The organism is Runella limosa DSM 17973, assembly GCF_000482465.1.
GTDB classification, from domain to species: domain Bacteria; phylum Bacteroidota; class Bacteroidia; order Cytophagales; family Spirosomataceae; genus Runella; species Runella limosa.
Map to the genome: position 1 here is coordinate 6,890 of NZ_KI519425.1, position 57,671 is coordinate 64,560.

The window sequence follows — 57,671 nt, forward strand, 5'->3', positions numbered from 1 at the left end:
GGACATTCGCAAATACGCGGTTCAAAAGCCACCGTCGAGTCGGTGTAGCAGCCAGTGCTGTCAAATACCCGAAAAGTATAAAATTCTGTAGCGGACGGATTGGCTAGATTTTTTAACGCAATTCCGTCAGCGGGAATGTCGGTGGCGTTGTCGTAAGTTTTGTTACCTGTATAGGTTTTGGCTTTAGCGAAATCGTAACGTTTGCCATTTTTTATATCGACGATGGTGATTTTGGCGTCGGGGCGCACATCGGTACCATCGCAAGTACCACGGGTGACCACCAGGTCAAACGATGGCAAATCATTGATAAAGGCGTATGACGGTGCGCGCGAAGTTGACTTACAGTTGGTGAGCGTATCGCGTGCTTCGGCGTAGTAAATACCAGCTTGGGTAGGTTTGAACAAGATTGAGCCTCTCAACAATAGATTTCCACCCGTTGGGGCATCGTACCAATCGACGGTAACACCCGAATCGACGAACCCTGTGATAGTTCTGAGGGTATCACCTTCGCACACGGCCTGGCTTTCAGGGACAACGAAGACAGGTTTTGGACATTCGCAAATTCGCGGTTCAAAAGCCACGGTCGAGTCGGTGTAGCAGCCAGTGCTGTCAAATACCCGAAAAGTATAAAATTCTGTAGCAGATGGATTGGCCAGATTTTTTAACGCAATTCCGTCAGCAGGAATGTCAGTGGCGTTTTCGTAAGTTTTGTTACCTGTATAAGTTTTGGATTTGGTGAAATCGTAACGTTTGCCATTTTTTACATCAACGATGGTGATTTTAGCGTCGGGGCGCACCTCGGTACCATCACAAGTACCACGAGTGACCACCAAGTCGAACGACGGCAATTCATTGATAAAAGCGTATGACGGTGCGCGCGAAGTTGACTTACAGTTGGTGAGCGTATCGCGAGCTTCGGCGTAGTAGATACCAGCTTGGGTAGGTTTGAACAGAATCGAGCCTCTCAACAAAAGATTTCCACCCGTTGGGGCATCGTACCAATCGACAGTTACGCCCGAATCGACAAACCCTGTGACGGTTCTGAGGGTATCACCTTCGCACACGGCTTGGCTTTCAGGGACAACGAAAACGGGTTTTGGACATTCGCAAATGCGCGGTTCAAAAGCCACGGTCGAGTCGGTGTAGCAGCCAGTGCTGTCAAATACCCGAAAAGTATAAAATTCTGTAGCGGATGGATTGGCCAGATTTTTTAACGCAATTCCGTCAGCAGGAATGTCGGTGGCGTTGTCGTAAGTTTTGTTCCCTGTATAAGTTTTGGCTTTGGCGAAATCGTAACGTTTGCCATTTTTTACATCAACGATGGTGATTTTAGCGTCGGGGCGCACCTCGGTACCATCACAAGTACCACGAGTGACTACCAAGTCAAACGATGGAGGATTGCAACCACAATCTGTGCGCTGAATCGTGACAGTTTTATCTGTAAAGCAATTGGGTTCACCAAAAATACGAATCGTAAAGGTTTGAGAAGTGGCAGGATTGGCAATATTCTGAACAAGAATACTGTCGGCGGGGATGTCGAACGCATCATTGTACGTACGTTTTCCAACGTAAACAGAGCCTACTGAAAAATCAAAACGACTGCCATTTTTGAGGCTTTTGAGTACTATTTTGGCATCATTTTGCGCAACAAAGTCTTTACAAGATGCTTTCTGAGCATCAAGGTCAAATGACGGTAATTCGTTGACAAAAGCATACGACGGGGCGCGTACCAAACCTTCGCAGTTGGTGAGGGTATCGCGAGCTTCGGCATAATAAGTACCTGACTGCGTAGGCTTGAAGAAAATCGAACCACGCAAGAGAAGGTTTCCGCCCGTTGGGGCATCGTACCAATCGACAGTTACGCCCGAATCGACAAAACCTTGTACCGTTCGCAGTGTGTCTCCTTCACAAACAGCCTGACTTTCGGGAACGACAAATGGTGGTTTGGGGCACTCACAAATACGCGGCTCGAAGGCCACAGTCGAGTCGGTGTAGCAGCCTGTGCTATCAAAAATTCGGAAGCTGTAAAATTCGGTGGCGGGCGGATTCGCTAGGTTTTTTAACGCGATTCCGTCGGCAGGAATGTCCGTGGCGTTATCGTAAGTTTTGTTTCCAGCATAAGCTGTTCCTTTGGTATAATCGTAGCGTTTGCCATTTTTTACGTCAATGATGGTGATTTTGGCGTCAGGGCGTACATCGGTACCATCGCAAGTACCTCTAGTAACGACAAGGTCAAATGACGGCATTGGATTGATAAAAGCATACGAAGGAACTCGCACCAAACCTTTGCAACCCGACAAGGTATCACGTGCTTCGGCGTAATAAATTCCTGCTTTGGTAGGTTTAAAGAAAATTGACCCTTTTTTGAGTAAATTGCCTTGCTCGTCGTACCAATCAACCGTAATTCCTGGTTCTACAAAACCACGAATGGTGCGTAATGTATCATTGTCACAAACGCTTTGGCTTTCAGGAACAACAAACGGAGGCGCAGGGCAGATACAATCGCGGTGGGCTAAAGTAGCAACTCGGTCGGCGTAGCATCCTGTCGCGTCAAAAACCCGAACGGTGTAAGTGCGAAGAGTCATTGGGTTAGACAATGTGTCTGCCAAAACTCCATCCGTAGGTATCGCTTGAGCAGTAGCAAAAGTTTTATTCCCAGTGTAGGTGCTTCCGACCGAAAAATCATAAAGGAGTCCGTTGGTAATCTCCTTGATGATCAATTGTCCGTCTTTGCGAGCATTTAAGCCGTCGCATGAAGTTGAAATTGTCTGGGCCGTAAAAGAAGGAGTTGGGTGAATAATCACTTCGGCCGAGGCCCTTGAGTTGCTTAGACAACCAGATATTTCGGCGCGAGCTTCGGCATAGACTTTACCCGCTATGGAAGGCTTAAAGGTAAGTGTGCCAGAAGCAATTAAATTTCCTCCCGTAGGGGCATCGTACCAATCGGCTGTGACGCCTGCACTCACAAGTGCGTGAATGGTTTGAAGGGTGTCTCCATCACAAATTGTTTGACTAATAGGTGTCACTGCAATGGCGACGGTGGGGCAAGGGCAAACGGGTGATGAAACGGTAAGCGTGGTGTCGCAGCTATTTTTGCTAAAGACTAAGGAAGTGTTGGTACCTACAGAGAGCTCGCTGATGGTAAAACGCCCATCGCTTAACTGTAATAACGTTCCCAAAGGACTGGCAACCGTTCCGTTTGTTTTTCCGTAAATCGTATAAACTTTCAATGATGGCGCACAAACAACCGAATCGACCGTAAATGTGGGTTTAGGTTTAATCGTTACTGCTACGGTATCATTGGCTACGCAGCCATCCAACGTAACCGTTACGGTATATTTTCCACTTTGTTGGGGCTGCATTCCGTTGATAGTCACTTGTGGTGACGTACCAATCGTTACGCCATTGGGGTCTTGCCAAGTATAGGAAGCATTGTTGACGGCGGTTGTGGTCAACTGCAATTGTTGTCCTTCACAGACCGGGCTATTTGAGAGGGCATTGACCGATGGGCGGGCTTTGACGGTGACTCGAATCGAGTCAGTGACGCTACAACTGCCGAGGGTTGTTGTCATCAAATACACCCCACTCATGTCGAGACTAGCATTTGAACGAACCACTGCCGAGTCAATCGCTAAAAACTGTTTGGGTCCTGACCAAGCAAAGGTGGTTCCTTGCGGCGCCCCCTGAACAAATAGTCGAAGGCTATCACCCTCGCAAATGGGGGAATTGCTACTGAGGGTGAAAACGGGACGTTTTTTCACCAAAACATCTATTGTATCGTAGTTGACACAGCCGTTGAGGCTTACTTTGAGTAAGTACTTTCCAGCATCAGCGAGTTGAGCAAGGGGTTGGGTAAAAGTGGTTTGGGTACTAATGACATTACCGCCCAACTTCCGCCATTCATAAGTAGCGCCGATTCCTGCGTTTTGAGCCGTAAGGCGAAGGGTATCGTTTTCGCAAATAGGGCTGTTGCTGATGGCATTGGCCACAGGAAGTGGGAAAACGGTGTAGGTCAAGGTGTCGGTTTTAACGCAACCGTTAACTTTCACCGTGACTTGGTACAAACCACTTAAATTAGGACGGGCAGGAGTAATGATTGGGTTTTGTTGAAAACTCACATACTCATTGGGGCCAGACCACTCAAAGGTCGCGCCGATTGGTGCGGCGTTGGTAAACAACTTGATGGTATCGCTGTGGCAAATGGGGCTATTGCTGCTGATGGCAAAGGTTGGCAACGGTTTGACAAGTACCTCAATGGAGTCTTTGTTTTCACAACCATTCTGACTTACCGTAAGTACGTATTTGCCCGAATCGTTTGGTTGGGCATTGGGGATATTGAATAAACGTTGATTTCCTACAACGGTGCCAGTGGCTAATTTTTGCCACGCGTAGGTAGCCCCCGAGCCTGCATTTGCGGCGGATAAAAATAGTGTGTCTCCTGCACAAATGGGAGCGTTAGAAAGGGCCTGCGTCAATGGCAAAGGCGTGACTGTAACCCGTGCCGTATCTTGCTGAACGCAGCCGTCCAAAGTTACTTTTACTCGATACGTCCCCGTTTGGCTTAGAGATGCGTGTGCTACCGAGTACAAAGAATCAATTGAAACCACTTGGTTAGTAGGACTAAGCCATTCGTATGTAGCGCCAAGTACGGCAGGCGTTTTTAATACAAATGGGCTACTTTCACAGACAATGACCCCCGTGGTGTTGGCGATTGGCAAGGGCTTGACAAGGACGGTGGTGCTATCCTGAACTGTGCAACCATTGGCCGTAACTGTCACAATGTAGTTGCCTGACATGTCAGGTTGGGCATTGGTACGCAATGGAATGCGGGTAGAAGCACTGAAACTGTTTGGCCCACTCCAGAGATAAGTGGCATTGGCGTTTGCAGCCGTTGTTAGTTGTAAATCTGTACCCTCACAAACTGCGCTGTTGGAACTAGCCGCTACGACAGGCAAGGCTTTGATGGTTAGTTTGATGGCCGTGCGGGTGTTGCTAACACAAGTACGAACTGTAATGTCGGTACGGCGGGTTTCGGCATAAAAAGTATGCGTACCTACAGCTAATTGGGTAGGTGTGTACTGAAGTGTGCCCGTGGCTACTTTGTTGCCGCCCGTCGGCGCATCGTACCAATCGACGGTTTCGTTGGCATTGACGGTGGCTTCGAGCGAAGGGTTCGTTTGTTCAAAACATACTTCTTTGTCACCAACGTTGACAGGGGCAGCCAAGTCTGGGCAGAGGCAATCAGGTTTTTTGAGAATTACCTGTGTTTTGCAACCGTCCACATTGGTTACGGTAATGGTAATGTTTGGAGTTCCGAACGGACTAGCGCCAATGATTTCGTAACGGCCGTTGGTAAAATTAACGGCTGTACCTTCGGATGAGGAGACAGTTACGCCCGAAAGCTCAGTGGTTAACCATACCACAAAGTTAGATAAATCCGTACTGCAAACTGTCGAGTCAATCACCAGTTTTGGTAGAGGCACGATGGTAAGTGATACAGGTGTACGGGTACTGCTCACGCAATCGTGAATAAGGTTGCGGGTTTGGGCATAATAAATGCCTGCGCTCGTTGGGGTAAAGGTTTCACTTCCCTGAACGATGGGCGTCCCACCTGTAGATGTTTCGTACCAATCAACGGTTTCATTAGAACCAACGTTGGCCGAAAGTGTCGGTATGGTTTCGTCTTGGCAAATTTTCTTATTTCCTCCGCTGCTTGGAGCATTGACCACGGGGCAAGAGCAATTGGGCGCTGTGACATTTTGAGATACCGAACAACCTTTGTCGGAAGTCACACTTACCGAAAGTGGGTTGACCGATGGAAGTACGTTTGAAATGGTATAGGCGTTTGTTCCCGTAGGCGTAATGATTCCCGCCGATGAAGCTAAAGTTCCACCTTCAACCGTTACATCAACTCGGTATGACTTTAGATTAGGAGCACAAGATGTCCCTATAATCGTAAGTTTTGGTTTAGGGTAAATAATGACCACCGCAGTGTCCTCGTTGGTACAGGCTCCTAACGTTACTTTGAGGCGATACACTCCCGCATCGGCTACCCCAACGTTGGTCAAAGCAAACGAAGAACTACTACTTACCACCATGCCTGCGGCATTTGTCCATTCGTACTGAGCTAGGCTTCCTGCATTGGCAGCAGTAAGCGTGATTGTTCCACCTTCACAAACAGGCAACGACGCCGACGCAACCGCAATTGGAGTTGGGTTGACAGTCACACTGATACGGGAAGTATCACGGCAACCATTCAAACTCGCAATGACTTCATAGATGCCCGTTGCATTTGTGGTGACGTTTTCGATTTTGGGATGTTGGTCGGGAGAAGTAAAGCTATTTGGCCCCGCCCATTCATACTTGGTCGCCGCTGGACTTGTCACCGACGTAAACTGTAGTGTTTGTCCCGAACAAAGCGGTGTATTAGCTTGTATAGTTACATTGGGTAATGGCTTTACGATTACTTCTACCGTATCTCCACTTACGCAATTATTTTTTGTGACGGTTAAAAAATACTTTCCAGCATCGGTGAGGGCTGCTTTGGCAATGCTAAATGAGGCAGAAGTGCTCAGAACCGTTCCTGCTGAATTTTTCCATTGGTATTGGGCTCCCGTTCCCGCATTTTGAGCCGTAAAATTAAGTGGACTGTCTTCGCAAACAGGGCTGTTAGTGAGGGCATTGGCAACGGGATTTTCGTAAATCGTTACCTCCACCGTGGTGGTGCTACTACAACCGTTACGGGTGACGGTCAAAAGGTACGTACCGCTGTGTTGGGGTTGAGCAGGGGTGATGATTGGGTTTTGCTCATTGGGACGACTGAAGCCATTGGGACCCGACCAAGCATAGGTAGCTCCCGTTCCCGCATCTGCCGCAGAGAGCATGAGGGTTTGGCCAGCGCATTTTGGACTATTGGAAGTGGCTTGGGCAATGGGGCGGTCTTTGATGACTGCCTCAGTGGTAGCGGTTTGGACACAACCGTTTACGTCGGTGACTTTGACCGTATAAATACCCGATTGCGCAAGCGTAGCAGGGTCGAAAGAAAAACTTGCCGCCGCTGAAACAACGCTATTGGCCGCATTTGTCCATTGATAAGCCGTACCGCCCGAAGCGTTAAACGTAATTTTTTCACCCGTACAAACTGGCCCACTGTTGGCTGCTGTTGGTTGGGGTTTGGGATAAACTGTAATGAGTTGATTTTTGACCGTTTGACAACCTTTATTGCTCGTGACCGTTACGGAATAACTGGTCGAGGTGGCAGGAGAAACGGTAATAGACGAAGTAGAAGCGCCCGTATTCCAGAGGTACGTTCCGCCGCCTGAGGCAGTTAGGGTCGTCGAAGCTCCTTCGCAAAGAATAGCGTCATTGTTGGCAATGCCCGAATTGTCAGTTGTGGTGATGGAAACAACAGGATTGGGATTGACGACTGCCAGTACCGTGGTATTGTTGGAGGTAATGGGAAGAAAACAAGCGCTACTTACGGCACGCTGAACGCTGTCGATGCGTAGCGTGGCTCCGTTCTGGCTTAATGTCAAGGCTGCCGTTTGGAATGAGGCATTGCCTTGGGCATCGGTGGTGACAGAGGCGGTTAGGTTATTGGTGGTACCAATCGAATATTTTAAGTTAAAGGTAGTATTAGGACGTAATCCAGAGAAGGCAACGGTGCTTTTTTGCCCTTCACAAACTTCGTTGGCCGACATACAGCCAAAGACCAAAGGTGTTTGATCATTGCCTACCAAAATCTCTACTTTGTTGCTTTCTGCTGAAGTTGGTTGGGTACCTGTGAGCACAACGGTTCCTGAAAGTTTGAAACCCATACCAAAGTCCACGTTTCTGATGGTCCAACTGGTAAGACCTGCGCCACTAAAGTTGCCAACGGCGTTCCCGTTGAGCACTACGTTGGTAAAAGCTACACTTCCTGTAGGTTCATTTTGACTACCTACCACCAGCTGCATGACGTTCATGGCACAGCTATTTTGTCCCGAACGATAAGTATTTATAGCCGCCGCTACGTTGGGGTACGTAAGCGTAAATGTGCCTGCACTGTTGACAATGGTTGCTTTGAGTACATCGGTGGCGGGGTCATATTCAAAGGTAACGTCGTTGTTGCCCGAACGCCAGCTAGCATCCGTTTGGGTTCGGCGGGGTGGGGCGATGCCTAAATCTGGGATTCCTAAGTATAACTCTTTTTCGGAGGGCAAACCAAATGAACGGTAACGTACACTTACCAAAGAGGTAAAGTTGGCAGGGGCTCCTGCCGATACGGTGGCCGTTGGTAGCGCCGCATTGATTCCTAAACTATAGGTAACAACGGGCGACTGGCAACCGTTGGCGTCGGTGACTCGGTAAGAAATCGTAGCTACACCCGTGCCAGTTGGGGTAATGTTGGCTGTACCGTTGTTATTATTGGTTAGGGTTAATAAACTAGCCCCCGACGTAACTAGCCACGTGTGCGTGTAAGGAGTTGTGCCTCCGTTTGGATTACCATTGAGGGTAATTGCGTTGTTGATACAAAGGTTACTCGGCCCAGTAATACTGGCTATCGGCGACGGATTGACCGTTAAAGAAACAGAAGCGGTATCAGAACAACCTTCGGCGGTTGTAGCAATAACGGTGTAAGTTCCTGTATTTGAGGTGGTAGTGCTGGCGATGGTTGGGTTTTGGTCAGTACTGGTAAAACCGTTCGGTCCCGTCCAAGCGTAGGTAGCGTTCGCGACGGTCGGGGTTGTTGTGAAACTAACGGATTGGCCTGCGCAAACGGGATTAGGCGCTACCGAAGCCGAAATCTCAGGTTTGGTTTTGATGGAAATAACGACATTGCCATTCATGGTGGCAGCACAAACGGGAGAGGTTGTTGAACTAGCCTCCACGGTATAGGTTCCTGTGGGTGTTTGTGGACCAAAATGGAGAGCAGCACCCGTACCTGCAACCGCAGTGCCCACATTTTGCCCGTTTCGTTTTAGTTGGTATAAAAAGCCTGTTTCCGAACCACTCAGACCTACAGATAAACCTGGGCTTCCTGTACAGTAAGCTCCTCCGCCAGTGACGTTATAAAGCTGGGGTTGCGGGAAAACCGTTACTGTTGTGTTTTTTTGTTCAACACAACCTTCGCGGCTATCTGTTACTTTGATGCTGTATGTCGTAGTAGTTGTAGGATTCACCGTGCGCGTCGTTGCGGTACTGCCGTTTTCCCATTCGTAGAGAAGTGTACTTGCACCACCCGTAGCACTGGCCGTAAGCGTGACAGGTTGTCCTGCGCAAATGGGCGTTGGAGTGGCTGAAAGATTGACCGTAATAGGAGGGGCAATGCGTAAATCGGCGGCGCGTTTGAGGGTACATCCTCGGCTGTCGGTGATGACCACTTCTACCAATAAATAATCGTTGGTGGTAAAAGAACGAGGATTACCCGTTTGGCCGTCTTGCCACGTATAAGTATAACCTGTGCCGCTACCTCCTGATGCGACAGCGGTATATGACATATATTCACCAGGACAAATTGTAATATCGAGTGCTTGTAGTTCGCCAGAAATGGGCGGCAGTTCGTTGACCGTAATACTGCCATTCATCATCACCGAGCACGCTGGGTTGGTGGTTGTGCTTGCTTTTACTTGGTACGTTCCTCCAAAATAATTTCCCATTGGCAAGGCCGAACCCGTACCCATTTTTCCCTGACCTATATTGACAGTGTTGCGAACAAGCTCGTACAATACACCCGTTTGTGAACCGCTTAGGGTCAATGGAATGCCGTCAATCCCCGCACAAATGGTCAAATCACTGGGAGCGGTTAAGGTAAAAAGTTGAGGTTTAGGAATTACTGTTATTTTGATGGTATCGCGGTCTGCACAGCCGTTGGCATCGCTTAGGCTGACAATGTAGCTTGTGGTAGTCGTAGGGCTAACCGTTTTCGCTGCTCCTGTTCCCAAACCATTGTCCCAATTGTAGGTATAAGGTGTTGTACCGCCTACAGTCGTGGCATTCAATGTGACAGCTGTCCCTTCGCAAATAGTTTGGTCAGCACCTGCATTTACATCAGGTGTAGGATTTACTTTGACCAAAGTAGTGGTTGTATTTTGGCAACCATTGGCATTATAGACGCGAAGCGTGTAGGTGCCTGCCTGTGCCAATTGAACATTTGACAGGGTAAATTGCTGTGTAGTAGCCACAATAGCTCCACTGGCGTTTTTCCATTCGTAGTTTACGCCTGCTCCTGCGTTGGCCGCCGACAAAATAACGCTCCCTCCTACACAAGCAGGAGAAGTGTTGGAAGCCGATGCGGTAAGCTGCGCTGCTTGACCCACCACAATGTCGGAGGTAGTGGTAGTGCAGCCGTTGGTATCGGTAACACGTACGCGGTAAGTGCCTGCGGTGAGGCCAGAAAATTGATTGCTGGTTTGGGTTGCGCCAAAAGACGTACAGTTACTTCCGCTACAAAGGGCATACACCAAGCCACCCGTTCCGCCACTGGCAGTTATGCTAATTTTTCCATCATTACCCCCGAAACAGGTTGTAATGGTAGGCGTAGCCGTGGCCGAAATGGCAGTAGGCTGAGTAATGGTATAACTTGCTGAAACCTTACAGTTGTCGTTATCAGTGACTGTCACGGTATATGTTCCTGCGGCAAGATTAGCAACGTCTTCTGTGGTCGCAATGATTGTGCCTCCGCTGTTTTTCCACTCATAACTTTTAATGGAGGTAACACTCGTGGCGGTTATATCAACTTTCCCATTAGTGCCTCCGTTGCAGGTGACGTGGGTGAGGTTGGCAGTAATGCTTATCTGAATAGGCTGGGTAATGGTAGCTGTGGCGGTGGTCGTACAGCCTTTTCCATCAGTGACGGTGACGGTATAGTTTCCTGCGGGGCGTCCTACAATGCTACTGCCTCCCGTGCTGCCATCCGACCAAGTATAAGAATAAGGAGAAGTCCCACCGTTGACATCGACGGTGATGGCACCATCTGTGCCGTCAAAACAACTCACGTTCTTGACCGTCACAGACGCGGTCATGGGATTGGGTTGATTGACATTGATATTTTTGGTGGTTGTACAGCCGTTCCCGTCTTTTACCGTGACATTATAGGTGCCAGCTGCAACGGCATTGAAAACGTTTTGACTTTGAAAAGCACCATTGTTGAGTTGGTATTGTAATGGAGACGTACCCGTGGCAGTTACGGTGATGGTTCCGTTGGCTTGACCAAAACAAATGGCATCCGTTTTGGTCAGACTGGTAATGTTAGGAAGGGCATTTACCGTTATTTTGATGTCGTCGGTAGCTGTGCAGCCTTTGGTATCGGTGACTGTGACAGTATAGATAGTCGTTGAACTCGGCGATACTGTTTGGCTGGCGCTATTGTTAGCGCCATTGCTCCAACTGTAACTGTAATTGGGGGTTCCTCCGCTGGCTGCGGCCGTAATTGTAGCTGAACCGCCCGAGCAAATGGCTTGGTCAGCCCCCAAGTTGACTGAAGGTTTGGGGTTGATAACAACCGAGAATGTTTGTGCTTGACTTGTACAGCCATTGGCCGACCCCGTAACGGTAAACGTACCCGTAATGGGGGAGTTAGTGGTATTGGTAGCCGTAAATACGGGGACTTGACCCGTACCACTGCCAGAACTTAGCCCGATGGCGGTGTTGTTGAGTTGCCAACTGAAGGTAGAGGCTGGGGTCGAAGTAAAATCTGTTAAATCAACGGAAGTGCCAGCACAGTATTGAAGCGGTGTGCCTGAAGCCGTAGGTAATGTTACTTTAGGGATAGCATATACCGTAAGCGCCACTGGATTGGACGCGATGCGGCAATACCCAATGCTAATATTACCTTGCTCGGCGGCCAGTAGTCGGTATCTTGTTCCAGCAGGAGCGGAAGAAACCGAGGTATTGAGCGAAGTAGCCCCCGTAATATCCGTCCAAGTGCTTCCATTGTCGCTGCTTTGTTGCCACTGAAATTGTGGATTGTTGTAGCCTGGTGAAATAGAACCACTTAGGTTGACGTTTCCGCCTTCGCAGATACTAGGTGTACTGGCCGACACCGAAATAGTGGGGCCGCAAGGACGAAACGTAATGTCATCAAGAAGTAGGTCGTTTCCACATCCACCTGCGGCATTATTAATGATTTTTAAAACAACCTGTGTTTGGCTGGCAGGAGTTGTAAAAACAAACCCATATTGTTTCCAAGTGAGTGAAGACGATTCTGGGATATTTCCTGTGCTGTAAGTGCCGAGTAATGTACCTGAAAGTGACTCGATGCGGAAGGTAAGGTTGGGATCTATGCCGCCACCACTACAGGCCGATGGTCTAAGTAAGTTGGCAATCCAGCCCGCAAATTCGTAAGTGGTGTTTCCGCAAAGTCCACTGATGGTTTGTCGATAAAACTCTCCGATGGTGTAAGAAGCATTGTAAATAGCCATCCGACCGTTGACGTCACCAGGGGTGTGGTCTTCGGCTGCATCAAACCAAGAATTACTAAAACAAGAAAAAGTACTATTCGTGACGGTATAGTTACCGTCATTAGGGCATGAATTTGTTTGCTGAGTATAAGTAGTACTAGCTCCAGTGGCAGAAGTTGGCAAGGTGGTATAGCCCGTTCCTGTACCAAACGTGATATTTACCACTGGGTCACCAAGACTTCCTGTGCAAGTTTGGGCAAAACTGTAGCGTATCGAGCCCAATAACAAGGCCGAAAGAACAGAAAATGCCGTTACTAACGTTTTGATTCTATGAAACATTCACACGAGTTGACTAAACCTATCTCAGACTTAGCCAAAATCGTGCCATTTAGTAGAGTACTCTCTTACGATTCCCAAATTATACTTTCTTTGTTTTCGTACCAAGGTTCCATCATTGAGGCATAATTTTTTTCAATAACGTTTCTTTTTGTTTTCATTGTTGGGGTAAGCATGTTATTATCAATCGTCCAAGTACCCTTTATGATGACTATTTTCTGCACTCTTTCGTATGTTTTTAGGCGAGGATTGAGGTCTGTAAGGGTCGAAAATAGACTTTGTTGAATGGCATCTTTTTCTAAATTTTGCGCCATTTCTGATAATACAACAAGCGCGATGGGCTGTGGTAAATTTTGGCCTACGACACAAATTTGCTCAATCATTTTGTTGTCGGCAAAGCCAAATTCAATTTGTGACGGTGCCACATATTCTCCCTTCGACGTTTTATACATTTCTTTGACCCGACCCGTAATTTTGAGGTATCCATCTTCATCGACTTCGCCCACATCGCCCGTATGAATCCATCCTTCTGAGTCGATGGTGTCGGTCGTGAGAGATGGTTCGCGATAATAACCCAGCATATTCCAAGGCGAGCGGGTTAAAATTTCACCCGTACCTTCCGCAATGACGACCTCCATGCCTGGGTAAATTTTGCCCACACTACCATCTTTGGGGTTGTCGTGGGGCATCATGCACACCGCCCCTAAGTTTTCTGTCATCCCATAGGCTTCCTGAATGGTAATTTCCAAACGCCTAAACCAACGAATCAAAGAAATTGGCATCGGTGCTGCGCCCGTAAGTACCAGCTGGGCTTCATTGAGCCCAAGCCCTTTTCTGATTTTTTTCTTGACAATACCACTCAATATTGGAATTTTGAGCAGCATTTCTAGCTTTTTCTGCGGCATTTTGGCTAAAATTCCGAGCTGGAATTTAGTCCAAATACGGGGTACAGCCAAAAAATGGGTTGGACTTGCCGCTGCTAAGTTTTTGGCAAATGAATCAAGCGATTCGGCAAAATAAACAGTTCCGCCGGTGCCAAGGCTGGTCGCTTCGACAATGTTGCGTTCAGCAATGTGACAGAGGGGTAAGTAAGAAAAAAAGCGCGGGTTGGCTACATCGTAGCGGAGAATATGTTTGGTTCGACCAACGGCCTCTGATACTGCTCGGTGCGTCACCATCACTCCTTTGGGGTTTCCAGTGGTTCCCGAAGTATAAATGATTGAAAACAACTCATCAGGTTGAGGCGTCGGGTTGTCGGAAATAGGGGTGTGGTTGGCCAAAATGTCATTCCACTGAATGTGTTCAGGATCAGGATTATAAGTGGGAAATGATATACATTTAATAGAAGAAGAAACTCCTTTTTTCATTCCTGACCAATCGTCGAGCTTACCTACAAACAAAACCGAACAACCACTGTGGGTGAGCACTTGCTGAAGCTGGTCGGCGGTAAGGGTGGCATAAAAAGGTACGGAAACGTGGCCTGTCATCATAATGGCCAAATCAGCAATAATCCATTCGGCACAGTTTTTTGAAACCAGCCCGATGTTGCTTTGCGGCGGTAGGTTGAGCGAGCGCAAGTAGGCCGAAATCCGCCGCACTTGATCACCGACTTCTTTCCATGTATAGTCTCTAAAACTATCCCCAAAAGGCTGACGAAGATAAACCTGATGAGGACATTCTTTCTCCCAATGGTATAAATTGTCAACAAAGGTAGTTACTTGCGTAGGCGAATTGGTGGCTTTCATCGTGGGTCAATTGATTTAGGTGTTTTAACAAAAATAGTATTATATTGTTAAAAAATTGATTTGTATTGATGAAAATCGTTTTCCTATGGAAGAAATTCCCGTACCTACGGCCAAAGATGCACGAGAATTTCTTCATAAAAAAAACTAAGGCTTAATTAACACTTTTCCCCAACGCCCATGCGCTTCGGCGTGGGTAACGGCTTTGGCTACTTCGTCCAATGAATAAGCGGCTTCAATCGGCATCTGCACTTTCCCCGTGGCAAGCAACTCAATTACTTCCCCCGCAACGCGGTGGCGAGTGGCAGCGTCGGTGCGCTTCATCCAGTCGGTCAGCCAAAAACCTTTGACCACAAGCTCGCGGAAAATCATCAGTCCAAAATTGATGTTAGGGTCTTGCAAACTCATCAACCCATACACAAGCATAACACCCCCTCGGCCCATACATTTGAGGGCTTCGCTGGCGGTATGCCCACCGACGCACTCCAATACGGCGCGTACGCCTTCGTGGTTGGTAATTTGCTGGACTTTTTTGGGTACATTTTCTTCTTCGGTATTGATAATTTCGTCGATTCCAAGGCCTCTTAGTTCTTCGTTGAGGTCATTGCGGCGTACCGTTCCAATCGTTTTGATGCCTCTCATTTTACAAATTTGAATCACCATTTTTCCTAAAGCCGAAGCACAGGCCGTAATCATGAGCCATTCGCCCGCTTTTACGCCCGATTCTTCCACCATCGCAACGGCCGTAAATGGGTTAACAAAAAGTTGGGCAGCCACCTCGTCCGACATAGCCTCGGGCACAGGAATGAGGGTACGGTGGTTGGTTAAAACGTACTCGCTCCACGCGCCAATCGCCGTAAAACTTACGCGCGTACCAGTGCCAAGTTTTACGTTTGTTCCTGCTTGTTCAATCACCCCAACTCCCTCAAACCCTGCGCCCGAGGGTAACTGAGGCCGAATACCGTATAGGTTTTGGACAAACATAATATCGGAAGGATTGATGGGACTTGCCAATACCCGAATCAGTACCTCGTCGGGGCCAGGAGTGAGTGGGTTTACTTCTTCTACGTGAAGAATGTCGGCAGGTTTTCCAAAATGTTGGAATACGACTCGTTTCATAAGAGTTTTTAGGTTAATGGGTACGGAATAAAATCTAATTTTACGGTTCAATATTCGACAATTTATTTTTATGAAGCTACTCTATACCATTTGGTGTGTTTTCTGGCTGATGCTGATTTTTTTGTTGCTGTTCCCTTTTATGTTTATCTGTCTTCAACGGGAAGCGTGGAAACCGTCCGCTCATTGGTTAAACCGATTGTGGGGTAAACTGTTTTTTCCCTTGGCGGGGATTAAAATTGAAGTAGAGTATCAATTTCGTCCCGACCCTTCGCAAGCATACGTATTTTGTGCCAATCACTTTTCATACCTTGACATTGCGGTAATGGGGGTGATTCTTGAGAACTACTTTGCTTTCGTGGGTAAACATGGGGTTAAAAACATTCCGTTGTTTGGCTATATGTTTCAAAAACTTCACATTCAGGTCAACCGCGAAAACAGCCAAAGCCGCGTAGGGTCGTTAAGTCGGGCTCTAAAAACACTGGCAAAGGGGAGAAGTATTGTGATTTATCCTGAAGGAGGTATAAAAACGAAAAAGCCACCTCAGATGCACTCGTTTGTGGACGGGGCATTTAAGATGGCAATTCAGCAGCAAGTGCCAGTAGTACCTGTCACCTTGCTGACTAACTATAAAATCTTGCCTGATGAGACACCCATTCGGCTAGCTCGTTATCCAATGAAAGCCATTGTACACGAGCCACTCGTGACAGTTGGGTTGGGGCAAGAAGACGTTATGACGCTCAAAAACAATTGCTTTGAGGTCATTGACGGGGCCTTAAGTGGCGCTCACAAACTATAAAAAAAGCAATCAACCGAAGCTTTAGGCGACCGATTGATTGCTCTTATAATTTTGTGAATACGCCAGAATGTTTGAAACTACGCTGTTTGAAGGCGTCCGCTCAATTTTATTCATTAGACTTTTCATCTCAAGGGCATCGAGATAAAATTCTAATAACTCTTGATCCCCGATAAGGGCATCTTCTATGAGCACATTTTCGTCTTCGGTGGTTTCTTCGTAAACATACCGAATTACATCATCTGGGGTAAACAGTTGTATCATATATAGGAACGCGGTTGCTGAGTTGCTTTCGCAAATTAATCAGCGCGTAACGCATTCTCCCCAAAGCCGTGTTGATACTCACTCCTGTGGCATCGGCAATTTCCTGAAAACTCATGTCTTCGTAATGGCGCATAATAAGCACCTGACGCTGAGGATCGGGTAACCGTTGAATCAGTTCGCGGAGGTGTTCATGTGTTTCTTGACGAATTTGGAGCGACTCGATTGAGTCTTCCGAAAAGTCTAAGGTATTGAACACACTGCTTCCATCTTCAAACACTACTTCCGGGTAACGTTTATCACGCCGAAAATGGTCAATAGCCAAATTGTGAGCAATTCTCAATATCCACGGCAAAAACTTGCCCTCATCGTTATACTTACCAGACTTGATGGTATCCACAGCTTTAACGAAGCTATCTTGCATCAAATCCTCAGCTACGTACTGATCTTTAACAATCAAATAAATAGTGGTGTAAATCTTTGACTTGTGACGCTGAACAAGTTTTTCGAAGGCTTTCTCGCTGCCTTGGATGTACAATGAAACAAGCTCACTGTCGCTAACTTGGTACTTTTCCATTTTTTTATGTACAATTAGTTAACGTAAAGCGTTGTTTCGATAGTATGTCCCCCTTTTAATTTTAATGAAGAAATTTATTTTGCGTCTTATTCTTGTGCCAAAGATAAATGATAAAAAAAATATTGTGCAAGCGTTTGCCAAATTTTTTTTAAAGTGTAATCGTAACACCAAATTTAATTTTGACTATTCAGAAGAAGTCAGAATAATTGTCGGTATTACACTAATCAAAGAAAAAATAGGATAGGTGTTTAAATTTTAATTTTTTTAATATCTAAACACCGTATTTCTTCTAAGTAGAAGCAACTGGTTTTTAGACTAAGCTACCCAGCGCGTTAATTCAGCCAGCGTTACTCTTCCTTCATAAATCGCTTTCCCGACAATCACGCCAAAAAGATTCATTTCGGCCAAACGCTCAATGTCGCCAATGTTGCTTACACCGCCGCTGGCAATGATATTCAGCTCAGGGCAATGCTCTTGAAGGTTTTTGTACAAATCAAAGGAAGGGCCTTGAAGTAACCCATCTTTGGCGACGTCGGTACTGATGGTGTATTTGGCTCCTTTTTCTACCCATTGCTGCACAAAATCATAGACCCACAAACCTGTACCTTCTTCCCAACCGCTGACGGCTACTCGTTCGTTGCGGGCATCGGCACCCAAAATCATTTTATCGCCGCCGTGTTGATTAAGCCACGTTTCAAATAAGTCGGGATTTTTTACGGCGATGCTGCCGCCTGTTACCTGCTTTGCTCCCGAATCGAAAACAATGCGGAGGTCATCGTCGGATTGCACTCCGCCGCCGAAGTCGATGTGAAGCTGAGTTTGGGTGGCGATTCGCTCCAACACTTTCCAGTTGATGACTTTTTTTGCTTTGGCGCCGTCCAAGTCCACTAAGTGGAGGTGAGTCAAGCCCGCATCTTCAAATTGTTTGGCAACTTCGAGTGGGTTTTCGTTATAAATGGTTTTTTGACCGTAATCGCCTTGCGTGAGGCGAACGCATTTGCCCTCGATAAGATCTATGGCAGGAATGATATGAAACATGTGTTTGGTAGTGGGTAATGGATAATCAGAAATTAAGCAAAAGGGTAATTGCTTCCATATTTCTGTGTTTTAGGCACAACAAAGATAGGTAAAAAATGATTTAAGCATTTTAGAACCTACCTTTGTAGGAACTTTTCGCTGAATATTACGTATTGATAGTTGGATTTAGATACCCGCGACTGGCACCGATTGATTATATGGGAAAACCGCATAGGCGAGTATCTGCATGATAAAATAAAGATGTTATACCCGCAAGATATAGAACAAAAATTAGGCTTTGACCGAATCCGCGAGCACTTGAGAGAGCTTTGCTTGAGCCCACTTGGGCAGGCATTTGTACAGAAGATTCGCTTTTCGGACAACTTTGCCGTCATTGATAAACTCACCCGCCAAACTGCCGAAATGAAGGCAATCATGGAAGAAACATCGGGCGAGTTTCCTGCTCAAAATTACTTGGACGTGACGTCTGCCCTCGAAAAAATTCGTATCGAAGGCATGTTGCTCTCGTTGGAGGAATTTTATGACCTGAAACTATCGCTTCGTACGATTCGTCAGGTGCTGAAATTTTTGGCCGACCAAGAGGATGATCGTTTCCCGTTTTTGAGGGAGTTGGCAGGGAATGTGAAGGTGGAGAAATCGGTCAGTGATTCCATCGACCGCATTATTGATGACCGTGGTTTGGTACGCGACAATGCTTCGCCTGAGTTAGCGGATATTCGGCGACGGCTGATTTCGGAGGCGGCGACGGTGCGTAAAAAATTGGAATCTATCCTCAAACACGCCAAAAATAGTGGTTGGGTCAACGATGACGTGTCGTTTACGGTTCGTAACGGCCGCATGGTGATTCCGATTTCGGCCGAGCATAAGCGCAAATTAAAAGGTTTTGTCCACGACGAATCAGCGACTGGGCAAACGCTCTTTATGGAGCCAGCCGAAGTACTAGATGCCAATAACGAGATTCGTGAGTTGGAATATGCCGAACGCCGCGAAGTGAATCGTATTTTGATTCAGTTGGCCAACCAAATTCGTCCGCACTTGAGCGATTTGCAGCGAGCGTATCAGTTTTTGGGGATGGTTGATTTCATCCGTGCCAAGGCTAAACTAGCTTCGCTACTAGATGCTTCGCAGCCTACGTTTGTGAACCAGCCTATGATTGATTGGCGGCAAGCGCGGCACCCGTTGTTGTATTTGTCTTTCCAACAACAAGGCCGAAAGGTGGTTCCGTTGACCATACAATTGTCGCAGCAACAACGGATTTTGGTCGTTTCAGGCCCCAACGCAGGTGGTAAATCGGTCTCGCTCAAGACCATTGGTTTGGTGCAGTATATGTTCCAATGCGGGCTGTTGGTGCCCATGCGAGAGGATTCAAAAATAGGACTTTTTCAAAACTTGTTTATTGATATTGGTGATGAGCAAAGTCTTGATAATGACTTGAGTACGTACAGTAGTCACCTCACTAACATGAAGTACTTCTTGAACTTTAGTCAGAAGAAAACCTTGTTTTTGATTGACGAATTTGGAACGGGAACCGAGCCAAGTTTGGGGGGAGCGATTGCCGAAGCGATCCTGGAAGATTTGACCAAATCTGGCGCGTACGGAGTTATTAATACCCACTATACCAACCTCAAAACCTACGCCGATAAAACGCAGGGCTTGGTCAATGGTGCGATGCGTTACGACGGGGAGCATTTGGAGCCACTTTATGAACTCGAAATAGGAAAACCAGGGAGTTCGTTTGCCTTTGAAATCGCCTCAAAAATTGGATTACCCAAGGCTGTAGTGCAGCGGGCAAAAGGGAAGTTAGGCTCCCAGCAGGTCAACTTTGAAAAGTTGATTAAAGAACTGGAAATTGAGAAAAAAGTGTTCTCGGAGAAAAATATTGAGGTAGGGATTAAGGAGCGAAAATTGGCCCAACAATTGGTTGAGACGACGGCATTGCAGTTGCGCTTAGACAATGACCAAAAGAAAATTCTGAACGACGCCAAGCAGAAAGCGAAGCAGTTGTTGGCCGATACCAACCAGCGTATTGAGAATACCATTCGGGAAATCAAGGAGAACAAAGCCGAGCGCGAACCTACCAAGCAGGTTCGCCAAGAGTTGGAGAAATTTGAGGAAAAAGAGCTCGTGCTTCAGCTCGTAAATGAGCCTGAAAAAGAGGAGTTTTTGCCCGAAAAAGGAGAAATTGCTGTTGGTAGTTTTGTCCGAATCAAAGGCCAAACTACGGTAGGGGAGGTGTTGGCGATGAAAGGGAAAGATGCCGAAATTCGGATTGGCGACCTAAAATCAAACGTGAAATTAAACCGTTTGGAAAAGGTGTCAAAAAAGGCGTTTAAAGAAGCTACGGGCGAAAAAAGTGCAGGAATTCGCCTCGGCGGAATTGACATGAATGAAAAAATGCTCAATTTTAGTTTTAACCTTGATATTCGAGGAAAACGGGGTGAAGAGGCGATGATTGAGCTTGATGAACTGATCAATAACGCCATCATGTTGGGGTACGACGAATTGCGGATTGTTCACGGAAAGGGGGATGGTATTCTGCGTCAATTGGTACGTAACCACCTCAAAACGTTTAAGCAAGTAGGAAAAATGACCGATGAACACCCTGATCGCGGTGGTGCAGGAGTGACGATTGTTCAGATGAAATAAAATAAGTGGAGTTCAGGATAAATAGAAAACAGGAATCAACTAATCGCTTATGCAGTTACCAGCGGAGGTTCGCCAATAAATTGTTTATAAAGCATTCCAAATACCGCGTCATCCATTGGCATTCCTACAGGTTTGGGTACGCTAAATTGGAGTGCTCCTTTACTGTAGCGATTTAGATAGGCAAGGTATTCGTCCGAAAACACTTTTGGAGTCGTTTCAGTAGGGTGATTGATATGATTATGAATGAGTTGGATGATTTGCTCAAGCTCAGTTTTGTAGGGTTTACCACACAACATTTGGGCAATTTCTAGCTTTAAATCGGAGGTTTTAAACCAAATTTTACTCTCTGAAACAGCTAATAGTCCTCCCGCTAAATTCTCGCCTGAGCATGAGCTAGTTTGAAAGCTAAGAATGGAAATAAAGGAGTTCATTTTTTTGATAACTGTTTTAAAGTCAATTCTTTAATAATTGCTAGTCGTTGCGAATCTAACAAAAAATTATGGATTTTTAGTTTCAGGCTTGGATACACTTGCCATTTTTGGGGAATTTGTTCAAAAATAGAGTCTATTATACCAACGCTTTTTTCTAAGTTTTCAATGAATTTTAATGCTACTTCGTGACATAACTCTGGGTCCAAATGAGATACAATGCTTAAAAAATAGGAAGTTGTGAAGAGTTTATTGTAAAGACTAGGTTGGAACTTAGGATTAAAAATACGAAGGCTCTCTAAACCATCAAAAGTAAAAGCGTGGTCAAAAGCCCAAATTTTGAGCTTATTTTCATGAGGTGATACCAATAAATTATAATTGCTGTTTTTGCCACGGTCAGTGTTATCTACCCAAAGGTCGAAGATAGCAATACGAATTAAATCGTATGGATTATAGAGTGTTTGAAGAGAATGAGCATCTGTTACTAATTCAAGGCCAGAAACTAGGTTGGCATTCTTTACTTCCTGAGAGCCAAAACAAATCACCGAAGGTTTGGCATATTTACGATTTCGGGGAATGTCTTTTTCGTAAAAAACGCCTTCAATGAGCTCAATAAAAGCAATATTGGGAGTAGGCAGCAAAAGCGATTTCAACAAAAAATGGCATACCACTTCGTAAATCAGACAATCTAATTCCTCTTTTTTTGCACTCAACATGTATTTACAGAAATATATTTGCCCGTCGTCACAAAGAAATTTCATTGGACTGTGTCCATCAGTTGGGATTTCTTCAATAAATACAATGGCTTTGGTAGTCTTCATTGAAATCGTTTTTACTGGACGTAAATTTCACAAAAATATAAGATAGTATGCAGGGGCCAATTGGCGTATTTGATTCGGGGTACGGAGGGTTGACAATTTTAAAGGAATTGGTCAAGCAATTACCGCAATACGATTATTTGTATTTGGGAGATAACGCGCGTGCTCCTTACGGCACGCGCTCGTTTGATACGGTTTATCATTACACTTTGGAGTGCGTAGAAGCATTGTTTGCCAAGGGATGCCACTTGGTGGTTTTGGCCTGTAATACGGCCTCCGCCAAAGCGTTACGGAACATCCAACAATTGGATTTACCGCAAATTGCGCCTGACAAACGCGTATTAGGCGTCATTCGTCCAACGACCGAAGTAATAGGAACGTTTACGGAGAGTCAACACATCGGTATCTTTGCCACCGCAGGAACGGTTGCTTCGGAGTCGTATTTGGTTGAAATAGAGAAGTTTTTCCCAAAAGCGAACGTACACCAAGAAGCGTGCCCTATGTGGGTGCCGTTGATAGAAAATGGAGAATTTGACAGTGACGGCGCAGATTATTTTGTCAAAAAACACATCGAACACTTGCTCGACCAAGCGCCAAACATAGATGCAGTTTTGCTGGGATGTACGCATTATCCCTTGTTAATCAAAAAGATACGTCAATTTTTGCCTGCTCATATTCGCATTGTTAACCAAGCAGAAATTGTGGCAGCGAGTTTAGCAGACTATCTCCATCGCCACCCTGAAATGGAAGCAAAATGTGCTAAAAATTCGCGACGTACCTTTTATACAACTGATTCAACGGAGGCATTTGACCGTCAATCGGCGGTGTTTTTTGGGCAAGAAGTAAAGAGCCTTCACCTTGATTTGGGAAAATAGGAAAAATTAGGAATGAGTACATTGTGAGGTAAAAAACGCTATTTACCTCACAATGTAATGAGTGACGAATGTGTTTTGATTTTTTGTGCAGATTTATAAATAGTGAACTCGAAATTCTAACCTATTCTTCTGCTAGCGTACGCGACAGATTGATTCTATAAATGCCAATGGAAGGAATGGCTGCGGCCAAGATTCCAATCAGAATAGCACCGCCGAACAACCAAATTTCTTCGGTAAGCAGGCTAAAGTCAGAGAAAGAATAGTGGTAATCTGACTCGGCCGCGCGGCTGAACAACCACAAACCTACGCGACTCAACAGCACGCCTGCTACGTATCCCGCCACGCCAAGCATGATTCCTTCGAGCAAAAGCATCACAAAAAGCTTGGTGCGGGTAGCGCCCATGGAAAGCATCAAGGCCATTTCATATTTACGTTCTTTCAACGAGTTGTAAAGTGAAATAAACACACTTACACCCGCAATAAGGATGATAATCAGGGCGATAGCGCGCAGGGTGTCGATGCCCACACCGAGCATTGAAAACAAACGATTGATTTCAAACGCGACCGAAGCGGCCTGCATTTTGGTATTTTCGTTGATAAAACGCGGCAAGGCCACCATCCCCATTGGGTTACGAAATTTAATCAACATACTCGTGATTTCTTGGCTCGGGTCGTCGGTTTGGGTAGAATCGCCCATGAGTAAATTGGTCACATTTGCTCCTTGGCCTGGTGTTTCGGCGTGTTCGTGAATGGCCCAAACGCTGGAAATATCGGTCAAAATCAACTGGTCAATCACCGAGTTATTGGTTTCAAAAATCCCCACGACCTTGTATTTTTTGTCGCCGTGTACGTCGTCCATGTTGTCGAAACCGTGCCCTCCCGCAAATACATCTCCTACTTTGAGACCCGTAACGCGTGCTGCTTTTGCCCCCACGGTTGCTTCCATGGCTTTTTCAAAAAGGCGACCTTCCGCCACTTTTGCTTCAAAGTGTTTTGGGTATTTGGGATTGGTTCCTACGATACGAAACGATAGATAATTGTCACCCATCGACAGCGGAATCGCAGTTTTGACCAGCGGATTGCGCATTATTTTTTGCGCTTCGTTGAGCGAGATGTTCCCCGTAGGAGAGTCGATTTGGTAAATACTCGACAAAATAAGCTGCAAAGGGCTGCCTTTGGCCCCTACAACCATGTCGATACCTTTGATATTACGGCGAAATTGCTCGTCAAGTTGTTTGTTGAGAAGTAACAACAACGAAATGATACCAATTCCGAGGGTCATGAGTAACGCACTCAGAAAACTATTGAGCTTTTTGTCTTTGAGATTGGCCCAGCTAATCTTGAAAAGGTTCATCGGTGTATAATCGGATAAAGAATATGAGTTACCAAAGTTACGGATAGATGTGCTGATAGACGGTATTCGTTGTCGATATTTTATTGGTTATCGATGTTAGTTGATGTAAGTCAGTTAGTTAGCGTGATATTCATCATACTCAAAATTGGGACACAAAGCTACCTTGAGCCATCAGTTCAAACCAATAAACACTTATCACAATGAAAAAGATATTAGTTCCTACCGATTTCTCTGGTTTTGCCAATAACGCCCTCGAAGTGGCTGCCGATATAGCTTTGAAAACAAACGCCTCAATTATGTTGCTTCACGCCAACGAAAAGATGGTAACGGCTACTCCGTTGGCCGAATATTATTTGTACGACAAAGCCATTGAAGATGAGTACCTTGATATGGTGAATGAAAGTTTGAAAAAGACGCTCGCTGAGATAGCAGATAACGATAAGTTTGCACGGGTAAAAATAGAAACGGCCGTGATTGGTGGCCCAATGGTCAGCGTGATTGAAGAAGTAGTGAAAGACCACGCCATTGACCTGATTGTGATGGGAACGCGCGGTGCTTCGGGTATGGAAGAGTTTTTTATTGGCTCTAATACCGAAAAAGTAATTCGTCGTGCTCCATGCCCCGTGTTGGCCGTGCCAAAAGCGGTGACATCGTTCCACAAAATAGTGTTCCCCACAACCTTGAAAGAAGACCAAAAAGGAGCATTCAGTGCTTTGGCCGAATTACAAGATATTTTTCATGGAGAAATTACGCTGTTGTACCTCAACAATCCAAGTAATTTAAAAGACAATGCAGCGATTGAAGCGCGTAAAAATGAACTTTTGAAAGCAACGGCTTTGGGCAAGGCATCTTTGTATGTTTCTGATGCCGACGTGTTTAATGAAGAAGAAGCAATTTTGGATTTTGCGCACCAACAAAAAGCCGATTTGATTGTGATGGCTACGCACCAACGCCGTGGATTGGCCCACATGTTCATGGGAAGTATCACGGAAGATACCGTAAATCACTCTGATATTCCTGTACTTAGCATTAGTATTCGATAGAAGAATGTAGTGCTGTGCTGGTGGTTTCTCAAAACCACCAACGAGGTTTCTTAAAACCGAGCGCCACAAGGTTTTGAGAAACCTTTTTTCGGGATGTGAGCATCCCTCAACACCGTAATTTTTTAAAAAGCCATTCTTTTTCTACTTCTTTTACTTCTGAGGGTTGAAGTGATCCCAATTTTACGTCTTCAATTGACCAACGAACCAACCGCAACGTCGGAAATCCCACGGCGGCGGTCATGCGGCGTACTTGGCGGTTTTTTCCTTCGTGAAGCGTGAGAGCTACCCAGCTTGTTGGGATATTTTGACGAAATCGTACGGGAGGATTACGTTCGGGCAAAAGCGGTTCATTGACCAGTTGTTGCACTTTAGCGGGCAAGGTCGCGTGCGGTTTTCCATCAATTGAAATCGTTACGCCCGTTTGAAGTTTGTGGCAAGCTTCTTCAGAAATTTGCCCATCAACTTGCACAAAATAAGTGCGTTGGTGCTTAAACTTGGGATTGAGCAAGCGATTGTTTAAAAAAGTATCGTTGGTCAACAGCAGCAACCCTTCACTGTCGGCATCAAGGCGACCAACGGGGTATATGTCCTTTGGAAAATCAAAGGGTAAATCGGCCAATGTCGTTTTGTCGCCTTCGCGAGAAAACTGCGACATCATTCCGTAGGGTTTGTAAATTAAGAAATAACGGTATTTCATTTAAAAAATCGGCTATCAAAAGAGAATGGAATGCACTCTACAACCTTGATTTCGTTCATTCTTGGGTGATTTGGGTTGATGAGGTAATTGAATGACATAGGGACAATTACCGATGGCACGGCCATCACGAGTGAAGATTGTTGCTTCAACCAGTTGTCGGTAAATTGTTGTGTAGCAGGAGAAGTGTGCAGACTATTCCAATCGCTGGGTAGTTCTGCCACGTCGGCTCGGATGATTGCGTTTTCGGGAACTTCAATCGTCGCCAATACGTGCGCGGGTAATTCATCAAAATAAAACCCTTCCAGATGAACCAACGTTTCTACTAAAGCCAGCTCGGGCGTTGCCGAAGTATAGACCACGGCCTTTCCGATACTGTTCCAACGCCCTCCCAGTAACTTGGCACCGTAACCAGAAAGAATATTTTCAACAGAGGAAAATTTGGCTTTTTGAAGACGAAAAATGTAACCCATCTAAATATAAACACCGTATTCGATACGTCCCAGTGCTGTTTCTACTACGTTTAAACCTGTGATTGTGGAAAGTAATTGCAGAGGTGCTTCCCCATTCATAGTGCGTAGGGGGCGCCGTAGCCAGCGCTGAAACTTTTCTTTACTTTCAAAAACGGTCTCTCCGTATTGAAGAACCTTTTTTAATTGTAAGAGCCGATCTGAAGCACTGGCATCTAGTCGAATATCTTCCTTGTATCGATGATAGGTACGTTCTGACAGGTTCAAAATTCGAGCCATTTCACGGTCATTGAGGCCATAGACATTGGCCAACGCATCTGCATCGTTTTTGGTAAGACCTTCGCGCGTTTTCTCAATAACTAAAAAAGGGTCGTCGAAGGTCAACAACATAAAAGACGATTGTTGCGGTTGTGTTATCATGCCTTTGTTATTTGACACAAATATAACTGCAATTTGGCACACTTTTGTTCCTGAGAACCCCAATGCGCTTTAAACCTTTTCAATAATCAACGCCGAAGCTCCTCCTCCACCATTACAAATAGCGGCTAGGCCGTATTTGCCTCCTTTTTGCGAGAGCACGTTTTGAAGCGTCACAACGATGCGCGCTCCCGAGCAGCCAAGTGGGTGGCCTAATGATACAGCTCCGCCAAACACGTTGGTTTGTTGGTGCGAAATACCCATTTCTTTCATAAAGGCCATTGTCACAACTGAAAACGCTTCGTTTACTTCAAAATAATCAATATCGCTTACACTCAAGCCTGCTTTTTTGAGGGCTTTCGGTGCAGCAACGGTAGGGGCGGTGGTGAACCATTCTGGTTCGTGCTCGGCATCCGCAAACGAGACAATGCGGGCCAATGGAGTAATCCCGAGTTCTTTCACCTTGGCTTCGCTCATCAAAATCGTAGCCGCCGCTCCGTCGTTGATGGTGGAAGCATTGGCCGCAGTCACGGTGCCTTCTTTCGTAAAAGCAGCGCGCAACGACGGGATTTTGTCAAACTTTACATTTTTATATTCTTCGTCTTGACCAAACGTAATGGGGTCGCCTTTTTTCTGCGGAATTTGAACAGGAACGACTTCTTGCTGAAAATTTCCCTCGCTCCAGGCCGCCGCACTTCGTTGATAAGAAGCAATGGCAAACGCATCTTGTTCTTCGCGACTGAAACCGTATTTGCTGGCCGTCGCATCGGCGCACACGCCCATGGCCATTCCTCCGTAAACATCGGTAAGACCGTCTTTCGCAAGGCCGTCGATGAAGGTACCGTTGCCGTAGCCGTACCCTCCAAAGCGAGCTTTGTCAAGATAAAACGGAATTTGGGACATGTTTTCCATTCCTCCCGCAACCACTACATCGGCATCACCGAGCATGATGTCTTGGGCGGCCATCATAATAGATTTCATTCCAGAAGCACACACTTTGTTGACGGTCGTGCAAGTGGCGTTTTTGCTAAGTCCTGCAAAAATTGCAGCTTGACGAGCAGGCGCTTGGCCGAGATTGGCCGAAACGACATTGCCCATATACACCGCTTGAACGAGATTAGGATCTATGTTGGCTTTGGTAAGTGCCCCACGGATGGCAGCCGCTCCTAGTTGCGTAGCCGAAACCGTTGACAAAGAACCCCCAAAACTTCCAATGGGAGTGCGGGCCGTGGATACTATATAAACCGATTGCATGTTGATGACAAAATAAAATGGTTTAAGAAATGAAGAACCAAAGGTAAAGGTTTTTCGGTTTGTTCGATATGACTCGACCGTATTACTGGCTTGGTGCCTTTTTGGTACTCTTTGCTGCTTTTTGTTTTGCCATGAAAGGCATTTTTATCAAGTTAGCTTTTCAACACGAAATTGACGCCATCTCCCTTTTAACACTCCGCATGGGGCTTTCTGCTCCCTTCTATGGAATCATTGCTTGGCGGCTTTCTTCCCAAAAAGATAATGTTCGTTTTACATCTAAGCAATGGCTTTGGGTGATTTCGATGGGGATTACGGGCTACTATTTTGCGAGTTATTTCAACTTTTTGGCATTTCATTATATAACAGCGAGTTTGGAGCGCATTTTATTGTTTATTTATCCAACGTTTGTGCTGTTAATCAATGCTTTTTTTCGGAAAAAGGCCATTACCAAACTTCAAATAGGAGCGGTGGCGCTGACTTATACGGGTATCGTGCTGGCTTTTGCCCAAAACGTAGAGTCATCCCAGCAAAAGGATTTGTTTTGGGGTTCTTTCTGGGTGATTGTCAGTGGATTGGTGTATGCGGTCTATTTAGTGGGGAGCGATAAGATTATTTCCCAAATCGGTGCCCAAAAATTCACAGCCTACGCCATGCTAGCCGCGACCGTACCGACAGTTATCCATTGCTTTGTCGTCAATGGGCTACAAATAGGTCATTACCCGTCGGAAGTTTATTGGATTGGGCTGGTAATGGCGCTGTTTATTACGGTGTTGCCTTCGTTCGCATTGACTGAGGGAATCAAACGAATAGGCTCTGGTAACGCCTCCATTATTGCTAGCATTGGCCCTATTTTTACCATTTTTGTGGCTACTGCGGTATTGGACGAACAAATTTCCACCTTACAAATCCTCGGAACGCTATTGGTACTGCTAGGGGTATTTTTGATTGGCTGGAAAGGCAATAAATAGGAGTGTCGAATGCAGAAGGCAGAATGTCGAATAAAAAATATTCCTCATTCTGCCCTCGACATTCGGGTTGTGAGCAACCCTCAACACAAATAAAAATATCTCATTCGACATTCTGCCCTCGACATTCGGGTTGTAAGCAACCCTCAGCACAAATAAAAATATCTCATTCGACATTCTGCACTCTGCCCTCGACATTCGATTTGTGAGCAACCCTCAGCACAAATAAAAATACGGCATTCGACATTTAAAAAAAGGTAATTTTGGCGAAACGTAATTTTTTGCCAAAATGCTTTTCCGTCGATTGTACAAATTCCACGAGCAGGTCAAATCAAGCTGGATTTGGCTGACGCTTACTTCTTACATCATTACCGCTCTTCTGACCATTGGGTTACATGGTTGGCAACCAGGTCAAAAAGGGGTATTGTTAGATGGCTATCTGACAGCATTGGCGGGAATTTTGACGACCATTGTTGTGACGACCTTCTCGTTTGTGTTTGTGGCTTTGCAGTTGGCTTCAGTACAATTTTCGCCCCGCATTATCCGCTCCTTTTTTGAATACGACCACTTTTGCCGTTTTTTCTTGTGGTCGTTTTTAGCCTGCGTAGGGTATTTGATGGGGCTTCAGTATTTCGGCTGGTCGGAGGCATCACTCATTTATCCAAAATTTGGCATCGTTGGTAGTTTTTACCTGATTTTGATGGTATTTCCGTTGTTTATTCACCACATTGTTGGCAATATCAATGCCTCCAGTATTACCCAAAATATTGCTCGTCGCACCATTGAAGAAATCGACGATTTGTATGAATCCCTGCCGACTACAACCAAACAAACAGGGAAGATACACATCCTCACTCCTATCAGCGGCTATTTGGATTCGATTCGGTATGAGGCGTTGGTGGCTTTATTGCCTGAAGATTCAGACGTCTCCATCACCATTCGACCCCACATTGGAAGTTTTGTGATTAAAGGAGGAGTGTTAGCGGAGATTGATTGCCCGCCTGCTAAACGTGAAGCGTATTTAGGGCTCGTTAAGGCTATTCAGCAATGTTTTATTATTGATAAATTTCGAAGCTACAAACAAGACATTCCGTTTGGCATCAGGCAGTTGGTTGATATTGCAATCAAAGCCATTTCGCCCGCGGTCAATGACCCAACGACGGCACTTAATTGTATCGACTACCTTGGTTCGATTATTCAACGGGCAGCTCAAAGCGAAGCACATTCGCGAGAAGCCAAGCTATTGGCCCAAAAAAACATTCACTTACGGGAATTTAGCTTTGAGCAATTGGTGGATTTGGCATTTGACCAAATCTATTTTTGGGGAAAAGAAGACTATATCGTCGTGAGGCATTTGCTGAAAACCATCACGAATTTACTACCTTTTATGCCTTCGGAAGATAAATTAAAGGTAATGATTCGTCAGGTGGAAGATTTTGAATTACAGTACCTTCACGATGAAGAACAGAAAGATAGGTTAACGACGACTTTCCCCCGAAAAGAACACCGCAATAGCCTCCGCGACCATTTGGCTGAATTTTACGAAGGTGCCATTGAAACCATTGGACAAACCACCTCTACTTCAGTGGTACTTTCAAGGAAACAAGAACAATTCCGTAGTTCATTGAAAGCAGTAGCAAAATGCTATGAATGAGAATGTCGAGTGCAGAATGGAGAGTGGCGAATGGGGTATTTTTATTCGACATTCTGCACTCTGCCCTCGACATTCGGATTGTCAGCAACCCTCAACACATTTATTGGCTCCAGCTGGTGGGAGTGCGGTCCCAGCGGTGGCCTTTGAGGGCGTTGAGCAGGTCGGCTGATAGTTCTTGACCGTCGGAAGTAGCGATGTTGGCCTCGACGTTTCTGATTTTTCGCATCCCAGGGATGGTCGTTGCCACGTCTGAGTTGCCCAAAATAAAACGCAAAGCCATTTCGGGCATATTCATTCCGCTAGGAATGAGCGGCCGTAAGGCGTCCGCATGTTCGACGCTTGAGATTAAATTTTCGGGCACAAAATACGTACTACGCCAATCGTTTTCGGGGAAAGTGGTCTCTTTGGTAAACGTACCCGTAAGCGTTCCTTCGTCAAATGGCACGCGTGCAATCACAGCCACGTCCAACTCACGGCACAGAGGAAAAAGATTGTCTTCGGGCGCTTGGTCGAAGATGTTATAAATTACCTGAACAGCCGAAATCAAGCCTGTGCGAAGCGTGTTCAATACATTATCAGGTTCCCAGCGGTTGACGCTAATGCCCCAATGCTGCACTTTGCCTTCACGCGTGAGTTGCTCAATCGCTTTTTGCCACTCTTCGTGCTGCGCCCACTGGTCTTCCCAGACGTGAAATTGTTGTAAATCAATGGTTTCAACGCCCAGATTTTTGAGGCTTTTTTCGGTGTATTCCACAATGTGCGACGCAGGAAAACATTCTTCGAGCGTGTATTCGGGTTTCGACGGCCATTTAAAATTCTTGGGAGGGATTTTGGTAGCCACGTACAATCGCTTGTCGGCGTGACGTTTCACGAGTTGGCCAAGTACCTGTTCGCTTTGTCCTGCGCCGTAGCCCCAAGCCGTGTCAAAAAAATTACAACCAAGCTCCACCGAGCGGTCGAGGGCTGTGGTGTATTCGTTTTCTTCGGAGCCAGTCCAGCCTGCCAAGCCCCACATTCCGTAGCCGATTTCGCTTACTTGCCAATCGGTTCTTCCAAATCTTCGGTATTGCATTTGTATTGGTACGATTTTTTCAGCTAAAAGTAGTGTATATTGTCATGTTACTTTCCAACAGTCATGCCGTTTCCGAAATTTCTTAAAATAGGGCTTTACATTTTGGGTAGTTTTGCGATAGTCGCAGGCGGGGCGTTGACGTGGGCATACCAGTACCGTGACGATGTATTTCAGTACTTACTCAAAGAGGCAAATGCCCGCATCCGTGGGACGGTGACGGCTCGTAAACTTGATTTTACCCCTTTTGCGGGCGGTTTTGGCTTGTCATTTACGCTTTTTGACATTCATTTGCGTGACAGTGCCTACGCAATTCACCACAAAGAACTATTGGCGCTGGAACGACTGACGGTTCACATCGACCTGCGGCAGCTGCTTCGTAAGCAATTACAAATCAATTCAGTGACGGTTGACAAAGGAAAACTGTCGGTTTTTGTGGACAAAAACGGGTACAGCAATTTGCAGGCAGTTGCTCCCAAAGATTCTTCATCGATCCAAGACACAACCACCAGTACGGAGGGTTCGTTGGGTAAAAAGTTACTCAAAAGTCTTCGTCAAATAAAGATGAAGGAAATGGAGGTGCATTTGCAAGATTCGTTGAAAGGAAAAGAGATTCATTTTTGTTTGGAAAAAATAACCAATGACCTCGAACGCACCGATACCTGTTTGTGGGTACACCTGCGGGGAAAAACGCAGTTTCACCAGTTGACTTTTAACATGAATCGGGGAGGTTTTTTGGAAAATAAAGCGACAGAGCTTGACTTACATTTGTCGTACGACCTTCATCGACGCGTAGGCATTAGCCCTTCTGAAGTGTTGGTGGAGCAAGATAAGTTTCGATTACGGGGCAGTTTTGATTTTAAAAACGAAGGTCGGGTACAATTGTTTGTCACCACCGACACCATCGCCGCGCCAAGGGCTTTGTCGATTTTACCGCGACGATTGGCCAAACGCATTGCCAAACATAAGGTGCTGCCCGTCGTCAAAGCCGAAGTGAGTGTCGATGGGCCATTAAGAACTGGCGCCGACCCTCACATTGAAGTGGAAGTGCAGACCCAAACGTTTTTGTACAAAAGTGCGATTGGGCCACTTGCGCAGACACTGGGACGTGCCCATTTTACCAACCGTGCCGATACATCGTTGCCCGTTAGCAATCAGAACTCTCGTTTGGTTGCCCCCCACGTGAGTGGGCTGTTGTACGGCGTTATTCCCATGAATTTGTCGTTTACCATTACGGATTTCGATGACCCATTTTTGCACATGGAGGGCAATACCAAAGCCAATGTGGCTCGGTGCAAGGCGCTTTTTGACCCCAACCAGGTTCAGCCTAAATCGGGGAATGTTGTGGTAAATTTTTGTTATAAAGGTAAAATTTCTCCCATTTTTGACCCGAAAACCAACCGCCTAAACGGCAAACTTGACGGAAATGCCAAGCTAGAAAAGGTGGCGTTTTTATACACACCCCAACAAATAGATATTCAGCGGGTGGATGGCTTCGTGCGGTTTGCGGAAGACAAAGCGGATTTAACGTATTTGCATGTATATCACCAAAAAAATCAAGTGCGGGTGAGTGGCAATGTGACAGGGCTAACCCCCTATGCCTTTGGAACGACGGCTTCGGTGAAGGCAAATGTCTCGATTTTTGCGCCTGATTTGGGCTTAGACTGGGTGCGAAATTACCGCCCAACTCCCCAAAAAACCACCAAAAAGCAATTGACAGACATTACCTCGAAGTTTATTCAAAATTTGGATTTAAAAGTTCATTTGGCGGCTCGACGGGTACATTATCGGAAGTTTGAGGCGCAGGGAGTGAGCGGGAGGGTATATATGACGCGTCAAGCTATCCGCTGTGAAGACGTAAAAATGCACGCTTTTGGGGGCGATTTTCGGGTGACGGGTGGTATTGAGCAGTTCGATTTGCCGACCCATCGGCTGTATGCCAAAGGAAACGTGGCCAAGGCCGACGTGCAAAAGGTGTTTTATGCGTTTGAAAATTTTGGACAACAGACCGTTTCTGACCAAAACTTGAGCGGAACACTAAGTACGGACTTTACATATTCGAGCCAATTGTCTAAAGAATTTGAATTGGTGCCTACAAGCATGAGTGGGCAGCTTAATTTTGAACTCGTCGATGGGCAACTCAACCGTTTTGCTCCTTTGCTAAGGATTCAAAAATTGCTTTTTAAACGACGAAATTTCCAGCAAATTAGGTTTGATACCCTGAAAAATCAATTTGTACTCCAAGGTGAAGAACTGTCGATGGGGCAAATGAAAGTTGTTTCAAGTGTATTGACCTTTTTTGTAGGGGGAAGATATAGTTTTGGGGATAAAACCGATTTGTTGGTACATATTCCTTTAAATAACCTCAAGCGTAATCCAGACGAAGAGGAGTTGGAAACATTGGATGGAAACAATTTGTTGATTCGGGCGGTGGATGAGCGGGGTGAAATCCGACTCAAGTATGACATGGATTGGCGCAAAAAAGTAAGGCGACAAAATAAGTGAGATAACAATTTCTTAACAATCGGCGCACGCTTATCAAGCACATTTTTTCTTCGTTTGCGGTCGGTATATCCTCTTCTCAAAGTTGTTTTTCTTTCTTTATAAAAACTTTTTTATTTTTCATTCAAGTCGTAAATAATTGATTTTTAATTGTTTATAATTTGAATTTTGTATTTTTTGAACGAATGCCTTGAGGTAGAAACTCGCATAAAGTCAGGACAAAATGTAAAGGGAATTGCTGCAAAACATAATATAAAATTAATGATTTGGTAACAAACTTAATAATGTAGCAACATTTGGGAAACAGTAATTTTGCAGCGACAATTAACCCAAGACACCAATACAACTCTGACATCTGGAAATGAAAAAGTACTTAGGAAGCGCTGCTTTCTTGGTGGGGCTATGCCTTGGCCAATCGTCTTATGCTCAGGTAGAAAAGCCCAAAGAAAGTACAGGGCTAAAACTAGATTTAGCAAAAAAATGGTTTGAACGGATTAGCCTTCGCGGGTATGCACAAGTCCGTTATAATCGCCTCTTTGAGACCAATTCCAAACTAAAATGCGAGCAATGTGACAAATCCTGGGGTGAGAACGGCGGCTTTTTTGTACGTCGTGGGCGGCTCATTTTTTCGGGCGATGTTTCCGATCGCTTGTACATTTACGTGCAGCCTGATTTTGCTTCTAATGTGAGCAATTCATTTCAACACAGTTTTCAGATTCGGGATGCGTATTTTGACTTAGCAGTTGATTCAAAAAAGGAATTTCGTTTTCGGCTTGGTCAAAGTAAAGTCCCGTACGGTTTTGAGAATATGCAATCTTCTCAAAATCGCCTTTCGCTTGATCGGGTAGATGCCCTCAACAGTTCGGTGGCCAACGAACGAGATTTGGGGGTGATGTTTTACTGGGCCAATGCCAACATCCGAGAGCGTTTTGCTTTTTTGGTAAAATCAGGCCTGAAAGGTAGCGGTGACTATGGCATTTTCGGGTTGGGTGTTTATAATGGTCAAACGGCTAACAAGGCCGAAGTCAACAATAACTCCCACGTTGTCGCCCGCCTCACTTATCCTTTTAAATTCAAAAATGGCCAGTACGTAGAAGCCAGTATCCAAGGATATACAGGAAAATATACCATTGAAAAAGATGCCGCCAATAAAGGTACCCAAACGTTGTTTGATGACCGTCGCGCAGCAGCTTCGTTGATTATTTATCCGCAACCTTTTGGCTTTCAAGCAGAGTATAACGTTGGACAGGGGCCTGAGTTTGACCCTGCCACGATGACTACCCAACAGAAAAAACTTTGGGGAGGTTATGCGCAAGTGATGTACCGTTATAAAAGCCTGAATCATCAGTTGATGCCTTTTGCTAAGTACCAATATTATCATGGCGGAAAGAAACAAGAGATAGATGCTCGCCGCTATATCGTAAATGACATAGAGCTGGGAGTCGAGTGGCAATGGAAAGATTATTTTGAGCTAACGGCGCTTTCTACCATATCAGACCGCGTATTTGAAGATAGTAAATTACCCCAAAATCATCAGAAGGGGAGCTTGTTGCGGCTTCAGGCACAGTTTAACTTTTAGCGATTGCATAACAATTTCTTAACATTGGAGAGCGCGTCGCGTTTTAGCCCCATCACTTTTTTAGGTTAAGCTTTCATCTTTACTTTTGTGTCAGTGGTACAAAAAGGGAAATAACATCATCCCTTTTTGTGCTTTTTTGTTTGTTAAAATGTTGATAATCAATAATTTTGTGGATGGTTCGGGTCTCTTGTGCCATTTTTTTTAGAAAATAGTTCGGGAGAAGTGTCTCAAAGTAAATACAACTCGCTGAAAACCTGACCTTTGAAAAATTAACATAAAATTAATGATTTGGTAACAAATGAAATTTTACAACATCCCCGCACTGACACCACTTTTGAATCGAAAATTGGCCAAAGACAGCAATAAAATTCTGACATTACCCTCAAAAAGAGACTGCTAAGTAAGAAACTTCGAGCCTGTTGTGCTTGAATTTAACAATTTGGTAATACTCGACACATACTTACTACACACTCTCATTCTTAATTTTGCACATCATTCAATGACATCAATTCGTTGTTTGCTGTTCTGTACGTCAGAACACATTTTTTTACCGAACAGAACTTTCATTCTAAATTTTATCGGGGCGCTTTTGCTTATTATGGTTTCTACCTCCTTGCCATCAGTCTCACAAAGCCCACGACGCTATTATCACATTGCGAATGGTTGGACAGATGTGAACATCTCGGGGAAAATCGCGGGAAAATTTTCTTGGCAGTTAGAAAACCAGCATCGTCGTCAGGATATGCAAGGAGAGTATAAGTCTGAAACAACCACGGGCAACCCTTACAACAACCTTAATCAGCACGTTTTTCGCCCATTTATTCATTACCAACTTAATCCTAATGTTCGATTTTCGTTGATGCCTTTCGGATGGATTGGTTCCAATCGTTTTGCGGAAGGAAAACCGTTTGCATTTTTCTCTGAATTGCGCGTGTCACCGCAAGTCATTCTTACCCAAAACCTAGGACGCCTTCGGGTTGACCACCGTTTTCGCTACGAGTTTCGTTGGCTTGGCAAAAACCAAGACCTGAACGACAAATCATTTGTGTATGGCGGCGATTATTCCGAAACGAATTACCGTGAGCGTTTTCGCTATCAAGCCAAGTTGACCTTGCCGCTCAATAAGGCCCAAATGGGAGACAAAACCCTTTATGCGCAGGCCTACAATGAGCTTTTCTTGAATACGGGAAAGAATATCAGCAACCTAAATTTGTTTGACCAAAATCGTGTGTTGATTGGGTTTGGTTATCGACTCAACCATCATTATAGCGTGGAAGCATCGTACATGCAACAAACCATTTTTAGATTTAACAATACCGATAAGAACAACGTCGATTTGAATAATATTTTGCAACTGAATTTTGTACTTTCCAATGTGGAGTCGCTTTTTAAAAAGACGGCGGCTCATTAATTCACTTTTATTTCTAAAATCATGTTTGGCTTAGAAACTGACATCTTCATCCTCCTGTTTATCTGTATCTTGTGCGCTTGCGCCTTTGAGTTTGTGAATGGTTTTCACGACACTGCCAATGCCGTGGCTACCGTTATTTATACCAACTCACTCAAGCCAACAACGGCGGTAGTGTGGTCGGGATTTTGTAACTTTTTAGGAGTAATCTTAGGAGGGATTGCCGTAGCCATGGGTATCGTCAACTTGCTGCCCGTGGAGCTACTGATAGATCAAAATATCTACCATAGTATTGCCATGGTGTTAGCGCTGCTGTTGAGTGCTATCATCTGGAACTTTGGTACGTGGTATTTTGGATTGCCTGCATCCAGTTCGCACACCTTGATTGGGTCGATTTTGGGGGTTGGTTTGGCGTTTTCGATGATGCCCGAGGCTGCCGACGGCGCAGGGGTTAACTGGACCAAAGCGACCGAAATCTTCGCTTCCTTGTTGCTTTCTCCGTTGGTGGGTTTCAGTTTGGCGGTTGTGTTGATGTTTGCGTTGCGTCGTGCGTTGAATAAGGAAGCCCGCGAGCAGGTGTTTAGCGAACCAAAGAAAACCCAAGAACCTCCAACTTGGATTCGTGCAATTTTGATTTTGACTTGTACGGGCGTGAGCTTTTTTCACGGAAACAACGACGGCCAAAAAGGAGTCGGTTTGGTGATGTTGATTTTGATTGGGGTTGTACCTGCTTATTTTTCGCTGAACGACCAGATTGACCCACGCATGGTAAAAGGCAACTTGATGACGATTGAACAAACGGTGAGTAAAATTGATACTACACTGCTCGGCATTGAAGACAAAAAGCGTTTGGCAAAAGTCAATGGTAGCACCGAAGATTTATTGAAAGTGATTGCCGCAGCTGACTCGGCGGGGCATATTGAACCCAACGCACGCCTAGAAGCTCGTCGTGATATTTTGGTGATTAACAGCAGCTTAAAGAAATTGATGGATAGCGAGTCGGTGAGCATGAGTGATCAAGACAAAAAGACGATTAAAGAAAGTATGGACGAGAAAAAAGGGCTTCGTCGTCTGACTGATTATGCGCCGTTTTGGGTAGTATTGATGATTTCTCTTTCATTGGGACTAGGTACAATGGTTGGCTGGAAGCGTATCGTAGTGACAGTTGGTGAGAAAATCGGTAAGTCGCACTTGACGTATGCACAAGGTGCTTCGGCCGAATTGGTGGCAAGCTTGGGTATCGGAATCGCCTCGGGCTTTGGATTGCCAGTGAGTACGACCCACATGCTTTCGTCGGGGATTGCGGGTACGATGGTGGCCAGTAAAGGGATTAAAAACCTCCAAGCCAAAACCGTGCGTAATATCTTGATGGCTTGGGTGCTTACTTTGCCCGTCTCTATTTTCTTGTCATTTACCTTGTATGTCTTTTTCCGTTGGATTTTCTAAGCTAAATAGCTTATAATAAAGGACGCTGACAGTATTTTTGAGCTGTCAGCGTTTTTTTATGATATAGAACCAATGCAACATTTCAGCAACTTTTAGCGTTAAAGTTTAGCAGAAAAAAACGATTTCGTTAAATTAGCCGCTTACGTTTTGTCCCGATCGCTTATGCAAAAGCATTTCTTTATATCCAGTTTGGCCTTTGTGGGTTGCTTGACCCTCTTCACGGCTTGTAACTCTACCCAGTCAATGTTTAAGGAGGGTATTTCTAAGTTTGACAAAGGGGAATATGAGTTGGCTATCAAAGACCTCCGCACTGTTGCAAATGCAAACTACGAACCCTCGCGTACCAACTACTTATTGGCCGAATCGTACCGTTTGTCCAACCGTTTTGAGTTAGCCGCACCCTACTACAAAAAGGCGTTGGAAGCGGGCAATCCCGACCCCGAAATCCCTTTCCACTACGCGTATATGCTCAAAGCCTCGGGCGAGTACGTGGAGGCAGCCAAACAATTGGAGAAATATTTGGCCAGTAATCCCACCAACAAAGTAAATGTAGAAAAGGCCAATCGGGAGCTATACACGCTGCGTTCGATTGACGTTTTGCGGGACAAAAAGACGTTTTATCGCGTTCAAAACCTCGAAAAACTGAATACTGCTGGCGGGGAATATGGCCCTTTCGTAAAAGATGGAAACTTGATTTTTGCCTCGACTCGAAAAAATACCACTTACAGAACAAATGGTATGCCGATGGTGGGGATTTATAAAGTAAAACTGGCCGACGAATATGCCGAAACCGCAGGTGAAGCAGAGCCGTTTAGCCCTGCGTCTTTCTTGGAGGGTGTCAACGAAGCCGACGTGACTTTTACCAAAGATGGTAAAACTGTCGTGTTTTCGCGCGCCAACACGGGGGGCAAAAAAGGAACAGCTGATTGTGATTTGTATTTGAGCCGTTTGGTGAGTGGAAAATGGTCAGAACCGCGAATGATTCCCGTGAGCGACTCTGCTTCGTGGGATGCTAACCCTGCTTTCTCGCGCGATGGGCGCACGTTGTATTTCTGCTCTAATCGCCCAGGTGGAGTGGGAGGAATTGACATTTATCGGGCCAACATGGATGCCTCGGGGCGTTTTAGTAAACCCGTCAACATGGGTAAAGACATCAATACGCCAGGTGATGAAATGTTTCCATACGTAGGCCCCGATTCAAAACTTTATTTCTCGTCGGATGGCCATCCAGGACTAGGGAAATTGGACGTGTTTGTCGCTACTCGTTCGCAAGGAGTGATTACAATCGAAAACCTTGGCCCACCAATCAATACCCGTTTCGATGATTTTGGAATGGTGTACATTGATGATGAAATGCGTTTTGGCTTTTTTGCGTCCAACCGTACAGGCGGAAAAGGCGACGATGACATTTATCTTTTTGAGGATGAAAGTGTGGGATTGGATTCAACGCAGTTGGCCGAATTGGAAAAATTGCCGATTGATGACCCGCGCCGCCGTACCGTTGGTAAACCAGAACCTCCCAAAATCGTTAATTATTTTTTGGCAGGAACGGTAAGCTCAAATGATACGCCTGCTGCAACGCTCGATTCGGCAGTGGTGAAAATGTACGAAGTAAGCTCGGATAGCTTGGTAGGACAAGGAATCAGTCGCGATGGGGGGATTTTTGGAACGTTCCCCTTGGAAGAAGGCAAAGATTATACGCTTTTGATTGAACGTAAAGGTTATATTACAAAACGCGATGCTTTCTCGATGGCTGGAAAAGGCATCCCGCAGATTTTCCGTAAAAAACTAACGATGGATACGACGTTTTACGTGGCTTTCAAACTCGACCGTTTGGCGCTAAACAAGACGTTTGTACTCGAAAATATTTACTATGACTTGGATAAGTTCAATATCCGCGCCGATGCTGCCGTAGAGCTTGACAAGCTGGTTCAGATTTTGAAAGACAACCCAACGGTAAAAATTGAATTGAGCTCTCACACGGACGACCGTTCTTCGGATGCGTACAACAACAAACTTTCTCAAAATCGTGCGCAGTCGGCCGTTGATTATATTGTGTTAAAAGGCATTGAAAAAGACCGATTGGTGGCCAAAGGATACGGTGAAACGCGCTTGATTATCAAGAAAGCACAAACCGAAGAAGAACACCAAAAGAACCGCCGTACTGAGTTTACTATTTTGAGTTACTAAGCAGTAAACGGTTAGCTGTTATTGGCAAACCAACAAAAAAGCCCAACTCCGAGGAGTTGGGCTTTTTTGTTGCGCGTCGGGTTGTGAGCAACCCGACCACTACCATACTATCTTCTGCGCTTCTTTTTAGAATACGATTTTTTGCGATAGCTTTTTTTCTTGGTGTATTTACGTGATTCTGCTTTGCGAATCGCGGCTTCTTGGGCATCAAGAGCTTCCTGGCCCGATGATTCTTCTTTGACAATCGAGGCAGGTGCGCCCAACTCGGAAGCAGCTTGCGACTGGGCAGTCATTTCGGGAAGAGCCGATTGGGTAATGGCACTCAATGAAGTTGCCGCATCAAATGGCCGCAAACGGAATGAGTAAGCGTATTCTTTATCGGTCAAAAGGTATTCGTCGTGCGTGCGTGGTGTCCAGCTATCGTCGCCACCTAGCCCCATTAATTTATGGTCGAAGTTCAATACACTTACCTGTCCGTGGGGAAGTTGCTGCGTAGTTTTTGCGGCGAGCAAATCAGCGTCTGTATAGTCGTGAGCGCTAAAATTAAACGCTGGGCCGCCCATTACTGCCAACCCAAAACCAACAGAGTCCCTCACGGCAGCCCAGCGAACATCGCTTTTGTTGCCGTTTTCTTGCGCCATAATGTACGGGAAATGTTGGCTGGCAATGGTACCACTGTATTCGCCAACTTGCGCCGCAGAAAGGCGGTCGGGGTAGCTTTCAAACGGCCCGCGTCCATACCACGTAAGGTTACGGAAAGAAGCAGGAAGCTGCATTTGCATTCCCACTTTGGGCAACGGGGGTACGTTGTTGCCATTAACCGTAATGGTGTTTTTTACGTCAATATCGCCCGAACCAAAGACGGTATAAGTCGTTTTTACAACAAAATTAACCCCTGCACGGCCTACCCACGTACTTTGGGTATGAATTTTTGCGATAGAAGGGCTTACTTGCTCAATACGAATATCACCTCCTAAACGGCGAAGGCTGTCTAACCCTGCGGCTCTCCAACGTGCCGCAAAAGAGTCTTTTCCGCCACCTTCATCGTTGTCGGTAGGAACCCGCCAAAAGTTAGGCTGGAGCGGTTTGGCGATGAGTTCACGATTTTTGTAAATAAAAGAACTGATGCCCGCCACTTTGCGGTCGAAAATGATTTTGAATTGGGGGCTAGTCAACTGAATCCCTCCGCCACGAACCAACCCTACCTTGACAGTGGCGTTGGCTGGCCACGTCACCACCGTTTTGGCCGTTGGGTAGCTATTTTTGATGTAAAGTTGTTCAAAAGCCACTTCGTGCCCTGCTTGCGCCCATGCGGTGTTTTCTTTGAGTTTGACACTAAGATTGAGGAAATACTCCCCGCCCGAAGTCGGCATAGAAAATGGGATAGAAAGCGATTGGTTGGCGCCAGGGGCAGCATTGAGGTCGTTGAGGTCGCCTTGCTGTACCACTTTACCGTTTTCGAGAAGCTGCCACGTTAATTTGAAAGGCTTTAAGCTCAAGAAATTGTAGGTGTTTTGAAGCGTAATGGCTTGATTTTGGGCCGAAAGTGTATCTTTTGGTGAAAATTTGATGTATTGATATACGTGTTTTACCTCGTTGATTTCGGGCTGAGGGGTACGGTCAGGGTTGACCAAACCGTCGCCTGCGTTGGCGCCATCAATGCGGTTAACGTGGTCGATGTACCAATTGCCTGCTTTGTCTTTGAGGGTTAAGCCTTGGTCCATCCAATCCCACAAAAACCCACCCTGCATTCGGGGATTTTTGTCAATAAGCGCCCAGTAGTCGCTCAAATTTCCGACGCTATTTCCCATCGAGTGCGCGTATTCACAAATAATCAACGGGCGATTGGGGTCTTTCTTGGCCATGGCCTCCATCACTTTGACCGAAGGGTACATCGTGCCGTTGATGTCGTATTTTGTGACTGGCTGATCTACATCTTCAAAGGTTTTGGGGTAATTGGAGCGACCTTCATAATGCAGTGGGCGGGTAGGGTCGATGAGGCGGATGATTTCGGCCATGCTGTCAAAATTTCCTCCCATGCCCGACTCATTTCCAAGTGACCAAATAATAATCGAAGGGTGATTTTTATCGCGCTCTACCATGGCTTTACCCCTTGCGACAAACGCATCTTTCCAGTCGGCATTGGCCGCCAAAACAATTCCTTTTTGTTGCCAAAGCTCATGGCTTTCGATGTTGGCTTCGTCGATGACGTACAGGCCGTATTCGTCGCACAGGTCGTACCAGAGTGGGTCGTTGGGATAATGCGAGCTACGAACAGCGTTGATGTTATGTTGTTTCATCAACACAATGTCTTTAATCATCGATTCACGACTGATGACACGGCCCGTATTTGGGTCAAACTCGTGGCGATTGACGCCCTTAAATTTCACCGCTTTGCCATTGACCAATAGCTGACCATTGCGAAGATTGACTTCACGGAAACCGACGCGGGTACTTAATACTTCGGCGGTACGCCCTTCGCCATCTATCACTTGAATGAGTAATTTGTAAAGATTGGGCGCCTCGGCACTCCACAAAGCAGGGGAAGTAATGGGTACGTTTAAGTTCAGGTACGATTCGTCTTTCGGGTCCATCATTGGTACATTTCTTACCAAATCGTCCTGTACAAGGCGGCCAGAAGGGTCATAAAGTTTGAACTTAACTTGGTACTTATCTTGAACTTGCGACGAAAAATTTTTGACAAAAGCCGCCACTTTTAGCGTAGCATTTTGGTAGTTATCGTCCAAATCAGTCACTACGTAGTAATCGCGAATGTGAATCGTAGGCGTAGTGTAGAGATAAACATCACGGAAGATACCCGATATGCGCCAAAAATCTTGGTCTTCGAGGTAGCTACCGTCCGACCAGTTGATGACCTGAACCGTCAGCTGATTGTCGCCGCCGCGTAGGTATTTGGTGATATTAAACTCAGCGGGCGTCATTCCGTCTTCGTGATACCCTACTTGCAGGCCATTTACCCAAACGTAACAAGCAGATTGTACCCCCGCAAAGTGCAAAAACACATCACGTCCTTGCCAATTGGCGGGAAGGCTAAATTGGGTGCGGTACAACCCCACGGCGTTGGTATCGCTGGTGATGCGCGGCGGAGAGGCAGGGAAAGGATGCTTGATGTTGGAAAAAATAGGACGGTCGTAAGGACGGCCTTCACGGGCGCCTACCACCTGCCAATTGGACGGAACGGGCAAATCGTCCCAAGTAGAAGTATTGACATTTTGTTGGAAAAAATCGCCAGGAACTTTTGACGGATGCGACACCCACTTGAATTTCCAGGTACCGTTGAGTGATTTAACGTAAGGAGAAGCCGCACGGTCGAATTTTAGTGCGGAGGCTTCATCGCTGAAAGGAACAATCGTTGTATGAGGACGTTCGGTATTTCTACTAATGACAGCAGGGTTTTCCCAGTCGGGTAAATCTTGGGCAAATCCAATACAAGGAACGAACAAGGATAAAAAAACGCTTAATTTGCGCATAAATCAAAAGCGGTTAGATTCAAGAAACGCTAGTCAAGAATAAAATAAAAAACCTTGTTTTAGGCAAAATCGACTGATTTTCAGTGTTTTGTTTTTTCTAAAAAAAGGGGCAGCGTCATCATTGGTTAATGAATAATTTACAAAATAAAGGCTCTTTGGGCAGAACCAATAAGAATAAAACGAAAAAAGAAGCGTAAATATTGGGTACTCGTTTTACCCTACCTGCTTTCTTGAATGGAATCCGCTCGCAAATTTCAATCATTCTAACCTCAAATGTATCATGCTTTTAGCCGTTGATGTAGGCAATACTGACACCGTTTTTGGCGTATGGCAAAACGATGAATGGACGCATATTTTTCGGGTACGTTCGCTCACTGATGAAGGAGCACCTCACTACGAAACCAAACTCCGCCTTCATTTTTTAGAGGCAAATTTGTTGATTTCGGACGTACAAACGACGGTGTTGAGTAGTGTCGTACCACCGTTGACGCCCGTTTTGCGCACCATGTTGTCGGGCCTTTTTGGGATGCCGCCCGTGGTCGTCGGGCCAGAGGTGTATCCTGGGCTAAAAGTAGAAATTGATCACCCACATGAAATAGGGAGCGATTTGGTGGCCAATGCGGTGGCTGCTTACACCAAATACGGACGGAATGCGGTGGTGGTGGATTTTGGTACGGCGCTTACGTTTACGACAGTTTCGGGCGACGGACGGATTTTGGGCGTGGCCATTGCTCCAGGACTAAAAACGGCCGTAAAAGCTTTGTTTTCAAACACGGCCCAGCTCCCCGAAGTGCCCCTCAAATTGCCCGAATCGGCCATTGGTAAAAACACCACACACGCGATTCAGGCGGGGATATTGCTGGGGTATGAGAGTTTGGTACGCGGAATGATTACGCGGATTCGGCGGGAGCTCGACGGCGACTGTATCGCCCTAGCGACGGGTGGTCTTTCGTCGATTATTGATACCCTTCACGGGGAGTTTGTAGAAGTAAACCGCAGCCTCACCCTCGATGGCTTGCGCATCATTGGGGAGCGCGTATCTGGGCTTTCTTAATGGGTGTAGAGAGGTTGTCTCAAAAGTCTTGTATCACCAAATTATCTTCGGTGTCTGTTCAACCTCACCCCCTAAATCCCCCTCTCCTTTCTGGAGATGGGGACTTTTTAAGCCCTTCTCATGGAAGGAGAAGGGTTGGGATGAGGTTGAATCCAAAGAATATTTTGTGACCTGTTACTTTTTGGACAACCTCTTAAAGTTTTAATTTATAAGAAACCCCAATCAAAAAACGATTCTCCTGGCTACCTTGAAGTCGGTAATCGGTAAAGCCAGAGAGGTCAATTTTGTTACGTTTGTTGATGGCAAACTCAATCCCCCCTTTGTTTCGCATTTGATCAAAACCAACGCCCCCTAGCTGATAAAAAAAGTCGGTAGAAACGTAAGGGGTAAAGCGAGATTTATTGGGGTAAGACACTTCAAATTTGTTACGCACATAGCTTTTATCGTTTTCGAGGCCGCTGTCGTCGTCCATAAACTGGTTTTGGTACCGTAAGCGGTAATCAAATTTCAACTTCCAGATTTTACGGTCGTAAGCGATATCGGCATAAAAACGGTGATAGGGACGGTATTCGTAGCCTGTTTTATCGTCATTTCTTTTACGACGGCCTATAAAACGGTAATATCCGCTTACTTCCCAGCGCTTGTTAAGTTTGTACGACACGCCAGCTTCCCCCAAATATGCCCGTAAGATGGAAACGTTATCGGTAAAACGGAACTGTGTATTTACACTCACTGAAAGCGATTTGGTGATTTTTTTCTCCACACCCACACCCGACCACAAACCAATGTCCGTTGCCTGAGCTTGCCCCAAAAACGGTAAAGCTAACAAGGCTGCGATTGCTATTTTTTTCATTTTTTGATGGTTTCCTGTTTTTAATTTCGGGTTTAGGCTTGCCCCTGGTTCCTCCTCGGTCGGGTTGTGAGCAACCCTTGACACGAGTGCTTGCTGTTTACCCTTTGTTCGTTCTCGGTCGGGTTGTGAGCAACCCTTGGCACGAGTGCTTGCTGTTTACCCTTTGTTCGTTTTCGGTCGGGTTGTGAGCAACCCTTGACACGTTTAGTTAATTTACTTCTTGTAAAGAGGACACAGTCACCTGACTTTTTATCGCCGTTCCTTGGTAATAAAAAATCATGATAAGTGCCGAGTCCTTCAAAAAATCCATCGTTTGAACTTCTACGCGGTGTACGGCCAAGCCTGTTCGGACGCGCAAGTCTTCCAATAACTCTTCCTGACGTTCGGGCGTAATCAGCTCAATGCGGTCGTATTGGATGCTTTTAGTCAACTCTCTTTTCACTAGCAAATTTCCTTCCAAAAGCCACACCACCAATAAAATCATTCCGTTAACAAGTCCTAATTCGTCCCAGCTTCCTTTGATAATGGCGGAAATCAATCCCACGGAAATTACAATAAATAAGTATGTCATGTCTTTGGCCGACAGCCCTTCGGTGCGGTAGCGTAGCATCGAAAAGACCGCAAAAAGTCCAAAAGCCGCGCCCATCGACATTTGTACTTTATTGAGAAGGTACGTGATGAGGAAAATTACGAAATTGAACCCAAAAAACGTCAAAAATAAGTCAGTTCGACGGTAAATACGGTAATAAATCAAGCGTACAAGGATGGTCGTAGTAAGTACATCGACGAGCAAACGTACAAAAAACTTTTCGGGTAGTTTATTAAACCACTCAAAGGTATCAGGCGTGGTAAGTTCTTGGAGAAAAAGCATACGCTATTTTATGTAAATGATTGAGTTTTAATTTGAAACGATTGTGCTTTACGTGGCTGTAAAGACTGATAATGCCTAAGCAGTATTTACTAATAGAGCCCTCGCGAAGCTTGTATTTTCTCATTAAATCCAAAAAAAATGAGTGTTTCAGCGATTCTTGTTTTACTTCTGCCACTACAACGGAAGCGTAATTCTGGGTGTTGTTCTCGTTGCGAAACGTCAGGTTCAGGTCGAGGGTAAGGCGTTCAGCGGTGGTTCTGCTTACCAGCGTCAGACGCGTATAGTCCACCCATAAAACGGGTTGTAAATCCGTCGCGACAAAAGGGGTTTGGCGTTGTAAAAAGTTACATACGTTGTCGTCCATCGTTTCGCCTGGAAGTACTTGTTGGCGAACCCGCGTCTTAATCGTCCGCCCTTTGTTATTTTTAAATTTAACCTCCGTAAAAATGAGGTTAGATTGTACATAATTGCGTTGACGAATCTTGTAGCGGTTGAGCCTGCCCGACTGATGTTCGTGGTAAAGCTGCAACGATTCCGTGTCGAAATACAGCGTTTCGTAGTCAGCCAGCCGCAAGCCGTTTACCTCCAAAATGCGGTAATGTGGCAGTAAATCGGTGAGGATAGCCGAAAACATTTCCAACGGAATCAAAAACTTTGCATCGGTACGGTTCATGAGCTTTACGCTGTCCATTTCGGCCAGTGAAATGGGCTCAAACGAATTGGCTTGTTGCCTGATATGGGCAAACAAATCCTCAGTCGTCGTAGCGATACTTTTTAGTTTGAGTAAGTTTGCCTTTGCCGTCATAAGTTTTCTTTTCCGATTTTAAGCCCCGTCGGTCGTTGGTAAAAACCGAGCGACTAACCAGTTGATTTTTTGAATTAAATTCTGATTCTTCTACTTTTTCGCCCAATTCGTTGTATTTATAGACCTCTCGTTTGAGTTGTCGATTGGAGGCATCGAAAGTGATTTCCTGCGTTTTGTTTTCAAATTTGTCGAAGAGGCGTACGATACGTTCTTCTACTTTGCCGTAATTATCGTACTTAACTTCCTCGATGACGTTACCGTCTTTGTCAAATTTTTTATACGAATCGTTTCGGGTAACTTCCTTTCCATCAACTACTTCGGTGATGGTTTCGGTGGCCGTAATGAGGTCGTACTTTTTTACTTCTTTTTTGCTTTGCGCCCAACTAACAGATATGCTTAATAAGGCAACAAAGAGGCTATTGTTCGACATATACTATTTATTTGAGAAAAGTATTAACTGCTTGATTTCGAGTAATAACGTGTTGTTTTAATTCGGCCAAGGAGGAAGTAAAGGCTGCCGTACTCGTGAGATTGGTGTACGGAGCAACCTCCTTTTCAGTCCCTGTGACGTAAGGCGTAATGAGCGTGGTGTATTTTTCAAATAATTCGTTCATTTTGGCGGTGGTAAACACGTTGTCGGCAAACGAACGAACGTACTGTTTGTACTTGGCATAATAGATAGGGTCAGCCGCGACGTTGCGAATCAATGGCCAGCCTGTTCCCACTTCCGTCATGGCCAATGACACGGCGGAACGGCTCATTCCTCCGCCCGTTGCGGAGCTAGTCATCGACATATTGTGATCCCACGGAATCCACGTCAATTTATTAGTCGGAGAATTGTAGAGGTAATAATTGTGCGCCATGGCTCCGTACGCATCCCAATTGACAATGGTATTATTGATAGCCAAGTACTTCAAGTAGTTATCGACGTTGAAAGTTTTTTCGAGATTGGCGCGCCACTGAGCGGCGTTGGTCGTGCGGTCGGTGCTGTTGAGGGCCGTTACAAACGCCTGAACATCGCTGTAATCAGGGGTTGTTTCGTTGTTTTTCTTTTCAAACTGTGATTGAACAAACGACTGAAAGGTCGATTCGGGCTTGTAAATATTTCCTTTTTTCTCCCCAAACTGATCTTTAACCATCGTATCGTCGATGATTTCCACCATGGTATATACGCCACAATACTTGGCACCTGCGCCGAAATTGATATATACTTTGTAAAAAGCTGTACGCGCCGCTGCCACTCCGCCCATTCGGAAAATATCCGCCACTACTTTTTCCCGAATCATTGAGTTGTCAGAATACGCAGGCGACATCGACAATTCTTTAAAACCGTATAAACGCTGGTTGTTAATCTCAGGATATTTGTCCTCAAATTCATCAAACTTGAGACGAAAAGGAATTTTATAAATACCCGCCCCCCAAATGGATGAAAGGCTAGAGTTGCCTTTAAGGCGCATGCCTACTTTATTCCAAGTTTTTCCGTTAAACTTCAACGTAGTTGCTACGTAGATAGGATCGCCACCAATCAAGTCAAGGCCACCTCCATTTCCGCCGCCGCCATTTCCTCCGTTGGGTGGGTTGCCGCCAGGTATCCCGCCACCGCCTTGGGAACCGCTACTACGCGTTCCAAAAGCAGTACCCGTCAGGGTTTGCATATCCGTTTTGATGGCCGTCCAATCAGCTGCCGTCATCGTAATTTCTAGGGTATTGACTTGACTTTGAGGAAATACAATATCATAATTGGGGCTACCATCACCACTGTGCGACTCGGTTGTCCAGTCGGGGTTGGTCGTTTCGGCAGTGCCGTCGCCAGGGGTGACTTCCTGCACCTTGTCTTTGCAGGAAGTGGCCAAAAAGGCCATAAGTACCACAAAGAGCGTGGAACGAACAATTTTCATAAAGGTGTCAGAATATGAGTTTAGAGGCATCGGTGTCAATGAGGTTTACGTTAAAAGAAATAGTTACGTTGCAAAAGGGCTAGGGCTTTTGTAAAAACGCTTCTACTTTTTGCGTTTGAGATACAACGTGTTCATTGAGTTGTTCGAGCGAATTACTAAAACTAGCCGCATCCCGTAGCTGAGAATAGGGCCTTGTTTCCTTGCCTTCCACGTAGGGCGCAATGAGGCGGTGATAGCGTTCAAATAGCTTTTTCATGTGGGTAGTAGTAAATAGATGTTGGGTAAACTTTTTGACGTAGTTTTTGTACTGCGCAAAATAGACTGGGTCATCGGCGAGGTAGCGAATCAACGGCCATTGCTTGCTGACGGACGAGAGGTCGAGGGAAACGTTTCCCCCAAATCCACCTTTTTTGCCTCCCATCGGCGGCGGCGGAAAGAACCCTTCAGGAGGAACACTGCCCTCGCTGGGACGTTTTTCGTTGCGCGCCATGGCAGGAGGAAACATTCCACCACCGCCACGGCTCGAAAGTGCCTCGTTGTTGTCCCACGGAATCCAAGTCAATTTTTTAGTGGGAGAATTGTACAGGTAAAAGTTGTGCGCCATGGCTCCGTAGGTATCCCAGTTGTCGATGACGTTATTGACTGCTAGGTAATTCAAAAAATGAGGAACATTAAAGGTAGCTTCCAAATTGGCTCGCCACTGAGCAGGTTGCGTGAGCCGAGTAGAATCATTTAGCGCCTTTATGAACGCTTGAACGTCGGAATAATCCGCTTTTTTCTTGTTGTTTTTCTTTTCAAACTGAGCAGGTGCAAACTTCTGAAACGTGGATTCGGGTTTGTAAATATTACCCGTTGACTCTCCAAATTGCTGCTTGACCATCGTATCGTCGATTACCTCGACCATGGTATAGACACCACAGTATTTTAGTCCCTCTCCAAAATTGATAAATACACGATAAAAAGCCGTTTGGGCGGCGGGGATGCCTGCTTGTCGGAACAAGTCGGCAGCTACTTTTTCGTGTAAAAGCGAGGGGTCGTTGGCCGCAGGAGACATCGACAACTCGTGAAAGCCGTAAAATGAGGGCTTCGTAGCCCCTTTAGGCGCAAATTCATCAAACGATAAACGGAAAGGTAATTTGTAAATTCCTTGCCCCCACGACATCATCAGGGTAGAATTACCTTTGAGTCGAAAACCTACCGAATTCCACGTTTTCCCGTTAAATTTCAACGAGGCGGCCACGTAATTGGGCTCGCCTTGGCCAAAAGAAGCAGGACCTCCGCCCATCATCGGACTTCCCTCCCCCATGGGAGGAGGAAAAGCCCCATTTTTAGGCATCGGTCCTGGAAATCGACTTCCTTTTCCAAATTCATTTCCAAATTTCTTTTTCATATCTATTTGGATGCTATCCCAAGTGGCTTGGGTAAGCGTAATTTCTAGGGTATTGACCCGATTTTGAGGAAAAACAACCTCGTAGTTGGGCTGGATTGGCTTCTTTTTGGGAGTAGAAGCTTTGTTTTGGCTTATGCTTTGGAAGGAAATCCAACAGAGTAAGCTGAACAGAAAAAGATAAGGCGTACTTTTCATCGGTTATGGCGGTTTTTAAGGTGATTACCGCCAATGAACGCAAGATGTGGCAGCTCTTGCCGTATGTGCCTACAAATACTGGATATGTGTAGAAGAATGTTAAGAAATTGTTAAGTTTGGCAAAGGCTCTACACAAACCGCTGATAAATAGACACATTGCAACGAAGGTGGGTAGAAAAATGTATAGCTAAGAAAAGGGTTTTATGAAGTATTTAGAACGATATAACGGGTGGCTGCACCTCATAGGCTGGTTAGTTTACATCGCCTCTCCGTTGCTGTTTTTTTCCTTTTCAAACATGTGGTTTCCGCCTAATTTTGGCAGTTTTTTGCTAAGTAAGCTGGCAGGTGATGTCTTGTTGATTGCCTTTTTTTACCTCAATCTCCAACGCTTAATCCCCAATTTGTTGTCTAAAAAGAATGTGATTGCATACGTGGGGGCAGTGGCAGGGGCATTGTTGATTTATTTGGTTGCCAACGATTTGCTGATGCAGTGGTGGAGAATGAATCGCCCCCCGATGCTTGGGCAAGTACCTCTGCCAATGCCACCACCTTCGGGCAGAATGTCTGTTCGGCCCCCTTTTGGGGCGTTCGGGCCTCCTCAAATTACCGCTTTTTTATCGTTTTGTTTGGTCACGTTGGCAAGCTCGATGATTGCCTTGGTGCGTGACCGTTTGCGTGAAAGGGAAGAAAAACAGCAGATTCAATTGGAAAAAATAGCGGCTGAATTGGCCGTGTTGAAACTTCAAATCAGTCCACATTTTTTGTTCAACACTCTCAATAACATTCGTTGGTTGACGCGCCAAAAGTCGGACAATGCCGAGGAAGCAGTGGTGAAACTGTCGCAGTTGCTGCGGTACGTGATTTATCAGGCCAACCACGAACGCGTGCCATTGACGCAAGAAATTGAGCATTTAGAGCATTTTATTGACCTCCAAAAAATGCGACTGACCGATCAAAACTCCGTTTCGTTTGTACACGAAGGGGCGATTGAAAGGTATCAAATTGAGCCTTTGTTGTTTTTGCCGTTTGTCGAAAATGCGTTTAAATACGGCTTGCACAGTCAACAAAAAAGCGACATCGTGATTGGCTTTCGGGTGGGAGAAAACCACCTGTTGTTTTTTGTCGAAAACCCCATTTTTGAAAATAACCTACCCAAGGAAGGAGAGTCGGGACTGGGGATAAAAAATGTGGAACGCCGCCTAGCCCTGCATTATCCACAGCGGCACGAATTGCATATTTATACCAACGCCACTACATTTCGGGTGGAATTATCCCTTGAACTAGCCCCATGACGCAAATACGCTGCATAGCCATTGACGACGAGCCGTTTGCTTTGGCGATTTTGGCCGATGACCTTCGTCGGTTTCCTTACTTAGAGCTACAGGCCACATTTTCAAATGCCGTTGATGCCGATTTGTGGCTTAAAACCCATTCGGTGGATCTCATTTTTTTGGATATTCAAATGCCTACGTTGACAGGAACACAATTTTTACGGGGGCTTTCGCAGCCGCCAATGGTGATTTTTACGACGGCTTATGAGCAGTATGCCTTAGAGGGTTTTGAACTCAATGTTGTGGATTATTTGCTCAAACCGATTCCGTTTCAACGTTTTGAAAAGGCGGTACTTCGGGCCAAAGAATTATTTGAATTACGACAGAAAGAGGAGGCACCAGCGGTCATAGAACGCGGTTTTTTCTTTGTTTTTTCGGAATACAAAGAAATTAAGATTTATTTCGATGAAGTGAGTTACGTGGAAGGGCTCAAAGATTACGTCAAAATTTATACCACGCAGCAGCCGAAACCCATTCTGACGCGCCTAAACCTAAAAGCCATGGAGGCAAAACTGCCCGAAACGCAATTTGGCCGCGTTCATAATTCTTTTATTGTAGCTTTTGAGCGGATAACGGCGGTTCAGAAAGCCAAATTACACCTCGACAAGATAGAAATTCCGATTGGAAACCGCTACCTAGTTGGGTTTGAGCAAAAGTATCGAAAACTACCGAGCTAGTAAGAAAGTCCCGATTTTAACAAAGTTTTTACCAAGCAAATCTTTAATTTCGACACGATACACGTACGAGCCTTCGGGGGCGGGCTGGTCATTGAGCATTCCGTCCCACCCTTTTTTTATGGCATCCTCGGATTCAAAAAGCACTTCGCCCCATCGGTTATAGACAATCAGTCTTGAGGTGTTGACAAATTGCCCCTGCGCGGCAAAAAAGTCGTTGACATTGTCTTTGTTTGGCGAGAAGGCATCAGGAATAAAAACGAGAGCTCCTTTTACAAAAACAAAGTAATTGGAGTAACTCAAAATACCTGGAATACCTTCAGGGTAAGCCAAAATTCTGTATTTGAAGAGCTGTTGGTCTGGATTATAGCTGCTTGGGTCAAAGTTCGTATTTCCACTTAAATCAATTTGGTACTTAGGATTCCCATTTTCATCAATGATTTCAAGTTGATATAAGCGCACAGGTGCTAAAAAGGGAGAGTCAACCGTCCAGTCAACGGAGGAGTTACTTTTGGAGTATAAATGAATCGAGCAGAACGGTTCACTTGGTTGGGAGCGATTTCCGCAACTGTTTTCGTATTGAACTTTATAGCAGTACGACTGCGCATTGGGGTTGGCGGTGGGGTCAATAAATGTCAATTGGTTATTGGCAACCCCAACCTCTTGGTAATTATTGCTGCCATTTTCGGCACGTAAAAAAATGGTTTTGAACCGAGAAGGACTAGCGCCAGAATCGGGTGGGTTAATAATTCGTACTTCCACCTTTTGTTCATCTTCGAGGACAGAAGCAACAGCACTGGTAATTTTTGATGGAATGTTGCTTGAAATGGCTTGAACACAGCGCAGTTGCGAGACCGATTCAACGCCTCCCGCCAATGTCACCGTGACTTGATAGCAATACTGATTTCCGCAGGTCACGCCGCGGTCAGTTTGGGTTGTTGTGGTACGATTAGTGACCACTGGGCTAGGGGTTCCGTTGAGGTTGACGCGGTAATTTTGAAATGAGGCCGCCTGTGGATATTCTTTCCAAGTGAGTACGTTTTGTTGATTTTGGGCTACTACCTCTAAGCTAGTGGCACAGACCACGCTGGAGGTAGTGGTGGTATTGTCGCAAACATCGTTGGTACTTAGGCGGAAACAGTAAGCGTTTTGTGCGGCGTTGATGGCGCGAATCGTCACCGTGGTGGTATCGTTGGTGGTTGCACTTTGGCCTGTGTTTCTGAACGTTCCCGTGGCACCTTCATCAATTTGAATGTCAGCTTTGATACCCGCACTCCCTCTAACAAGCACATCCACCGTGCCGTCGGGGCGAGTGGTTACTTTGCGGATTGATACGCCCGTTGCAGTGGAAGTATTCAAAATTACGTTGGTGTCTTTTTTGCAGGTAAGCGGAATATTACCAGGTGCAATACCCGTTACTGAAATCGTGGCTGCATTGGCATTAGTGGGATAAGCATAGGAAATAATGTAAGGGCTGTTGGCTTTGGAGACAGGAAGGTAAACTCCTCCGCCAAAATTAACCAAAAAAGATTCGTAGCCTTTGGTGGTAGAATCGTCGGCGATAGTGACTACCACTTTTCGGTCGCTACAGACTTGTACTTTATAATTAGGCGCTGTGACAGCTTCGACTACGCGGCAGGCGATGGCTCCTGTGCCCCCCGTACTTACCAGCTGGAGTATGGTGTATTTGCCAAGTTTGGTATAACGATGTGATGTGGTGGCAGTAGCTGCATAGGGCGCTTTGGTAGGGTCACCACCTTTGTAGTCATAAATGTATTGGGCATTTTCTCCAACCGTTTTTTCTACATTGACATCAAATAAAAGACAACCAACAGACGAGCCTTTTACGATGAATCCACCATTGCCAATCGAAGCGTTTCGTTGAGCAGGGTCACACCAATCTTGCCCCAATACGGCTAGGCTTACCAAAAAGAAAAAAAGTACAAGAGATGATTTCATAGATTTATGATTTCCGATTTCCTTCTCCCCAAAGAACGTATCTTTGCAAAAGGTTGTTTTACTAACAAACTTACTACGAAAAGAATTACACGCACTACACAGAATCGTAAACATAAAACGTTGTTTTTCGCAAACTATTTTTATTTGATACATGGATAGCAATAATAATACCAATTCCATCAAGCTCGATACCATTGAATCGGCGATTGAAGACATTCGAGCAGGGAAAATCATCATTGTGGTCGATGATGAAGACCGTGAAAATGAAGGCGACTTCATTTGTGCGGCCGAAATGACCACGCCCGAAATGGTGAACTTCATGGTAAAAGAAGGTCGTGGGCTGATGTGTGCCCCCCTTACCGTGGAGCGCTGCGAGGAATTGGGCCTCAAAATGATGGTGGGAGATAATACTTCTACGCACGAGACACCTTTTACGGTATCGGTCGATTTGCTTGGTCATGGTTGTACGACGGGGATTTCTGCTTCCGACCGTTCTAAAACCATTCAAGCTTTGGTGGACCCTAACATCCGTCCCGAAGAATTAGGTCGTCCAGGACATATCTTTCCGCTTCGTGCCATGCCTGGCGGCGTACTTCGTCGCACGGGCCATACCGAAGCTGCCATTGATTTTGCCCGTTTGGCGGGTTTAAAACCTGCGGGGGTATTGATCGAAATTTTGAATGAAGATGGTACCATGGCTCGCTTGCCGCAATTGCGTGAATTGGCCGATAAGTTTGATATGAAGTTGGTGTCTATCAAAGACTTGATAGAATATCGTCTTCAAAAAGAAACCCTTATCAAGCGCGAAATCGTCGTTGACATGCCGACCGAATGGGGGCATTTCGACATGATTGCGTTTCGCCAAATTCACACCGATGAACTGCATTTGGCCCTTATCAAAGGTACGTGGGAGAAAGATGAACCCGTATTAGTGCGCGTTCACTCATCGTGCGTGACGGGCGATATTTTTGGGTCATGTCGTTGCGACTGCGGGCCGCAATTGCACGCGTCGATGGAGATGGTTGAGAGAGCGGGCAAAGGCGTGGTTGTGTATATGAACCAAGAAGGCCGTGGCATTGGACTTATCAACAAACTGAAAGCCTATAAATTGCAAGAAAATGGCTTGGATACGGTCGATGCCAATATTGCCCTTGGATTTAAAATGGACGAGCGCGATTACGGTGTAGGAGCACAGATTTTGCGTGATTTGGGATTGAGCAAAATCAAACTCATTTCAAATAACCCTAAAAAACGGGTGGGTTTGATGGGTTACGGGTTAGAAATCATTGATTGTGTGCCCATCGAAATGCCTGCGAATCAGTACAATGAAGGATATTTGAAAACAAAGCGCGATAAAATGGGGCACCGTCTTACGCAGTTTGCAGCAGTAAAAGAATAGCATTTGAGTGTCGAGGGTAGAGTGCAGAGTGTCGAATAAAAATCAAATTCGACACTCTGCATTCGACATTGACATTCAAACGAAAGCGTTAGAACAATACTGCTCGAATCACCAATGGACTCGAAGTAGGATAAATGTTCTCCGCAGGATATGAAGGGTTCACCAAGCTGTTATAACTTAGGTTATACAACAACATCAGGTTAAATGCTTTGATAAAACGCCCGCCAATCGGAGTGGAATACGAAGCTCCGACCATGGCCGAATTAATCCAAGTGCGCTTACGCACGCCGCTGGCGTTGTAGTCGCGGTATTGGACATTAAGCGATTCGTATTCAGCGTTTAAGTTGATACTTTCATACACATTAAACATCCCAAACACCCGCCCGCCGTAGTTGTCGTAGCTACTTTTGAGGGTAGGAGAATAGCGGAGTTGGGTGTATTGATACGTAAAACCTCCCCCTAAAGAAAGGCGATTAGTAACTTGATACCCCGCCACGGGTGAAACCCCGATGCTGGTCACGGTTCCAAACGACAGTGGGCCAATACTGCCTCCCAAGCGAAGACGGTCTAAGGCCGAAGGAGGACGCTCTGGATCCTGTTTGCGAGGAGGCGCGTCTAACACTTTAATGGGGCCATCATTATTGGGTCGTACTGGTGGTGGAGGTGCGTCGGGGTTGGCTGTCTGGGCGGCGG

General features: G+C 45.6%; 38 protein-coding genes (1 of these 38 cut by a window edge). 15 read left to right on the plus strand and 23 right to left on the minus strand.

The window, feature by feature from the left end; genetic code table 11:
• The 3 genes from K339_RS34555 to K339_RS0123295 all read right to left on the minus strand — a co-directional run.
• A partial coding sequence (locus K339_RS34555; protein WP_037301769.1) for an Ig-like domain-containing protein occupies positions 1-12,719 on the minus strand: 12,719 nt, incomplete at its 3' end.
• 65 nt (positions 12,720-12,784) lie between these two features.
• A complete protein-coding gene (locus K339_RS0123285) occupies positions 12,785-14,461 on the minus strand; it encodes an AMP-binding protein (RefSeq protein ID WP_028525760.1) in 1,677 nt (558 codons plus the stop codon).
• 144 nt (positions 14,462-14,605) lie between these two features.
• Complete coding sequence (locus K339_RS0123295; RefSeq protein ID WP_028525761.1) at positions 14,606-15,577, minus strand: zinc-dependent alcohol dehydrogenase family protein; 972 nt, start codon at positions 15,575-15,577, stop codon at positions 14,606-14,608.
• Between the two features lie 70 nt (positions 15,578-15,647).
• Between K339_RS0123295 and K339_RS0123300 the strand changes: the two genes are divergently transcribed.
• The gene (locus tag K339_RS0123300) at positions 15,648-16,373 is read left to right on the plus strand and encodes a lysophospholipid acyltransferase family protein (RefSeq protein ID WP_028525762.1); all 726 of its coding nucleotides are present in this window, start codon (positions 15,648-15,650) and stop codon (positions 16,371-16,373) included.
• A gap of 21 nt (positions 16,374-16,394) precedes the next feature.
• Here the strand turns inward: K339_RS0123300 and K339_RS0123305 are convergent, their stop codons facing one another.
• The 3 genes from K339_RS0123305 to hisA all read right to left on the minus strand — a co-directional run bounded on the left by K339_RS0123305 (position 16,395) and on the right by hisA (position 18,246).
• Positions 16,395-16,634, minus strand: a complete 240-nt coding sequence (locus tag K339_RS0123305; protein WP_028525763.1) for a hypothetical protein — start codon at positions 16,632-16,634, stop codon at positions 16,395-16,397.
• A complete protein-coding gene (locus K339_RS0123310; RefSeq protein ID WP_028525764.1) occupies positions 16,609-17,208 on the minus strand; it encodes an RNA polymerase sigma factor in 600 nt (199 codons plus the stop codon). The genes K339_RS0123305 and K339_RS0123310 overlap by 26 nt, the downstream gene beginning before the upstream one ends.
• Before the next feature lie 315 nt (positions 17,209-17,523).
• Positions 17,524-18,246 carry a 1-(5-phosphoribosyl)-5-[(5-phosphoribosylamino)methylideneamino]imidazole-4-carboxamide isomerase gene (gene hisA, locus K339_RS0123320; RefSeq protein WP_028525766.1) on the minus strand — a complete coding sequence of 241 codons (723 nt, stop codon included), beginning with the start codon at positions 18,244-18,246 and terminating at the stop codon, positions 17,524-17,526.
• Positions 18,247-18,486: 240 nt separating this feature from the next.
• On the opposite strand from hisA, the gene K339_RS0123325 reads away from it, so the two are divergent.
• Positions 18,487-20,892, plus strand: coding sequence for an endonuclease MutS2 (locus K339_RS0123325; RefSeq protein WP_028525767.1), 2,406 nt, complete (start codon positions 18,487-18,489; stop codon positions 20,890-20,892).
• 47 nt (positions 20,893-20,939) lie between these two features.
• On the opposite strand, the gene K339_RS0123330 is transcribed toward K339_RS0123325, so the two are convergent.
• Positions 20,940-21,323 (minus strand): hypothetical protein, encoded by a 384-nt coding sequence (locus K339_RS0123330; protein WP_028525768.1) that lies wholly within the window; start codon positions 21,321-21,323, stop codon positions 20,940-20,942.
• The gene (locus K339_RS0123335; RefSeq protein WP_028525769.1) at positions 21,320-22,141 is read right to left on the minus strand and encodes a HipA family kinase; all 822 of its coding nucleotides are present in this window, start codon (positions 22,139-22,141) and stop codon (positions 21,320-21,322) included. The genes K339_RS0123330 and K339_RS0123335 overlap by 4 nt, the downstream gene beginning before the upstream one ends.
• A 47-nt stretch (positions 22,142-22,188) precedes the next feature.
• Here K339_RS0123335 and murI point away from each other — a divergent pair, with 47 nt between their 5' ends.
• Complete coding sequence (murI, locus tag K339_RS0123340) at positions 22,189-23,013, plus strand: glutamate racemase (RefSeq protein WP_028525770.1); 825 nt, start codon at positions 22,189-22,191, stop codon at positions 23,011-23,013.
• Between the two features lie 121 nt (positions 23,014-23,134).
• On the opposite strand, the gene K339_RS0123345 is transcribed toward murI, so the two are convergent.
• Positions 23,135-24,367, minus strand: coding sequence for an ABC transporter permease (locus K339_RS0123345; RefSeq protein WP_028525771.1), 1,233 nt, complete (start codon positions 24,365-24,367; stop codon positions 23,135-23,137).
• Between the two features lie 200 nt (positions 24,368-24,567).
• Between K339_RS0123345 and K339_RS0123350 the strand changes: the two genes are divergently transcribed.
• Positions 24,568-25,410 carry a universal stress protein gene (locus K339_RS0123350; RefSeq protein WP_028525772.1) on the plus strand — a complete coding sequence of 281 codons (843 nt, stop codon included), beginning with the start codon at positions 24,568-24,570 and terminating at the stop codon, positions 25,408-25,410.
• A gap of 106 nt (positions 25,411-25,516) precedes the next feature.
• On the opposite strand, the gene K339_RS0123355 is transcribed toward K339_RS0123350, so the two are convergent.
• The 4 genes from K339_RS0123355 to K339_RS0123370 form a co-directional block, all read right to left on the minus strand.
• Positions 25,517-26,107 carry a pseudouridine synthase gene (locus K339_RS0123355; RefSeq protein WP_028525773.1) on the minus strand — a complete coding sequence of 197 codons (591 nt, stop codon included), beginning with the start codon at positions 26,105-26,107 and terminating at the stop codon, positions 25,517-25,519.
• Positions 26,104-26,577: an RES family NAD+ phosphorylase gene (locus tag K339_RS0123360; RefSeq protein WP_028525774.1), complete on the minus strand. Its 474-nt coding sequence runs from the start codon at positions 26,575-26,577 to the stop codon at positions 26,104-26,106. Before K339_RS0123360 ends, K339_RS0123355 begins: the two co-directional genes overlap by 4 nt.
• Positions 26,578-26,994, minus strand: a complete 417-nt coding sequence (locus K339_RS0123365) for an Xre family toxin-antitoxin system antitoxin (RefSeq protein ID WP_051398197.1) — start codon at positions 26,992-26,994, stop codon at positions 26,578-26,580.
• A gap of 69 nt (positions 26,995-27,063) precedes the next feature.
• The gene (locus K339_RS0123370) at positions 27,064-28,245 is read right to left on the minus strand and encodes a thiolase family protein (protein WP_028525776.1); all 1,182 of its coding nucleotides are present in this window, start codon (positions 28,243-28,245) and stop codon (positions 27,064-27,066) included.
• A 68-nt stretch (positions 28,246-28,313) separates the two neighbouring features.
• Between K339_RS0123370 and K339_RS0123375 the strand changes: the two genes are divergently transcribed.
• Together K339_RS0123375 and K339_RS34560 are read left to right on the plus strand one after the other, a co-directional pair.
• Positions 28,314-29,213: a DMT family transporter gene (locus tag K339_RS0123375; RefSeq protein WP_028525777.1), complete on the plus strand. Its 900-nt coding sequence runs from the start codon at positions 28,314-28,316 to the stop codon at positions 29,211-29,213.
• Positions 29,214-29,499: 286 nt separating this feature from the next.
• Positions 29,500-30,864 carry a DUF2254 domain-containing protein gene (locus tag K339_RS34560; protein WP_037301774.1) on the plus strand — a complete coding sequence of 455 codons (1,365 nt, stop codon included), beginning with the start codon at positions 29,500-29,502 and terminating at the stop codon, positions 30,862-30,864.
• A gap of 100 nt (positions 30,865-30,964) precedes the next feature.
• Here the strand turns inward: K339_RS34560 and K339_RS0123385 are convergent, their stop codons facing one another.
• Complete coding sequence (locus tag K339_RS0123385) at positions 30,965-31,936, minus strand: aldo/keto reductase (RefSeq protein WP_028525778.1); 972 nt, start codon at positions 31,934-31,936, stop codon at positions 30,965-30,967.
• A 63-nt stretch (positions 31,937-31,999) separates the two neighbouring features.
• On the opposite strand from K339_RS0123385, the gene K339_RS0123390 reads away from it, so the two are divergent.
• The 5 genes from K339_RS0123390 (at position 32,000) to K339_RS0123410 (ending at position 41,058) form a co-directional block, all read left to right on the plus strand.
• On the plus strand, positions 32,000-34,438 hold the full coding sequence (locus K339_RS0123390; protein WP_028525779.1) for an AsmA family protein: 2,439 nt from the start codon (positions 32,000-32,002) through the stop codon (positions 34,436-34,438).
• 358 nt (positions 34,439-34,796) lie between these two features.
• Positions 34,797-36,014 carry a porin gene (locus tag K339_RS0123395; RefSeq protein WP_084332295.1) on the plus strand — a complete coding sequence of 406 codons (1,218 nt, stop codon included), beginning with the start codon at positions 34,797-34,799 and terminating at the stop codon, positions 36,012-36,014.
• 598 nt (positions 36,015-36,612) lie between these two features.
• Positions 36,613-37,425 (plus strand): DUF2490 domain-containing protein, encoded by an 813-nt coding sequence (locus K339_RS0123400; protein ID WP_028525781.1) that lies wholly within the window; start codon positions 36,613-36,615, stop codon positions 37,423-37,425.
• A gap of 21 nt (positions 37,426-37,446) precedes the next feature.
• Positions 37,447-38,868 (plus strand): inorganic phosphate transporter, encoded by a 1,422-nt coding sequence (locus K339_RS0123405; RefSeq protein WP_028525782.1) that lies wholly within the window; start codon positions 37,447-37,449, stop codon positions 38,866-38,868.
• A gap of 162 nt (positions 38,869-39,030) precedes the next feature.
• Positions 39,031-41,058 carry a CHU_0125 family OmpA-like outer membrane integrity protein gene (locus tag K339_RS0123410; RefSeq protein ID WP_028525783.1) on the plus strand — a complete coding sequence of 676 codons (2,028 nt, stop codon included), beginning with the start codon at positions 39,031-39,033 and terminating at the stop codon, positions 41,056-41,058.
• 107 nt (positions 41,059-41,165) lie between these two features.
• On the opposite strand, the gene lacZ is transcribed toward K339_RS0123410, so the two are convergent.
• A complete protein-coding gene (gene lacZ, locus K339_RS0123415; RefSeq protein ID WP_028525784.1) occupies positions 41,166-44,549 on the minus strand; it encodes a beta-galactosidase, LacZ type in 3,384 nt (1,127 codons plus the stop codon).
• Positions 44,550-44,829: 280 nt separating this feature from the next.
• On the opposite strand from lacZ, the gene K339_RS0123420 reads away from it, so the two are divergent.
• Positions 44,830-45,603, plus strand: coding sequence for a type III pantothenate kinase (locus tag K339_RS0123420; protein ID WP_028525785.1), 774 nt, complete (start codon positions 44,830-44,832; stop codon positions 45,601-45,603).
• 193 nt (positions 45,604-45,796) lie between these two features.
• On the opposite strand, the gene K339_RS0123425 is transcribed toward K339_RS0123420, so the two are convergent.
• From K339_RS0123425 to K339_RS34575, 6 genes are all read right to left on the minus strand, one after another.
• The gene (locus K339_RS0123425) at positions 45,797-46,456 is read right to left on the minus strand and encodes a DUF2490 domain-containing protein (RefSeq protein ID WP_028525786.1); all 660 of its coding nucleotides are present in this window, start codon (positions 46,454-46,456) and stop codon (positions 45,797-45,799) included.
• 208 nt (positions 46,457-46,664) lie between these two features.
• Complete coding sequence (locus K339_RS34565; protein ID WP_051398198.1) at positions 46,665-47,327, minus strand: DUF4956 domain-containing protein; 663 nt, start codon at positions 47,325-47,327, stop codon at positions 46,665-46,667.
• Complete coding sequence (locus K339_RS34570) at positions 47,296-48,132, minus strand: polyphosphate polymerase domain-containing protein (protein ID WP_084332297.1); 837 nt, start codon at positions 48,130-48,132, stop codon at positions 47,296-47,298. The genes K339_RS34565 and K339_RS34570 overlap by 32 nt, the downstream gene beginning before the upstream one ends.
• On the minus strand, positions 48,080-48,562 hold the full coding sequence (locus tag K339_RS0123440; RefSeq protein ID WP_028525787.1) for a hypothetical protein: 483 nt from the start codon (positions 48,560-48,562) through the stop codon (positions 48,080-48,082). The genes K339_RS34570 and K339_RS0123440 overlap by 53 nt, the downstream gene beginning before the upstream one ends.
• A 7-nt stretch (positions 48,563-48,569) precedes the next feature.
• Positions 48,570-50,060: a CotH kinase family protein gene (locus tag K339_RS0123445; protein WP_229598804.1), complete on the minus strand. Its 1,491-nt coding sequence runs from the start codon at positions 50,058-50,060 to the stop codon at positions 48,570-48,572.
• 49 nt (positions 50,061-50,109) lie between these two features.
• The gene (locus K339_RS34575; RefSeq protein ID WP_051398199.1) at positions 50,110-51,615 is read right to left on the minus strand and encodes a CotH kinase family protein; all 1,506 of its coding nucleotides are present in this window, start codon (positions 51,613-51,615) and stop codon (positions 50,110-50,112) included.
• A gap of 203 nt (positions 51,616-51,818) precedes the next feature.
• Here K339_RS34575 and K339_RS0123455 point away from each other — a divergent pair, with 203 nt between their 5' ends.
• Together K339_RS0123455 and K339_RS0123460 are read left to right on the plus strand one after the other, a co-directional pair.
• Positions 51,819-52,907, plus strand: coding sequence for a sensor histidine kinase (locus K339_RS0123455; RefSeq protein ID WP_028525789.1), 1,089 nt, complete (start codon positions 51,819-51,821; stop codon positions 52,905-52,907).
• Positions 52,904-53,623 carry a LytR/AlgR family response regulator transcription factor gene (locus K339_RS0123460; protein WP_028525790.1) on the plus strand — a complete coding sequence of 240 codons (720 nt, stop codon included), beginning with the start codon at positions 52,904-52,906 and terminating at the stop codon, positions 53,621-53,623. Before K339_RS0123455 ends, K339_RS0123460 begins: the two co-directional genes overlap by 4 nt.
• On the opposite strand, the gene K339_RS0123465 is transcribed toward K339_RS0123460, so the two are convergent.
• Positions 53,612-55,579, minus strand: a complete 1,968-nt coding sequence (locus K339_RS0123465; RefSeq protein ID WP_028525791.1) for a T9SS C-terminal target domain-containing protein — start codon at positions 55,577-55,579, stop codon at positions 53,612-53,614. The two genes, K339_RS0123460 and K339_RS0123465, sit on opposite strands and share 12 nt — an antisense overlap.
• A gap of 151 nt (positions 55,580-55,730) precedes the next feature.
• Between K339_RS0123465 and K339_RS0123470 the strand changes: the two genes are divergently transcribed.
• Positions 55,731-56,978, plus strand: a complete 1,248-nt coding sequence (locus K339_RS0123470) for a bifunctional 3,4-dihydroxy-2-butanone-4-phosphate synthase/GTP cyclohydrolase II (RefSeq protein WP_028525792.1) — start codon at positions 55,731-55,733, stop codon at positions 56,976-56,978.
• Positions 56,979-57,066: 88 nt separating this feature from the next.
• On the opposite strand, the gene K339_RS34580 is transcribed toward K339_RS0123470, so the two are convergent.
• Positions 57,067-57,671, minus strand: partial view of a hypothetical protein gene (locus tag K339_RS34580; RefSeq protein ID WP_051398200.1) — the 3' portion only. Its footprint extends 52 nt past the window's final position; only the last 605 of its 657 coding nucleotides appear in the window; its start codon lies beyond the right edge, outside the window — the gene reads right to left on this strand; its stop codon occupies positions 57,067-57,069.

Excerpts from the sequence above, each read along its gene's own strand:
- K339_RS0123470 (WP_028525792.1), top strand. The coding sequence starts at position 55,731 with ATGGATAGCAATAATAATACCAATTCCATCAAGCTCGATACCATTGAA.
- K339_RS0123390 (WP_028525779.1), top strand. The coding sequence starts at position 32,000 with ATGCCGTTTCCGAAATTTCTTAAAATAGGGCTTTACATTTTGGGTAGT.
- K339_RS34575 (WP_051398199.1), bottom strand. The coding sequence starts at position 51,615 with ATGAAAAGTACGCCTTATCTTTTTCTGTTCAGCTTACTCTGTTGGATT.
- K339_RS0123345 (WP_028525771.1), bottom strand. The coding sequence starts at position 24,367 with ATGAACCTTTTCAAGATTAGCTGGGCCAATCTCAAAGACAAAAAGCTC.
- K339_RS0123395 (WP_084332295.1), top strand. The coding sequence starts at position 34,797 with ATGAAAAAGTACTTAGGAAGCGCTGCTTTCTTGGTGGGGCTATGCCTT.
- K339_RS0123465 (WP_028525791.1), bottom strand. The coding sequence starts at position 55,579 with ATGAAATCATCTCTTGTACTTTTTTTCTTTTTGGTAAGCCTAGCCGTA.
- K339_RS0123375 (WP_028525777.1), top strand. The coding sequence starts at position 28,314 with ATGACTCGACCGTATTACTGGCTTGGTGCCTTTTTGGTACTCTTTGCT.
- K339_RS34560 (WP_037301774.1), top strand. The coding sequence starts at position 29,500 with ATGCTTTTCCGTCGATTGTACAAATTCCACGAGCAGGTCAAATCAAGC.
- K339_RS0123420 (WP_028525785.1), top strand. The coding sequence starts at position 44,830 with ATGCTTTTAGCCGTTGATGTAGGCAATACTGACACCGTTTTTGGCGTA.
- K339_RS0123460 (WP_028525790.1), top strand. The coding sequence starts at position 52,904 with ATGACGCAAATACGCTGCATAGCCATTGACGACGAGCCGTTTGCTTTG.
- K339_RS0123410 (WP_028525783.1), top strand. The coding sequence starts at position 39,031 with ATGCAAAAGCATTTCTTTATATCCAGTTTGGCCTTTGTGGGTTGCTTG.
- K339_RS0123440 (WP_028525787.1), bottom strand. The coding sequence starts at position 48,562 with ATGTCGAACAATAGCCTCTTTGTTGCCTTATTAAGCATATCTGTTAGT.
- K339_RS0123335 (WP_028525769.1), bottom strand. The coding sequence starts at position 22,141 with ATGAAGACTACCAAAGCCATTGTATTTATTGAAGAAATCCCAACTGAT.
- K339_RS0123360 (WP_028525774.1), bottom strand. The coding sequence starts at position 26,577 with ATGGGTTACATTTTTCGTCTTCAAAAAGCCAAATTTTCCTCTGTTGAA.
- K339_RS0123300 (WP_028525762.1), top strand. The coding sequence starts at position 15,648 with ATGAAGCTACTCTATACCATTTGGTGTGTTTTCTGGCTGATGCTGATT.
- K339_RS0123310 (WP_028525764.1), bottom strand. The coding sequence starts at position 17,208 with ATGGAAAAGTACCAAGTTAGCGACAGTGAGCTTGTTTCATTGTACATC.
- hisA (WP_028525766.1), bottom strand. The coding sequence starts at position 18,246 with ATGTTTCATATCATTCCTGCCATAGATCTTATCGAGGGCAAATGCGTT.
- K339_RS0123445 (WP_229598804.1), bottom strand. The coding sequence starts at position 50,060 with ATGCCTCTAAACTCATATTCTGACACCTTTATGAAAATTGTTCGTTCC.
- K339_RS0123295 (WP_028525761.1), bottom strand. The coding sequence starts at position 15,577 with ATGAAACGAGTCGTATTCCAACATTTTGGAAAACCTGCCGACATTCTT.
- K339_RS0123355 (WP_028525773.1), bottom strand. The coding sequence starts at position 26,107 with ATGAAATACCGTTATTTCTTAATTTACAAACCCTACGGAATGATGTCG.
- K339_RS0123385 (WP_028525778.1), bottom strand. The coding sequence starts at position 31,936 with ATGCAATACCGAAGATTTGGAAGAACCGATTGGCAAGTAAGCGAAATC.
- K339_RS0123455 (WP_028525789.1), top strand. The coding sequence starts at position 51,819 with ATGAAGTATTTAGAACGATATAACGGGTGGCTGCACCTCATAGGCTGG.
- K339_RS0123405 (WP_028525782.1), top strand. The coding sequence starts at position 37,447 with ATGTTTGGCTTAGAAACTGACATCTTCATCCTCCTGTTTATCTGTATC.
- K339_RS0123370 (WP_028525776.1), bottom strand. The coding sequence starts at position 28,245 with ATGCAATCGGTTTATATAGTATCCACGGCCCGCACTCCCATTGGAAGT.
- murI (WP_028525770.1), top strand. The coding sequence starts at position 22,189 with ATGCAGGGGCCAATTGGCGTATTTGATTCGGGGTACGGAGGGTTGACA.
- K339_RS0123365 (WP_051398197.1), bottom strand. The coding sequence starts at position 26,994 with ATGATAACACAACCGCAACAATCGTCTTTTATGTTGTTGACCTTCGAC.
- K339_RS0123400 (WP_028525781.1), top strand. The coding sequence starts at position 36,613 with ATGGTTTCTACCTCCTTGCCATCAGTCTCACAAAGCCCACGACGCTAT.
- K339_RS34565 (WP_051398198.1), bottom strand. The coding sequence starts at position 47,327 with ATGCTTTTTCTCCAAGAACTTACCACGCCTGATACCTTTGAGTGGTTT.
- K339_RS0123305 (WP_028525763.1), bottom strand. The coding sequence starts at position 16,634 with ATGATACAACTGTTTACCCCAGATGATGTAATTCGGTATGTTTACGAA.
- K339_RS0123350 (WP_028525772.1), top strand. The coding sequence starts at position 24,568 with ATGAAAAAGATATTAGTTCCTACCGATTTCTCTGGTTTTGCCAATAAC.
- lacZ (WP_028525784.1), bottom strand. The coding sequence starts at position 44,549 with ATGCGCAAATTAAGCGTTTTTTTATCCTTGTTCGTTCCTTGTATTGGA.
- K339_RS0123425 (WP_028525786.1), bottom strand. The coding sequence starts at position 46,456 with ATGAAAAAAATAGCAATCGCAGCCTTGTTAGCTTTACCGTTTTTGGGG.
- K339_RS0123330 (WP_028525768.1), bottom strand. The coding sequence starts at position 21,323 with ATGAACTCCTTTATTTCCATTCTTAGCTTTCAAACTAGCTCATGCTCA.
- K339_RS0123285 (WP_028525760.1), bottom strand. The coding sequence starts at position 14,461 with ATGAAAGCCACCAATTCGCCTACGCAAGTAACTACCTTTGTTGACAAT.
- K339_RS34570 (WP_084332297.1), bottom strand. The coding sequence starts at position 48,132 with ATGACGGCAAAGGCAAACTTACTCAAACTAAAAAGTATCGCTACGACG.
- K339_RS0123325 (WP_028525767.1), top strand. The coding sequence starts at position 18,487 with ATGTTATACCCGCAAGATATAGAACAAAAATTAGGCTTTGACCGAATC.